The sequence below is a fragment of the Prevotella vespertina genome (assembly GCF_009728485.1).
In the GTDB taxonomy this organism is placed as follows: domain Bacteria; phylum Bacteroidota; class Bacteroidia; order Bacteroidales; family Bacteroidaceae; genus Prevotella; species Prevotella vespertina.
Genome location: NZ_VVIQ01000009.1, coordinates 1 through 57529 on the forward strand (window position 1 = coordinate 1; position 57529 = coordinate 57529).

Consider the following 57529-nt stretch of genomic DNA (forward strand, 5'->3'; position numbering starts at 1 on the left):
ATTGTGGGGTAAGGGGATATTGTAGGCAGAAGTGGGTGCTTCAAGTTCAAATTATCTGCAAATTCAGTAATGAGAGGACGTGTAAACGCAATAAGAACCTTCAAGGGCTTAGTTGCGGATTTGAGGATGGTCTCGATTTTGATTTTGATATCGGGTATTTCATAGGCAGGTATGGTTTGAATGATAAGGCTTCAAATCGTTATGATTGGGATGGAAACAAGTTGCCTGCAGTCTCTCCATACGGAGGAGAGCAGAATAACTTCCCTTCAAATGGAAGAAACCAGTCGAACGAGTTGACGTCGAAGCTTAATTTGGGATATACCATAGATAAGCATCATGGTGTCAATCTGAATGTTTACTTTGATAGGAATTCACTTCATCCAAATGATTCCTTAATGGATAAGGCTTTGGGATTTCAGTCAAATTTCCCAAGTAAGATGAAAACCTTAACAACGGGTTTGTCATACGATTTGACCCTCTTTGATGGTCGTTTCCAAAACGCTTTTACTTTAAAGAACTTTATTTTCTCATCTCATTCCCGTAGTATAGATGTTTATTCGGTACGTTCGCCAGAGCCTGTAAAGGTGTTTAAATCTTATTTTGGATTCAGTGATGCCTTTCGTTATAAGTTTACAGACGACTTGATGCTAAAGGGCTCTTTTAATTCTGAGGTGCGAATACCTACAAGTGAGGAGTTGATAGGTAATGGATATTCTATCCTTGCATCCCCAGCTTTGAAGCCTGAGCGTACATCTGGTGTCAATCTTGGTATGCTTTATCGTCACTTAAAACAAGATGGTGGACTTGTTGAGATAGAGTTGAATGGTTTTTATAATCAGTTGAAAGACATGATAAGGTTCACGCCTGATATGATTCCTACGATGGCTCGCTATCGTAACTTTGGTAGTGTACGTACGAGAGGTGTTGAACTTGATGTTAAGGGAGATGTCTGTCCAGTACTTTATCTTTATGCGAATGGTACTTATCAAGACCTTCGTGACGTCAGAAAGCTAACTCCTGGTACTACTGTCGAGAATCCCACCTATATGAAACGTATCCCAAACGTACCTTATCTATTAGCAAACTTTGGTGCAGAGTTCCATAAAGAAAACCTCTTTGGAGGAAAGGAACAGAACACACGTTTCCTCTTTGATGCTTCATACGTGCATACATATTACTATGATTTTGAAGTAAGTCGGTATCAAGATAAGAAGATTCCTTCTGCTTTGACGATGGATGCAGCAATAGAACATAGTTTCAAGAATGACCAATGGGTTCTAACGTTTAAGGTAAAGAATCTTATGGATCGCCATGTTGTATCAGAGTTTAATCGTCCTCTGCCAGGAAGATATATAGGAGTAAAAGTTAGATATCTTCTGAAGTAAGAAGCAATAAGACTTTATTTTGCAATATGAAGGAATAAAGTATGATTCATAAAGAAAGGGCATATTGTGTGTCTATAGAGATAATATTAATATTAAATAAAGAGAAAAATGAAAAAGCTTAAATCAATTCTTTCAGCCATTGTTGTGATGGCTATGTTTACCGCTTGTGGAAACAATGGTGACGACCCAACACCGGGTCCTAAACCTAATCCTGGTAATAAGGACTTCCATGGAGTTGTCTTCGCAACGGGAATTACCAATCCAGAGGGTAGTAGTGGTAATGTATATTTGCAAGCATTACCAAGTTTATTGCCTGGTACTTATGATAATAGCAATAGTATTCCTTGCGGTTTTGGTGCTACGCCAATTGTAACAGAGTCGGGCAATGTCTACTCATTCCCTGATTATATGGGTAACACGAAGGCGGAGATAAATCGCTATAGAATTATGAACGATGGTACATGGAAGAAAGAAGGTGCATTGCCTATTCCTGCTGGTGCTGCAGCATGTAACATCGTAGAAGCAAGTAGTGAGAAAGCATACGTCAGTTTACAAGGTATTGGTGTTGTGATGGTATTCAACCCAACAACTATGACAAAGATTGCTGATATTGACCTTAATAATCTGAAACAGTCAGATACAAAGGTAGCACCTGCTGCAATGATTATTCGTGATGGTAAACTCTTTGTTGGACTGAACCAAATGAATGCTCAGTATGTGGCAACTCGTAATAATATAGAGTTTGCTATGATTGATGTGAAGACAGGCAAGGTAGAGAAACACATTGTTAATGAGTCTTTGGGTATGTGCTTTGCTACTCGTCCTATTGATGCAGGTTCTATCTTCATGGATGAGAATAAGGACATCTACTTTAATTGTGTTGGTTCATTCGGTGTTGTTCCTGGACTCAATGGTGGTATTGCTCGTATAAAGAATGGTTCTACAGAGATTGACCCAGACTTCCTGATTCGTCTTGATAAGACCGAGGTTGCTGGTCTTTCAACCAAGCATATAGACTATATCGCAGCTATGTGTTATGCGGGTAAGGGTTTACTATATATTTATGGAAACTCCTTTGCACTTGCTCCTGATGGTCTGACAAATCCATACCTCAGCTTTACATCTGTTCCAATCGTTGTTGATTTGAAGCAAAAGACGATGACACTTATCAATGGTATGGAGATTTCTAATCCTCAAGGTATTGCTGTTGCTAAGCATAAGAATTTGATAGTCTTTGGTAGTGCTAATAAGAAGGCTACAGGCTTCTACACTTACAATCCAGATACGAAAGAAGTTGCAGGTCCTATCATTCAAGTGAAGGGTAACCCTTGTTTCTTCCATAGCTTTGAGAAGTAATTTAGCTTTGTACAATAGAAAAGAGGGTATGTCAAAATTGATACATCCTCTTTTTATTTTGCTTTGTAAACATAGATAACTTGTTAATTCGTCAACTAAGTTAGCTTTGTACAATAAAAAAGGCAACCAACGAAAAGTTGATTGCCTTTTTATTTTGCTTTGTAATCAGATAACTTGTCAACTTGTCATCTTGTTAACTCGTCAACTAACTTACAAATTCGCATTGTCGTTCTTCCATTCAGCAACAGCTGGTACGATGTCGAGGCTGATGATTTCCTCACGCATCTTGCAGAGGTGCTCGTAAGAAGCCTGGAGAGAAGCCATCTCCTCTGGAGTACCTGTTGGCTCTGTGTAGTGAACACCAGTAGCATCGATTGTTGTAGGCATAGCCATCATAACGTTCTTGAAGCCGAGCTTCTCGTCGTTAACGTAGCAACCTGCAGGCAAGGTGAACTTCTCACCACCCATAGCAGCCTCAATCATCTTAACGGCGTTGTAAGCTGGACTCTGGAATGAGCTACGGCCACGAAGCTTGATGATGTTTGAACCGCCCTGTACTGTGTGATGCTTAATCTCTTCCCAACGCTCAGCTGAGAGACCCATCTCTGACAATGGCTTGCCATCAACCTTAACCTGAGAAGCAAATACAGCCATCTGCTCACCGTGACCACCGTAGGTGTGTGCACCAGTAACCTTATCCTGCTGTACGCCGAACTCATGAGCCAAAGCCTGCTGTAGACGAGTAGAGTCGAGAGCAGCGAGTGATGTCAACTGATTTGGCTTCAAGCCAGAGTGGATAAGAGCTGTCAATGCTGTAACGTCAGCTGGGTTGAAGATAACAACAACGTGCTTAACGTCTGGGCAGTACTTCTTGATGTTCTCACCGAAATCAGCTGCAATCTTGCAGTTACCCTTCAACAAGTCCTCACGAGTCATACCCTCCTTACGTGGAGCACCACCAGAAGAGATGATGTACTTAGCACCAGTGAAAGCCTCTGCAGGGTCAACGGTGTAAGAAAGGTTAGCACCTGGGAAAGCGCACTGCTCCATCTCGTCGAATACACCATGAACGCCTGGCTCATAGATATCATATAGACAGATGTTAGGAGTAAGACCGAGTGTAAGAGCGGTCTGAACCATGTTTGAACCAATCATACCGCCTGCACCGACGATAACAAGTTTCTCGTTTGTTAAGTAATTCATAATAAATATTTTATTTTAAAAGTATATTTTCCCTTTTGTTCGATACCGCAAAGTTAATAAAAAAAGAGTATGTGAGAAGAAAAAGAATGAATTATTTGTGTTATTATTTATAAAAGGGTAAGCCTTTGCAAAGTCGGTTTTGCATTTATAGATATTTCTTGTTCTTCTTGATTTGGATGTTATGAAATTATTGATTAACTTAGCAGGCGGATAGGAGAGATTTTCTTTTCTTGTATTGTTTTATAACCTCTAACCCAATAAATATTATGCAAACAATCAATGAACGCCTTGTTGCTCTTCGCAGATGGATGAAGGAGAATGCGCTTACTGCTTTTATTTTCCCAAGTAGTGACCCCCATAATAGTGAATATGTGGCCGACCACTGGAAGACTCGTGAATGGATATCTGGTTTCACTGGCTCGGCTGGTACTGCCGTAGTAACGTTGCATCACGCCGCCTTATGGACGGATTCTCGTTACTTTATTGCAGCTGCAAAGGAACTTGCGGGGAGTGAGTTTCTATTGATGAAAGAACGTGTAGAAGGTACTCCTTCTATTAGTGAGTGGTTAGCAAGTGAGCTGACAGAATACGATAGTCCTATTGTTGGAGTGGACGGAAGTGTCAATACTTTTGTTAGTGTTGCTGATGTGAAAGAGAGTTTGGCGACAAAAGGGAACATGCAGGTGCGTTGTGTTGATGATCCAATGGATGTGCTATGGCTTGACCGACCTGTCATTCCTAATAATAAGATCTGTCTTCATCCATTGAAGTATGCTGGTGAGACAACAGAAAGTAAACTGTCTCGAATACGTGAATGTTTAGTTAAACAAGGTGCGGACGGACTGTTAGTTACGGCTTTAGATGAGATTGCTTGGGTGCTGAATTTGCGTGGAAACGATGTTCATTGTAATCCGGTCTTTGTCTCTTATCTATTAATAGCTCCTGATAAAGTTACCTTATATATATATAAGGATAAATTATCAGAGGAAGTGCAGGCCTATCTTTCTACAGAGCATGTAGATGTAGAGGAGTATGATGCGGTAGTGGAGGACTTGAAGAGATATGCTGGGAAATCGCTTTTGATAGACGTTAGTTCTACTAACTACAACTTATCTACTGCGGTGGAGAGTGAAAAGTTACATGTAGGAACGTCTCCAATCCCGATGATGAAAGCTATAAAGAACGAGGTAGAACAGGAATGCTTCCGTGCTGCTATGTTGCGTGATGGTGTTGCAATGGTTAAGTTCTTAGCATGGATTAAGGCTGATGTTGAGAAAGGCGGACAAACAGAGATATCGCTTGACGAGCGTTTGACGGGTCTACGTGCAGAGCAACCTATGTTTCAGGGTATCTCCTTCGACACGATTGTCGGGTATGAAGAACATGGAGCAATCGTACATTATGAGGCAACACCAAAGACGGATATCCCAGTAAAGCCACATGGATTGGTACTCATTGATAGTGGTGCACAGTATTTAGATGGTACGACAGACATAACGAGAACCATTGCCTTGGGCGAACTAACGGAGGAACAACGACGAATCTATACCTTAGTATTGAAAGGACATATCCAACTTGATAGGCTTCATTTCCCTGCAGGAGCCTGTGGATCACAGTTGGATGCGATGGCTCGTGCACCGATGTGGCGTGAAGGTTATAATTATCTGCATGGTACAGGACATGGGGTAGGGAGTTACCTCAATGTACATGAAGGTCCTCATCAAATCCGTATGGAGTGGCGACCAGCACCTATGCAAGCTGGTATGACGGTAACCAACGAACCAGGACTCTATCTTGAAGGGAAATTCGGTGTGCGCATAGAGAATACTTTACTCATTGTTCCTGCAGAGACAACCGCCTTTGGTGAGTTCCTCAAGTTTGAGACCCTTACACTTGCACCGATTGATACAGCCCCGATAGTACTTGAGATGTTGAGAGTTGAGGAACGTGAGTGGCTGAACAACTATCATCGTCGTGTCTACGAGAGTCTCTCGCCTTATCTGAATGGAAGAGAGCAAGAATGGTTAGAAAAAGCAACTCTTCCAATCTAAGAGATACTGAACTATATCTGAAGAGAGCCTTATCTCCATTATTAAAGACGCTTCTCATATATACAGAAAGGCGTTCTTAATGTCTTGAAGGAGTCGTTTAGGTAGTTCGCTAATTTGCTTTCATACAACTTAAAATGAATGATGAATGAGATATTGTGATGGATATAATCAATGATAAATATGCCAAGAAAGTCTACAAATGTTTGGAAGTTAAGATAATAAAGTGTAACTTTGCAGCCGCAGAAGTGGTGTCATTACCCTTTTGTGTTATGTATAACAATTAATTTAATTAAAACAAAAAAGCATGATTATTGTACCAGTAAAGGATGGCGAGAACATTGAGCGCGCTCTTAAGAAGTTCAAGAGAAAGTTTGAAAAAACAGGTGTTGTAAAGGAGCTTCGTGCTCGTCAGCAGTTTGACAAACCTTCTGTAAAGAAGCGCTTGAAAATGGAGCATGCCGTTTACGTACAGCAGCTTCGCGACGCAGAAGAGTAAAATCTTCTTAAGGAATTTGGTAGTTTAGAATTAATTCCGTAAATTCGTTGCCAGTAAATGATATGACATTGTGCTAATGGTAGACTTGTTCTTGGATTACTTGAAGTTAGAGAGAAATTATTCTCCAGCAACGGTAAAGCATTATCGTGATGACTTGAAAGAGTTTGAACGATTTTTTCAAGAACTTGATTTACAGCTCTCTTGGGAGACTATTGATTCTGATATAGTCAGGCGTTGGATGGAGGCAATGATGGATAGAGGTAATGTAGCCTCTTCCGTAAATAGAAGACTCAGTGCACTAAGATCTTTTTATAGATACGCACTCCGACGTAATCTTGTTGAGAAGGATCCTGTTCACGGGATTCAAGGACCAAAAAGGAAGAGACCTCTTCCACAATTTCTGAAAGAGACTGAAATGGATCGACTTCTTGATGAAAATATGTGGACGGATTGTTATAAAGATGTGCTTGCTCGTACAATTATTGTAACATTCTATGAAACAGGGATTCGTATTTCTGAATTGATTGGTCTCAATGATAAAGATGTTGACTATATTAATTGTGAAATAAAGGTCACAGGAAAGAGAGATAAACAGCGCATAATACCCTTTGGTGACGAATTGTCAGAAACGCTTATTAGTTACCAGCATAGACGTAATGCTGAAATGAAATGCGAGTCTGAGGCTTTTTTTCGAACAGAGAAAGGAGAGAGGGTGACTGATGCACTAGTGAGACAAATAGTGAAAACAAACCTCTCGAAGGTTTCGACACTGAAGAAACGTTCTCCACACGTGCTTCGGCATACATTTGCTACTGCAATGCTTAATCATGAAGCAGGGCTTGAAAGTGTTAAGAAATTGCTTGGTCATGAGAGTCTGTCTACGACAGAGATTTACACGCATACGACCTTCGAGCAATTGAAAAAAGTCTATAAAAATGCCCACCCAAGGGCGTAACCTTTTAAAAATGGAGGTACCTATGGAAATTAAAATTCAGTCAATTCACTTTGACACTACCGAAAAGTTGCAGAGTTTTATTGCTAAAAAGATTGAGAAATTAGAAAAGTCTTACGAAGACATTCAGAAAGTTGAGGTGCAATTAAAGGTGGAGAAACCTGCTACTGCATTAAATAAGACTACAAGTGTATCAGTTGTTGTGCCAGGTACAACGCTTTTTGTAGAAAAAACATTCGATACTTTTGAAGAAGGAGTTGATGAGTGTGTTGATGCAATGAAGGTTCAGCTTACCAAGTTTAAGGAAAAGCAAAGAAAACGTTGAAAAAATCTCTTAAATATTTTGGAGATTGAAAATAAATCATTACCTTTGCAGCCGTTTTACTACAGGTAGCCTTTGGCTGCAAAGTATGCCTCTTTAGCTCAGTTGGCCAGAGCACGTGATTTGTAATCTCGGGGTCGTTGGTTCGAATCCGACAAGAGGCTCTTCTTGAAGGGAGAGAACATTTGAATAAGGGTAGTTTCCAGAGTGGCCAAATGGGGCAGACTGTAAATCTGCTGCTTCTAGCTTCGGTGGTTCGAATCCATCACTACCCACTCAAATGTTATTTGCGGAAATAGCTCAGTTGATAGAGCACTAGCCTTCCAAGCTGGGGGTCGCGGGTTTGAGCCCCGTTTTCCGCTCTATGGTTTTGCTGTAATAGCTCAGTGGTAGAGCACTTCCTTGGTAAGGAAGAGGTCCTGAGTTCAACTCTCAGTTACAGCTCTGCTATATTTTTCTAAGTTAGTATAACAAAAACGCAGATTATTCATTTAATATTAAATAAGAAAAGCTATGGCTAAAGAAGAATTCGTGCGTACCAAACCGCATGTAAACATTGGTACTATCGGTCACGTTGACCACGGTAAGACCACTCTTACTGCAGCAATCTCAAAGGTTCTTCATGAGAAGGGCTTCGGTTCTGAAGATGTTAAGTCTTTTGATCAGATTGATAATGCTCCTGAGGAGAAAGAGCGTGGTATTACCATTAACTCTGCACACATTGAATACGAAACAGCTAATCGTCACTATGCACACGTAGACTGTCCAGGTCACGCCGACTATGTAAAGAACATGGTAACTGGTGCTGCTCAGATGGATGGTGCTATCTTGGTTGTAGCTGCTACTGACGGTCCTATGCCACAGACTCGTGAGCACGTATTGCTCGCTCGTCAGGTAAACGTACCTCGTTTGGTTGTTTTCTTGAACAAGTGCGATATGGTTGACGATGAGGAAATGCTTGACCTCGTTGAAATGGAAGTTCACGAGATTCTTGAGCAGTATGGTTACGAGGAGGATACTCCAATTATCCGTGGTTCTGCACTTGGTGCTTTGAACGGCGTAGAGAAGTGGGTTGACTCTGTAATGCAGCTCATGGATACTGTTGATACTTGGATTCAGGAACCAGAGCGTGAGGTTGATAAGCCATTCTTGATGCCTGTTGAGGACGTATTCTCTATCACAGGTCGTGGTACTGTTGCTACTGGTCGTATTGAGACTGGTGTATGTAAGGTAGGTGATGAGGTTCAGTTGCTCGGTCTTGGTGAGGACAAGAAGTCTGTAATCACTGGTGTTGAGATGTTCCGTAAGAACCTCGCACAAGGTCAGGCTGGTGATAACGTAGGTCTTCTCCTCCGTGGTATTGATAAGGCTGAAGTTAAGCGCGGTATGGTTGTCGTACACCCAGGAGCTATTACTCCTCACGATCACTTCAAGGCTTCTATCTATGTCTTGAAGAAGGAAGAGGGTGGTCGTCACACACCATTCGGTAACAAGTATCGTCCACAGTTCTACCTCCGTACAATGGATTGTACTGGTGAAATCAAGTTGCCAGAGGGCGTTGAAATGGTAATGCCTGGTGATAACGTTGAGATTGAAGTAGAATTGATCTACAAGGTTGCTTTGAACGAGGGTCTTCGTTTCGCTATCCGTGAGGGTGGTCGTACAGTAGGTTCTGGTCAGATTACAGCAATCCTCGATGATATTAAGTAAATCATAGATTTACATCATAAATAGTTCCCGAGTCTTCGGGCTTGGGAACTTATTTACGGGTTTAGCTCAGTTGGTAGAGCACTGGTCTCCAAAACCAGGTGTCGAGGGTTCGAGCCCTTCAACCCGTGCAAAAAGAGAAGATTTTATGTTTAAGAAGATAGTTAATTATTGCAAGGCTTGCTACGACGAACTTGCGCATAAAACTACATGGCCATCACGTGCTCAGCTTACACATAGTGCAATGGTTGTTTTATCTGCTTCCCTTGTCATTGCATTGGTAGTGTTTGCTATGGATTTTGTTTTCCAACATGTGATGGATTTTGTATATCCGAGTTAATTCATTAGAAAATGGCTGATACAGAAAAGAAATGGTATGTTCTTCGGGCTGTCAGTGGTAAAGAGGCTAAGGTAAAGGAATATATCGATGCTCAATTACGACAGAACGATAAGCTTGCTGAGCGTGTTTTCGAGGTTTTGTTGCCTATGGAGAAGCACGCAACTTTGCGTAATGGCAAACGCGTTGTCAAAGAGAAATTAAGTCTTCCTGGCTACGTGCTTGTTCAAGCCAACATGACTCCAGACGTAGCTTCTACGTTACGTTTCATGCCTAATGTATTGGGGTTCCTCGGCGGTATGTCTGAGCCTTCTCCAGTTCGCCAAGCAGATATTAATCGTTTACTTGGTAACGTGGAAGAAACAGAACTTGATGAAGTTCAAGATGTTCCATATGAGGTTGGTGAGACTGTTAAGGTTACTGATGGTCCTTTCAGTGGTTTCCATGGTATCATCGAAGAGGTGAATGCTGAGAAACATAAGTTGAAAGTGATGGTTATGATCTTTGGTCGTCAGAATCCATTGGAGTTAAGTTTTATGCAAGTCGCAAAAGAAGACTAGTGTTGTTACGGACACTATTCTGACTTTTATAGTTTAATTTTTAATATTAACAAGAAAATGGCTAAAGAAGTAGCTGGATTAATCAAATTACAGATTAAAGGTGGCGCTGCAAATCCATCCCCCCCAGTAGGCCCTGCATTGGGTTCTAAGGGTATCAATATTATGGGATTCTGCAAGGAATTCAACGCCCGTACCCAGGACAAGGCTGGTAAAGTTCTTCCAGTCGTAATTACTTACTACAATGATAAGTCTTTTAGCTTTATTATCAAGACTCCTCCAGCAGCAGTACAGCTTATGGAGGCTGCTAAAGTAAAAGGCGGATCAGGTGAGCCAAACCGCAAGAAAGTTGCATCCGTAACTTGGGAGCAGATAAAGGCAATTGCTGAAGATAAGATGCCAGATCTTAACTGCTTCACAGTAGAAAGTGCGATGAGACTGATTGCAGGTACTGCTCGTAGTATGGGTATCACTGTAAAAGGGGACTTCCCTGGTAAATAATTTAAACTTCAAAAGTAAAAATGAGTAAACTGACAAAAAATCAGAAATCAGTCGCTGAGAAGGTTGAAGCAGGGAAAGCATACACATTAGCTGAAGCAGCTAAGTTGGTTAAGGAAATTACCACAACTAAGTTTGATGCTTCTGTAGATGTAGATGTTCGCCTTGGTGTTGACCCACGTAAAGCTAACCAAATGGTTCGTGGCGTTGTGTCATTACCAAATGGTACAGGTAAGGTGACACGTGTACTCTGTCTCTGTACTCCTGATCAGGAAGCTGCCGCTAAGGAAGCTGGTGCTGATTACGTTGGTCTCGACGAGTATGTTGAGAAGATAAAGGGTGGATGGACTGATGTTGATGTCATCATCACTATGCCATCATGCATGGGTAAGTTAGGTCCTTTAGGTCGTGTACTTGGTCCTCGTGGATTGATGCCAAACCCAAAGAGTGGTACTGTGACTATGGATGTTGCTAAGGCAGTGAAGGAAGTAAAGCAGGGTAAGATTGACTTTAAGGTTGATAAGGCTGGTATTATCCATACATCAATTGGTAAGGTTAGTATGACTGCTGAGCAGATTTATGGTAATGCGAAAGAATTTATCTCTACCGTTATCAAGTTGAAGCCTGCTGCAGCTAAAGGTACATATATCAAGAGTATCTTTATTTCTAGCACAATGAGTAAGGGTGTCAAGATTGATCCTAAATCAGCTGAATAACTCTAAAAGTTTTGTACAATGAAGAAAGAAGTAAAAGATACAATTATCGCTGAACTCGGTGAGAAGTTGAAGAACTTCCCTCATTTCTATCTAGTTGATGTAACTGGTTTGAATGCTGAGGCTACAAGTTCTCTTCGCCGTAAGTGCTTTAAGAGTGAGATCAATATGGTCGTAGTGAAGAATACTCTTCTTCACAAGGCTTTTGAAGCTTCAGATGTAGATTTTGAACCACTGTATGGTTCTTTGAAGGGCAATACTGCAGTTATGTTTGCTCATACTGCAAATGTACCAGCTAAATTGTTGAAAGAGTATAAGAAGGAAGCTATTCCTGCTCTAAAGGCAGCTTATGTAGAGGAAACTCTATTTATTGGTGCAGATAAGCTCGAAGAACTTGCAGCTCTCAAGAGTAAGAACGAAGTTATTGCAGATGTTGTTGCATTGCTACAATCTCCAGCCAAGAACGTTGTTTCTGCTCTTCAATCAGGCGCTGGCACTATTCATGGTGTACTTAAGACTTTAGGTGAGCGCGCTGAGTAAGAAATCTAATAAAGTCAAAGATATATTATTTTTAGAACAAAAAATTAAAAAGTTTAGAATAAGATGGCAGACGTAAAAGCTATTGCAGAAGAGTTAGTAAACCTTACTGTTAAGGAAGTAAATGAGTTGGCAACTGTGCTCAAGGAAGAGTATGGTATTGAGCCTGCAGCTGCAGCTGTTGCTGTTGCTGGTCCTGCTGCTGGTGGTGCAGCTGGTGGTGCAGAGGAGAAGTCAGAGTTTGACGTAGTTCTCGTTGAGGCTGGTGCTAATAAACTTAAAGTAGTAAAGGCTGTTAAAGAGGCTTGTGGTCTTGGTTTGAAGGAAGCTAAAGACTTAGTTGATGGCGCACCTTCTACATTGAAGGAGGGTATGGCTAAGGCTGAGGCTGAGAACTTGAAGAAGACTATCGAGGCTGAAGGTGCAAAGGTAGAGTTGAAGTAATTTCTTCATACTTTGCATAAAATATAATTTGGTTAGGATTTACCAAGTAGGTGAGTCCTAACCTTTTTGTGTCTTTTGACACATACGTTGATTGTTTAATCACGCTTTAAGTTCGTTATTGGACTTTGAATATTCGAATATTTAATTTCAGTTTATGGCATTAGATAATAAACCTAGAGTAAGTTTCGCCAGCGTTAAGAATCCTTACCCATATCCGGACTTCTTAGATGTGCAACTGAAGTCTTTTCGTGACTTCTTGCAGCTAGATACTCCGCCTGAGGAACGCAAGAATGACGGTCTATATAAGGTGTTTGCAGAGAACTTCCCTATTACCGATACACGTAATAATTTCGTTCTTGAGTTCTTGGACTATTATGTTGATCCACCTAGATATACTATTGAAGAATGTCTGGAACGTGGTTTGACATATAGTGTACCTTTAAAGGCTAAGATGAAGCTGTATTGTACAGATCCAGATCATGAGGATTTTGGTACATTTATTCAGGATGTATTCTTGGGTACAATCCCATACATGACTAGCAATGGTACATTTGTTATCAATGGAGCTGAGCGTGTAGTTGTATCTCAATTACATCGTTCTCCTGGTGTGTTCTTTGGTCAAGGTGTTCATGCTAATGGTACGGTATTGTATAGTGCACGTATTATACCTTTTAAGGGATCATGGATAGAGTTTGCGACAGACATAAATAATGTTATGTATGCTTACATTGACCGTAAGAAGAAATTACCTGTTACAACGATGTTACGTGCCATTGGGTATGAGTCTGATCGTGACATTCTTCAAATCTTTGATCTTTGTGAAGAGGTAAAGGTCAATAAGAAGAATATGAAGGCAGCCATTGGACGTAAAATTGCTGGTAATGTGATGAAGACATGGACTGAGGATTTTGTTGACGAGGATACTGGTGAAGTTGTTTCTATCGAGCGTAATAAGGTTGTTGTAGAGAGAGAAACTGTTATTACTGAGGAGAATGTTGACGAGATACTTGATAGTTCTGTTTCAACAATCTTGCTTCATAAGGATGAGGATGCAGCAAATAAGTATTCTATTATATTTAATACACTGGCAAAAGATCCTAGTCACTCTGAAATAGAGGCCGTTAATTACATTTATCGTCAACTTCGCAATGCTGATGCTGCAGACGATGCAAGTGCACGTGAGGTATTCCAAAACCTTTTCTTTTCAGACAAACGTTATGACTTGGGTGAGGTCGGTCGCTATCGTATCAATAAGAAATTGAACTTGGATACGGACATGGATACGCGTGTGTTGACTAAGGATGATATTGTTGAGATTATCAAGTACCTCATTAGCTTAGTCAATTCAAATGCAACCGTTGATGATATTGACCATTTATCAAATCGTCGTGTACGTACTATTGGTGAGCAGTTAGCTAACCAATTCTCGATAGGACTTGCTCGTATGAATCGTACTATTCGTGAACGTATGAATGTTCGTGATAGTGAGGTGTTCCAGCCAACGGATTTGATTAATGCAAAGACGATCTCAAGTGTTATCAACTCATTCTTCGGTACTAATCCATTGAGCCAATTTATGGATCAGACTAATCCTTTAGCCGAAGTAACCCACAAACGTCGTCTTTCTGCATTGGGTCCAGGTGGACTTTCTCGTGAACGTGCAGGTTTTGAGGTGCGTGATGTTCACTATACTCACTATGGTCGCCTTTGTCCAATTGAGTCTCCTGAAGGACCAAACATTGGTTTGATATCTTCACTTTGTATGTATGCGAAAATAAACGATCTAGGTTTCATCGTTACACCTTATCGTCGTGTTCGTGATTCTAAGGTTGATATGGACAACAAGGATGTTGTATTCTTGACGGCAGAAGAGGAGGAAGATCAGATTATTGGACAAGGTAATGCTCCATTGAATGATGATGGAACTTTTGTTCGCGACACCGTTAAGTGTCGTCAAGATGCAGATTATCCTGTTGTAGGACCTGACTCTGTTAACTTAATAGATGTTTCTCCACAACAGATAGCTTCTGTTTCTGCTGGTCTCATTCCTTTCTTAGAGCATGATGATGGTCACCGTGCATTGATGGGTTGTAACATGATGCGCCAGGCAGTTCCATTGCTACATAATGATGCCCCAATTGTTGGTACAGGTCTTGAGAAACAAGTATGTGAAGATTCACGTACGATGATTACAGCAGAAGGTGAAGGAGTTATTGAATATGTTGATGCCACAACTATTCGAATTCTTTACGATCGTACAGAGGACGAAGAGTTTGTTAGTTTTGAACCAGCATTGAAAGAATATCGTATTCCTAAGTTCCGTCGAACGAATCAAAATATGGTTGTTGACCTTCGCCCTATATGTGACAAGGGACAACGTGTGAAGAAGGGTGATATTCTTACTGAAGGCTATGCAACTGAGAATGGTGAATTGGCTCTAGGTCGTAATCTTCTCGTTGCTTATATGCCTTGGAAGGGTTATAACTATGAGGATGCTGTTGTAATCTCTGAGCGTATGGTACGTGAAGACGTATTAACATCAGTCCATGTAGATGAGTACTCTCTTGAGGTACGTGAGACGAAGCGTGGCGTTGAAGAATTTACTTCTGATATTCCAAATGTAAGCGAAGAAGCTACAAAGGATCTTGATGACAATGGTATTATTCGTGTTGGTGCTCGTGTAGAATCTGGTGATATCATGATTGGTAAGATTTCACCTAAGGGTGAGAGCGATCCTTCTCCTGAAGAGAAGCTCCTTCGTGCTATCTTTGGTGATAAGGCTGGCGATGTGAAAGATTCTTCACTGAAAGCTAATCCTTCATTGAGTGGTGTCGTTATCGATAAGAAACTCTTTGCTCGTGCTATAAAAACACGTGAGAGCAAACGACAAGATAAGGTAACACTTGCTAAGATTGATGAAGAACAGGAGGCTAAGGTAAATGATTTGAAGGATCTCTTGGTTGATAAACTTCTAGAGTTGACAGAGGATAAAGTTTCCGAGGGTGTTAAAGATTACTCTGACGCTGAAATCATTACAAAGGGAAGTAAGTTCACTGTTGCTGCATTAAAGAACCTTGACTATGAGGGAATCCAATCAAATGGTTGGACTGATGATGAGCATACCAACCTCTTGATTCAGAAGTTGATAATGAACTTCATACATAAGTATAAGCAAATGGATGCTGAACTTAAACGTAAGAAGTTTGCAATTACTATCGGTGATGAACTTCCATCTGGTGTTCTTCAGATGGCTAAGGTTTACATTGCAAAGAAACGTAAGATTCAAGTTGGTGATAAACTTGCTGGTCGTCATGGTAATAAAGGTATCGTATCAAAGGTTGTACGTACGGAAGATATGCCATTCCTCGAAGATGGTCGCCCTGTAGATTTAGTATTGAACCCAATGGGTGTGCCTTCTCGTATGAACCTTGGTCAGATCTTCGAAGCAATTTTGGGTGCTGCTGGACGTAAGCTAGGTGTGAAGTTCGCTACTCCTATCTTTGATGGTGCTAAGCTCTCTGATTTGAAGGAGTGGACAGATAAGGCAGGTCTACCAAATCTCTGTTCTACATATATCTATGATGGTGAAACTGGTGAGAAGTTCGATCAGCCAGCTACTGTTGGTATTACTTACTTCTTGAAACTTGGCCACATGGTAGAGGATAAGATGCACGCACGTAGTATCGGTCCATACTCATTGATAACCCAACAGCCACTTGGTGGTAAAGCACAATTTGGTGGTCAGCGTTTTGGAGAGATGGAGGTTTGGGCTATTGAGGCCTTTGGTGCATCTCATGTTCTTCAGGAGATTTTGACAATCAAGTCTGATGATGTCGTAGGTCGTTCTAAGGCTTATGAGGCTATCGTTAAGGGTGAACCAATGCCAACACCAGGTATTCCAGAGTCACTCAATGTGTTGTTACACGAATTACGTGGTCTCGGTTTAAGCATCAAACTTGATTAATACGTACACCCCTATAATAGAAGTAAAACATGGCTTTTAAGAAAGATAATAAAGTAAAGAGTAATTTCAGCAAGATTACTATCGGACTGGCTTCACCTGAAGAAATCCTTGAAAATTCTTTTGGTGAGGTAACCAAGCCAGAGACTATAAACTATCGTACCTATAAACCAGAACGTGATGGTTTGTTCTGCGAGCGTATCTTTGGTCCTACAAAGGATTATGAGTGTGCTTGTGGTAAATATAAGCGTATTCGCTATAAAGGTATTGTTTGTGATCGTTGTGGTGTTGAGGTAACAGAAAAGAAGGTTCGTCGTGAACGTGCTGGTCACATAGAGTTGGTTGTTCCAGTTGCGCATATCTGGTACTTCCGTAGTCTTCCTAACAAGATTGGTTACCTCCTTGGTATGCCAACCAAAAAGTTAGATGCTGTTATTTATTACGAGAAGTATGTTGTTATCCAGCCTGGTGTTGTAGAGGGTATGAAGAATGCCGATACGGATGAGGATTTGAATGGTTCTCATAAGTTCGACCTTCTTTCAGAGGATGAATACCTCGATATCCTTGATAATAAACTCCCAGAAGGCAATGAGCGTCTAGATGATTCTGACCCAAGTAAGTTTATTGCTAAGATGGGTGCAGAGGCTGTCTATGATTTGTTAACTGGTATCGATCTTGATCGTCTTGCTGGCGAATTACGTGATCGTGCCACAACTGACTCTAGTCAGCAACGTAAGACAGATGCCTTGAAGCGTCTTCAAGTAGTAGAGGGCTTCCGTCAGTCAATAGGTGTAAATAGACCAGAGTGGATGATCATGAAGATTATCCCTGTTACTCCACCAGAGCTTCGTCCATTGGTTCCATTGGATGGTGGTCGCTTTGCAACATCAGACCTTAACGACCTTTATCGTCGTGTTATCATCCGTAACAATCGTTTGAAGCGTTTGATGGAAATCAAAGCTCCTGAGGTTATTCTTCGTAACGAGAAACGTATGCTTCAGGAAGCTGTTGACTCTCTCTTTGACAACAGCCGTAAGTCATCAGCTGTTAAGAGTGAGAGTAACCGACCATTGAAGTCTCTTTCAGACTCCTTGAAGGGTAAGCAAGGACGTTTCCGTCAGAACCTCCTCGGTAAACGTGTCGACTATTCTGCTCGTTCAGTAATCGTTGTTGGTCCTGAGTTGAAGATGGGTGAGTGCGGTCTTCCTAAGTTGATGGCAGCAGAGCTTTACAAACCATTCATCATCCGCAAGCTCATCGAGCGCGGTATCGTGAAGACTGTAAAGAGTGCTAAGAAGATTGTTGATCGTCGTGAGCCAGTTATTTGGGATATCCTTGAGAATGTAATGAAGGGTCACCCAGTAATGTTGAACCGTGCGCCGACACTTCACCGTTTGGGTATTCAAGCATTCCAGCCTAAGCTCATTGAGGGTAAGGCTATCCAGCTGCACCCATTGGCATGTACAGCGTTCAATGCCGACTTCGATGGTGACCAGATGGCTGTTCACCTCCCATTGAGTAATGAGGCTGTCTTAGAGACACAGATATTGATGCTCCAGAGCCATAACATCCTTAACCCTGCTAATGGTGCACCTATCACCGTTCCTTCACAGGATATGGTGCTTGGTCTCTACTATATTACTAAGATTCGTCCAGGCGCTAAGGGTGAAGGCCTATCATTCTATGGTTCGGAAGAGGCTATCATTGCTTACAATGAGAAGAAGTGTGACCTTCATGCTCAAGTAAAGGTTGTTGTTGACGACCTTGTAGATGGTAAGATACAGAAGAGAATGGTTGAAACCTCTGTTGGTCGTGTTATTGTCAACCAGATTATTCCAACCGAGATTGGTTTCTTCAATGGTATTATCTCAAAGAAGTCACTCCGTGGTCTTATTGCTGATGTAATTAAGGCTGTCGGTATGGCACGTGCTTGTGAGTTCCTTGATGGTATCAAGAACCTCGGTTACCACATGGCATACGTAGCAGGTCTATCCTTCAACTTGGACGATATCATCGTTCCTGTAGAGAAGAAAGACATTGTTGGTAAGGGTCAGGATGAGGTTGATCAGGTGAAGGCTAACTACGAAATGGGTTTCATCACTGATAAGGAGCGTTACAACCAGGTAATTGATGCGTGGACACACGTTAACAATAACCTTAAGCAAAGTGTGATGAAGCACATGACCGAGGCCGACCAAGGTTTCAACGCTGTATATATGATGCTTGACTCTGGTGCCCGTGGTTCTTCTGACCAGATTGCTCAGCTTGCTGGTATGCGTGGTCTTATGGCTAAGCCACAGAAGGCTGGTGCTGAAGGTGCACAGATTATTGAGAACCCTATCATCTCTAACTTTAAGGAGGGTATGTCAGTGTTGGAGTACTTTATTGCTTCACACGGTGCTCGTAAGGGTTTGGCTGATACCGCTATGAAGACAGCCGATGCCGGATACTTGACACGTCGTCTTGTTGACGTTTCTCATGATGTTATCATTAATGAGGAGGATTGTGGTTCACTCCGCGGTCTTGAGTGTCGCGCCTTGAAGAGTGGTGACGAGACTATAGCAACTCTTTACGAGCGTATCTTGGGTCGTGTGTCTGTTCACGATGTTGTAAACCCTACAACAGGCGAGATTATTGTTGCAGCAGGTGAGGAAATCACAGAGGCAAAGGCACAGGCTATCGAGGATTCTCCTATTGAGATGGTTGAGATCCGCTCCGTACTTACTTGTGAGAGCAAGAAGGGTGTATGTAAGAAGTGTTATGGTCGTAACCTTGCTACTGCTCGCATGGTACAGATGGGTGAGGCTGTTGGTGTCATTGCAGCGCAAGCTATTGGTGAGCCTGGTACACAGCTTACACTTCGTACGTTCCACGCCGGTGGTGTCGCTGGTAACGCAGCCGCTAACGCAACTATCACTGCTAAGAACGAAGCTAAGATTGAGTTTGATGAACTTCGTACCGTACCATTCGTTGATGACGATGATAAGGAATGCCAGATGGTAGTCAGTCGATTGGCTGAAATCCGCTTTGTCGATCCAAACACTGGTATCGTATTACTTACTGATAACGTACCTTATGGTAGCTCTCTCTACTTCAAGTCAGGCGATAGGGTACAGAAGGGTGATGTAATCTGTAAGTGGGACCCATTCAATGCTGTTATCGTTAGTGAATATGAAGGTGTACTTCGTTTACACGATGTTGTTGAAGGTGTAACCTATAAGGCAGAAACCGATGATGCAACTGGTTTGACAGAGCGTATCATCACCGATTCTCGTGATAAGACAAAGGTTCCAACTGTTGACGTTGTTAAGGTTGGTGCTAAGAAGGGTGACGATGGTCAATATGCAGCTAGTGACATCCTCGGAACTTATAACCTCCCTGTAGGTGGTCACTTGGAGCAAGTTCTCCAGGATGGCGCAGAGATCAAGACGGGTATGACACTTGTTAAGATTCCACGCTCTGTTGGTGGTGCTGGTGATATCACGGGTGGTCTTCCACGTGTTACCGAGCTCTTCGAGGCTCGTAACCCATCTAACCCTGCTGTCGTATCTGAAATCGATGGTGAGATTACAATGGGTAAGGTAAAACGTGGTAATCGTGAGATTGTAGTAACATCTAAGACTGGCGAGCAACGCAAGTACCTTGTTAGCTTGTCAAAGCAGATTCTGGTACAGGAGCATGACGCTGTTCGTGCTGGTACACCATTGTCAGATGGTATCATCACTCCAGCTGATATCCTTTCTATCATGGGTCCAACAGCCGTTCAGGAGTATATTGTGAATGAGGTGCAGGACGTTTATCGTCTACAAGGTGTGAAGATTAATGACAAGCACTTTGAGATTATCGTCCGTCAGATGATGCGTAAGGTACGTATTGATGACCCAGGTGATACAACATTCTTGGAGCAAGAGTTGGTTGATAAGCTCGACTTTACTGAAGAGAATGATCGTATCTGGGGTAAGAAGGTAGTTACCGATCCAGGCGACTCTGAGAACTGCTATAAGGGTCAGATCCTCTCAGTACGCAAGTTGCGTGATGAAAACTCTAGCTTGAAGCGTCGTGACCTCAAGCTTGTTCAGGTTCGTGATGCCGTACAAGCAACAGCAACTCAGATCCTGCAAGGTATCACCCGTGCAGCCCTTGGTACGAAGAGCTTCATGAGTGCAGCATCGTTCCAGGAGACAACAAAGGTACTCAACGAGGCTGCTATTCGTGGTAAGAGTGATTGCCTTGAGGGCATGAAGGAGAACGTAATTTGCGGTCACCTCATCCCTGCCGGTACTGGTCTTCGCCAGTGGCAGAAGATTGTTGTTGGCTCACAAGAGGAACACGAGCGTATGGAGGCAAATAAGAAGAATGTTATAGATTATGCCAATCAAGAAGTAGCTGAAGCTACAAAAGAATAATTTATAGCATCCAATTCATAAAGATAAGAGGGGTTCATGGCAATATGCTGTGAGCCCCTCTTTTCATTGTAAGGTGTTCTGCTCTTTATAACTTATCATCCTTTCGATTGAAGCGGTGCTTATTAACAGGCAAGGAGAGGCTTTGCTTTACTTCAAAATAGCATCTTCTATCTTATAGTAAGCTACCTGTTGCTTTTCTCCTTAGGGCAATGAGCAATGTTCCCGCACTGGAACGTCCATGTTCCCATGCTGGAACATCAATGTTCCCACACTGGAACGTCCATGTTCCCACACTGGAACATCAATGTTCCTTATGCGGTATGTCTTTGTTCCTAATAGGGAAGATGCTGAATCATCTTGAGTAATGGGGGAAGAAGTTAAGATCATAAAGAGTGGGAGTAGGGTGATTTTGAATGGTTAGACAAGGAGGTTACATAAGGAAAGATACTTGTTAGAAGGGCTTTTATTTATCTTTTTTAGTAGTTTTTTATACATTCGTTTGCCTCGTGGCATATTATTTCGTATTTTTGCAAGCGTTACTTATGATTTGAGTCATTACGTAATTTGATGGCGATGGGTACTCTACAGACCGATTTATAACAGGTGAATGATTAATTTAAAATATAGCTATTATGCCCCGATTGATATATCTTGTTTTATTCTGTCTAATGGCTTTGAATGTTGAGGCACAAGGCTTGAGACTCCCCACCAGACGGCAACATTCTACGGCTCCTGCTGTAAGAGTAATAGTGAAGAAGCCTGCACCACAGCGTAAAGTCGTTGTGAATAGACCACGTGTTGTTAAGCCACATTCGGTGCAACCTCGTCCGTCTAGACCAGTTAGCGACTATGACATATATGTATATGATGATTGTCCTACTGCAACGAAGAAATCGAAATCCAAGAGCCGTAATTCGTACGAGGACTCTGATTGTGAAGAGTCTGAATACGATAGTTCGGATGATATGTCGTCAGAAGATGCTGATAAAATTTATACGATTGCAGAACAAATGCCTTCGTTTAAGGGGAATGTGAATGCTTGGTTGTCTAGCCATTTACAATATCCAGCAGTGGCAGCTGAAAATGGTATCCAAGGTCGTGTTATTGTGAAGTTCGTTGTGGAGAGTGATGGTAATCTTAGTCAAGCACAGGTTGTAAGAGGAGTTGACCCATCACTCGATCGAGAAGCGTTGCGCGTTGTGAATAGTATGCCTGCATGGAATCCAGGAATGAATCATGGAAAGCCTGCTAATGTTTGGTTTACTCTTCCAATAACTTTTAAACTACAATAATTATCAATGTCACATACTTAAAACCTTATCATAATGAGAAAATACCTATTACTAAGTTTCGTGTTCGCCCTTATCTCCTTGTTGTCATCTTGTCAGAAAGAGGAAAGTGTAGCAGAGTATATACCTTTCAGATCAGAAAAGGATGGTAAATGGGGATTTATTAATTTAGATGGAGATGTACTCTTAGAAGATGAATTTAAGAGCGAGCCAACCATCGTGTCGAATGACCGATTCTTTGTTAAGAATAAAGCAGGGTATTGGGAGATGTACACCGCTGATAAGAATGCAAGACAAGTAGGTAAGGAGTATGTGCAAGCAGGAGCTTTTATAGAGGATGTTGCCCCTGTCGTTGAGAAAGGTAAAGCTATTGACTTTATTGATAAGAACGGCAAAGTAAGGTTTACATTGGGTAATGTAGATGGCGTAGCTATTACCTCGTGTAGGAACTTTACTGATGGACTTGCTGTGTTTAAGTGTGGCGGCTATTATGGAGCGATTGACGCATCAGGTAATGTAGTTATAAAGCCAGACTATCTTGTACTGGAATCAGCTAAGGATGGTAAGTTCATAGGAGTTCACAACAAATATAAGGGAGTAAAAGATAGATCTAAGGTTAAAATAACCGTGTTGGATACGTCTGGTAAGGTTCTTTCAGAGTTCCCCTTAGCAAAGATTTCCGATGGTGTTGATTATTTCTGTGATGATGTCTTGGCTGTAGCAAAGGAGGGCACCGATGGTAATAATTATTGGGGACTTATCAATGAGAAAGGGGAGTGGATTCTTCATGCCTCCCATAAGATACGATCTATTAAAGGTATGAGGAATGGTAAGTTCATCTTTAGTGATGGTGAACAATGTGGCTTGATGGACTTTAATGGTGATGTTCTGATACGTCCAAAGTATTCAAATATTAAGTTTACGGGGGCTAACCAGCTCTTTGTTCTTGATGACCATACTGACGCGCAATGGAAACTCATTACCGAGGAGGAGGATGTTGTTTCTCCTAATGAGTTTGATGATGTTTATCCTTTGTCAGGTGATAAGTATTTTGTTAAGGATGATGGTGATAGTTGGATTATTATAGATGATAAGGGTAAAGAAGTTAAGACGAAAGCTGATATTTATGAGTTCAGCTATAATCAGGGAGACACCGAGTTTGAAAGTCAGTACTTAGATCTTACGTCATTCATTAACCAATTACATATAAAGAAGGATGGGCTCTTGGGGCTTAACCTAACCATGGAAGTAGCAGATGTCATAAAGTCGTTTAGTTTTCTAGATAAGCAGTATGGAGAAGGAGATTTTAGCAACAATGCTTCATCGTATCGATATTCTAATGATATTAGTGTTGACTTGAACTTCAACAATGTGAAGTTTCAGATAGCTGCTTTGTTTGATGATAATGTTGCTGATTACACTTTCTCATCAGGCTTTAGTAATATTAGTCCTAATCAAATATCTGTTACCTTCTACAATGAAAAGCTATTAAAAGGACATTTGAGTCAGCTTACGAGAAGTTTAAAGGCGAAGCTGAAGAAGGTTGGTACGATTGTCAAGGAGACAGAGTATGCGTTGATAGTCGCTAGTGGCAATGCTTATTATTTTGTGGGTAGCGATGGTGATAAGGTTTATTTGAATTATGGCAATTTTGATGTTAATGCCATTAACCTTAATATGTTTACGGGTAGTGATGATGCTGTTACGACCACAAGTGACTCATATGCAGATGATACGGAGTACGCTGATAGTGTTTGTCTAGATTCTGCCATAGCCTATTAGTCGATTCGTTGTTCTGTACAGACCTTTGATAAGTTCTGTAAAACTATTGCGTTAAGATTTGGGTAAGTGCAATGAAAGTATTACCTTTGCATAAGCTAGACCCTACGAGGCATATAAGTTGTAGATAATGCTTAACCTTGTTCGGTTTATTCAAGCAATACAAACGAATTATTTATCTAAATCTTTTAAGTAAAATGGACAATAACAATCAGAATCAAGAGGGACAGCAGTTGCAGATTGATCTCTCACCGGAAATCGCTAATGGTGTTTATACAAACTTCCAGATAATCTCTCACTCTAGTTCAGAGTTTGTGCTCGACTTTGCTACACTTCTTCCAGGTGTTCCAAAGGCAACAGTTACCAGTCGTGTTATCATCGCTCCAGAGCATGCACTTCGTCTTCTTGCAGCTTTGCAGGATAATGTAGTACGCTATGAGAAAGAGTTTGGTAAGATTGATCGTCACGAACCAAAAGAGCAGGGACCACGCACTATTGCTCCATTCGGAAATGGTAAGGCTGAAGCATAAGCAATCCTTTAATATTTAAATACTTGATAGTCGTCTCCTTGTTGGGGGCGACTTTCTGTTTTGAGGTGAACTAGTAGTTATAATCTCTTCCCCTAATCATTAACCTTTATCGTCCATTAACTCTAACCTTAACTATCATCAACCTCTAACTTTAACTATCATCAAACCCTAACCTTAACTATCATCAACTTCTAACCTTAACTATCATCAACCTCTAACTTTAACTATCATCAAACCTAACCTTAACTATCAGCAACCCTAACCTTTACATCTCCTAACCCTAACCTTTACATCTTCTAACCCTAACCTTTACATCTACCAACCCTAACCTTTTTGAGTCCTAATTATTGATATTTGAACTTGAAACGTTCCTTCCTCGTGAACTGTAATTCGTTAGATTAAAGACTCAAAGGCAAAGTCAGATGATAGAGGGTGTCACTTCTTTTTCTTTCTCTGTTTGCAAAGGTAGGTAGAATCTTTCTGATAACCATCGTTTTTTAGTATGCTAGAGTAACAAGTTCTGCAAATATCATTGTATCTATCTGTTTTACAGAGAGATAAGTAAAAATAGGAGAAGCCTACCAAAGCTTCTCCTAACGTGCATACCAATCACAAAATCACAATCACAAAATCACAAAAAGGATTTTCAACATACAAAAAAGATTCTTATATATAATATAATACCTTATTAATAAATAATAATATATAATGATACATTATATATATAAAGAAAAAGCATGATACTACCATAATTGATTTTGTGATTTTGTGATTGTGATTTTGTGATTGACGTGATTGCACCTTCATTCTTTGAATTTAATTATTTCAGGTTAGTAAGTTTTAAATAGCTTATTACTTTTATCCTTTCATCAATCTATTGAGTCATACAGCTTGTTTTTTTAAATAACTTATCAATTTTCGAAGTAATTGCTTACTTTTGCAAACAAAAAATATCTCAATGAGTATTATCGTATTTACTATTCTCTTATTGTTAGGAGCCTATTGTGCAGGATTGTTAGGCTCTTTGACAGGTTTGGGGGGAGGAGTAATCGTCATCCCTCTACTCACTTTAGTTTTCGGTATCGACTTCCATTATGCCATTGGAGCTGCTTTGGTTGCTTCCATAGCAACCTCTTCTGGTTCGGCTAGTGCTTATGTAAAAGAAGGAATGACCAATATTCGGTTAGGAATGTTTCTTGAGATAGCAACAAGTATTGGTGCCGTTATTGGTGCTGCAGTTGCTTTGTGGATGCCTACTAATGGAATAGCTATTGTTTTCGGAGCAGTTCTCCTTCTCACAATAGCCTTACAATTTCGTCAGAAAGCCGATTACGTCAATGTAAAAGGTAGTCGATTAGCGATGAAACTGAAGCTTTTTGGCTCCTATCCTACGAAGGAAGGGAAGTTGCAAAAATACGAACTAACCAACGTGTCGGGTGGCTTTTCTGTGATGGTACTTGCTGGAGCATTGTCTGGTCTATTAGGAATTGGTAGTGGAGCATTAAAGGTGTTGGCTATGGACGGATGTATGAAAGTCCCATTTAAGGTTAGTACAACAACGAGTAATTTCATGATAGGTGTAACAGCTGTAACCTCCGCCGTCGTTTATCTACAGCGTGGTTATATAGAGCCAGGTCTTGCCTTTCCAATAATGGTGGGCGTGTTAGCAGGCGCAATGAGTGGAGCAAAGTTACTGAAACACTTAGATGTGAAAGTATTGAGAAAGATATTTGCTGTTGCCATATTGTTGGCAGCATTAAACATGATATATAATGGCATAATAGGAAAGTTCTAATATGGAAGATAATAGAAACACTAAGAATGATATGAACACTCTGATAGGCAATACTTTGCGTATTGGAGTCTTCACGGCATGTATCATTGCACTGATAGGTGGTATATGGTATGTTGTAAGTACTTCGGGATCAGCATTACCAGATTATAAAGTTTTCTCTAAAGGAGCCGAAAGTTATACGACCTTTGAAGGCATTTTTAAGTCGGTATTTGCGCTGTCAGCTGCAGGTTGGGTACAATTAGGCGTAGTCGTCCTTATGCTCACACCAGTAATGCGTGTAGTATTATCATTGGTAGATTTTAGCATCCAACGTGACTGGCTATATGTGGTCATAACGGGTATTGTTCTCCTCATTATTGTCATGAACTCACTTGTTGGAGTGGGGTAAGGTGTGTTAAATAATAAGTAAAAAGTTATTTATTGTTAACGTGGGTAATTTGTGAACTTATTATTTTTCTTATTATTAGGTCATTTGAGGGAATATTCGTACCTTTGCAACCCGAAACAATAGAGTAAATTATAGCGTTCTTAGACGTTTTACTCTTGTTTGTAATGGATTGAAAATAAACAAAATAAATATATAACAATAAAAAGTAAAATTATGCCTACTATTTCACAATTAGTAAGAAAGGGCAGAAAGGACATCGTAGACAAGAGCAAGTCACCTGCTTTGGACAACTGTCCACAGCGTCGTGGTGTTTGTGTTCGTGTTTACACAACAACTCCTAAGAAGCCTAATTCGGCAATGCGTAAGGTTGCCCGTGTTCGTTTGACCAACCAGAAGGAAGTTAACTCTTACATCCCAGGAGAGGGTCACAACTTGCAGGAGCATAGTATTGTTCTCGTTCGTGGTGGTCGTGTGAAGGACCTTCCTGGTGTACGTTATCACATCGTTCGTGGTACTCTTGATACCGCAGGTGTTGCCAATCGTACACAGCGTCGTTCTAAGTACGGTGCTAAGCGTCCAAAGGCAGCTAAGAAGTAATATCTGCGTTGCTCAAAGGCAACAAAGAAACTTCAATCCATAAAGCCGAGGTGCAACGGCCGGTGATGGTCGATGCTCCAAGGCTCTTTCAAAAAGAATAAACTAAAAACAAACAGTTTTGCTGGAGATTTGTAATCACAAAGGTTGAGTAAACGCCCAAGAGAGGGTGTTGAAGAACGAAAGACGACAGCCTCCGCAGAATTAAAGTTTAAAATAAAAAATGAGAAAAGCAAAACCAAAGAAGCGTGTAATCCTTCCAGATCCAAAGTTCAATGATCAGAAGGTATCAAAGTTCGTAAATCATTTGATGTATGATGGTAAGAAGAATACCTCATACGAAATCTTCTATGCAGCCCTCGATATCGTAGGCGGTAAGATGAAGGATGAAGAGAAGTCTCCACTTGAGGTGTGGAAGCAGGCTCTTGATAACATCACTCCACAGGTAGAGGTAAAGAGCCGTCGTATTGGCGGTGCTACTTTCCAGGTACCAACAGAGATTCGTCCTGATCGTAAGGAGAGTGTGTCAATGAAGAATATGATTGCTTTTGCACGTAAGCGTGGGGGTAAGAGCATGGCAGATAAGCTTGCATCTGAAATTATGGATGCTTTCAATAACCAAGGTGGTGCTTACAAGCGTAAGGAAGATATGCACCGCATGGCTGAGGCTAACCGTGCATTTGCTCACTTCAGATTCTAATCAAGTTATTATAATAAGGTAAAAAGAAATGGCAAATCACGATTTACATTTGACTCGTAATATCGGTATTATGGCACACATCGATGCCGGTAAGACGACAACATCTGAACGTATTCTTTTTTATACAGGTAAGACTCACAAGATTGGTGAGGTTCATGATGGTGCTGCTACCATGGACTGGATGGCACAGGAGCAGGAGCGTGGTATCACAATTACATCTGCTGCTACAACATGTAACTGGAACTACCTTGGCAAGTCTTATAAGATTAACTTGATTGATACTCCGGGACACGTTGACTTTACTGCTGAGGTAGAGCGTTCACTTCGTGTTCTTGATGGTGCAGTTGCTACTTATTCTGCAGCTGATGGTGTACAGCCACAATCAGAGACTGTATGGCGTCAGGCTGATAAGTACAATGTTCCACGTATTGGTTATGTAAACAAGATGGACCGCTCTGGTGCTGACTTCTACGAGACAGTACAGCAGATGAAGGATATTCTTGGTGCTAACCCAATCGCTATTCAGATTCCTATCGGTGCAGAGGAAAACTTTAAGGGTGTAATAGACCTCATCAAGATGAAGGCTATCTTGTGGCACGATGAGACTATGGGTGCTGAATACGACATCGAAGAAATCCCAGCAGATCTTGCTGATGAGGCTGCTGAGTGGCGTGAGAAGTTGCTCGAGGGTGCAGCTAACTACGACGATGAGTTGATGGAGATGTATCTTGAAGGTCAGGATATTCCAGAGGATAAAATTATTGCTGCTATTCGCAAGGGTTGTATCTCTATGGAATGCTGCCCAATGCTCCTCGGTTCTTCTTATAAGAACAAGGGTGTACAGCCTCTTCTCGACTATGTTTGTGCTTTCTTGCCTTCTCCATTGGATACACCAGCTATTGTAGGTGTTAATCCAGATACTGAGGAAGAAGAGTCTCGTAAGCCAAGCGAGAACGAGCCTACTGCAGCGTTGGCATTTAAGATTGCTACGGATCCATTCATGGGTCGCTTGGTATTCTTCCGTGTTTACTCAGGTAAGGTTTCTGCTGGATCTTATGTATTCAATACACGTTCTGGTAAGAAGGAGCGTATCAGCCGTCTGTTCCAGATGAACTCTAATAAGGAAATCCCTATGGAGTCTATCGACGCAGGTGATATCGGTGCTGGTGTAGGTTTCAAGGATATTCGTACTGGTGATACCCTCTGTGATGAGAATGCACCAATCATCCTTGAGTCTATCACATTCCCTGATACTGTAATCTCTATTGCAGTTGAGCCAAAGAGCCAGGCAGACGTTGCTAAGCTCGATAATGGTCTTGCTAAGCTTGCAGAGGAGGATCCAACATTCACCGTTCGTACTGACGAGCAGAGTGGTCAGACTATTATCTCTGGTATGGGTGAGCTTCACCTTGATATTATCATCGACCGTTTGAAGCGTGAGTTCAAGGTAGAGTGTAACCAGGGTAAGCCACAGGTTAACTACAAAGAGGCTATCACAAAGGCTGCACAGAGCCGTGAGACTTATAAGAAGCAGTCTGGTGGTCGTGGTAAGTTTGCTTGTATCGATGTAACAATCGAGCCAAAAGATGAGGATTACGAAGAGGGCGACTTGCAGTTTATCAATGTCGTTAAGGGTGGTAACGTACCTAAGGAGTTCATTCCATCAGTAGAGAAGGGTTTCAAAGACTGTCTCAATAGTGGTGTACTCGGTGGTTTCCCATTGACAGGTCTTAAGGTTACTTTGACTGATGGTTCTTTCCACCCAGTTGACTCTGACCAGTTGTCATTCGAACTCGTAGCTCATCAAGCATTCAAGGTTCTTTGTCCTAAGGCTGGTCCTGTTCTTATGGAGCCTATCATGAAGGTAGAGGTTGTTACTCCAGAGGAGAACATGGGTGATGTTATCGGTGACTTGAATAAGCGTCGTGGTCTTGTACAGGGTATGGAAGAAGCTCGTAGCGGTGCTCGTATCGTTAAGGCTATGGTTCCATTGGCAGAGATGTTCGGTTACGTAACTGCTCTCCGTACAATTACCTCTGGTCGTGCTACTTCTTCTATGGAGTATGATCACCACTCACCAGTATCAAGCTCTCTAGCAAAGGAGATTCTTGATGAGTTGAAGGGTAACTCAGACCTTGTTAAGTAAAGAATATAAGGAAGTGCTCTCTCATAGCGAATGACTCTTATGAGGGAGCAACCTTTATGTATATTAATAATAAATAATAAATTAAACATGAGTCAGAAGATTCGTATTAAGCTGAAGTCTTACGACCACCAGTTGGTTGACAAGTCAGCAGAGAAGATTGTGAAGGCTGTAAAGGCAACAGGTGCTATTGTTAGCGGTCCTATTCCATTGCCAACACACAAGCGTATTTACACTGTAAACCGCTCTACATTCGTTAACAAGAAGTCACGTGAGCAGTTCCAGCTCTCAGATTTCAAGCGTCTCATCGATATTTACAGCTCTACAGCAAAGACTGTTGATGCTTTGATGAAGCTTGAGTTGCCTTCAGGTGTTGAGGTTGAAATCAAGGTGTAGTCATCTGTTGACAAATAAGAAACAAATTAATACAAAAAGCATTTACATTCATTTTAAAATCATTAATTGAAATGCCAGGATTATTAGGAAAGAAAATCGGAATGACATCCGTTTTCAGTGCCGACGGTAAGAATGTTCCGTGCACTGTTATCGAAGCTGGTCCTTGTGTTGTAACCCAGGTTAAAACCGTAGAAAAGGATGGTTACAAGGCTGTTCAGTTAGGTTTCGGCGAGGCTAAAGAGAAGAGAACTTCTAAGCCACAGCAGGGACACTTTAAGAAAGCCGGCACAACACCAAAGAAGCACTTGGCCGAGTTCAAGTTTGACGAGGAATATAACCTCGGTGACACTATTACTGTTGAATTGTTCAATGACGTTAAGTTTGTAGACGTTGTAGGTACATCTAAGGGTAAAGGTTTCCAAGGTGTTGTAAAGCGTCACGGATTCGGTGGTGTAGGTCAGTCTACTCACGGTCAGGATGACCGCGCTCGTAAGCCGGGTTCTATTGGTGCTTGTTCTTACCCAGCTAAGGTCTTCAAGGGCATGCGCATGGGCGGCCAGATGGGAGGCGACAGAGTAACTACTCAGAACCTTCAGGTGTTAAAGGTTATTCCAGAGCACAATCTTATCCTTGTTAAGGGTAGTGTTGCTGGATGTAATGGTTCAACCGTAATAATTAAGAAGTAATGGATATTAACGTATTAGATATCAAAGGTCAGGAGACCGGCCGTAAGGTAACTCTTAACGAGAATATCTTCGGAATTGAGCCTAACGATCACGTCCTCTATCTCGCAGTTAAGCAGTATCTCGCTGATCAGCGTCAGGGTACAGCTAAGTCAAAGGAAAGAAGTGAGCACGCTGGTTCTACTCGTAAGTTGGGTCGTCAGAAGGGCGGCGGCGGTGCTCGTCGTGGTGATATCAATTCTCCAGTCCTCGTAGGTGGTGGTCGTGTATTCGGTCCTAAGCCACGCGATTACAGCTTCAAGCTGAATAAGAAGGTAAAGGTTCTTGCTCGTAAGTCTGCATTGGCTTATAAGGCACAGGATAATGCTATTGTTGTAGTAGAAGATTTCAATCTTGATGCTCCAAAGACTAAAGATTTCGTAAATATTGCGAAAAATCTTAAAGTTGATAGCAAGAAAGTCCTTCTCGTTTTGCCAGAAGTAGAGAAAAACGTATATTTGTCAGCTCGTAATCTGCAGAAGGCTGAGGTTATGACTGCTTCACAGGTAAATTCATACAAAGTTTTGAATGCTGATGTAGTAGTTATTACAGAAAACTCTCTGAAGGTTATTGACGAAATCTTAACCAAGTAATAATTAGGAGACAAGAAGAATTATGGGATTTATCATTAAACCAGTGGTCACTGAAAAGATGACCAAGTTGACAGACAAGTCTTCTGAGGATAAGGTTGTAAAGCACAAGGGTGAGAAGAGAACTATTTTGGCACAGCCAAAGTATGGTTTCATCGTTAAGCCTGAGGCCAACAAGCTTGAGATTAAGAAAGAAGTTGAGGCTTTGTACAACGTTACAGTAGTAGATGTGAATACCGTTCGTTACGCAGGTAAGCGTCAAGCACGTTATACCAAGGCAGGTCTTGTGAAAGGACAGAAGAACGCATTCAAGAAGGCTATCGTCACTTTGAAGAATGGCGATTCAATCGATTTTTATAGCAATATTTAAATAAAAAATGGCAGTACGTAAATTAAACCCGGTTACACCGGGACAAAGACACAAGGTTATTGGCACGTTCGAGGATATTACTGCATCCGTGCCAGAGAAGTCTCTCGTTTACGGTAAACGTTCTACCGGTGGTCGAAACAACACCGGTAAGATGACTGTCCGCTATATAGGCGGTGGTCACAAGAAGAAGTATCGTCTTATCGACTTCAAGCGAGAGAAAGATGGTGTTCCAGCTGTAGTGAAAACAATCGAGTATGATCCTAACAGATCAGCTCGTATTGCGCTGTTATACTATGCTGATGGTGAAAAACGTTACATTATTGCTCCTAACGGACTGCAGGTTGGTGCAACACTAATGTCAGGTGCTGAGGCAGCACCTGAGGTTGGTAACGCACTTCCTTTGGCTAACATTCCTGTTGGTACTGTAATTCATAACATTGAGTTACGTCCAGGTCAGGGTGCATTGCTCGTTCGTTCGGCTGGTAATTTTGCTCAGCTTACTTCTCGTGAAGGCAGTTATTGTGTTATCAAGCTCCCTTCTGGTGAAACACGCCAGATTTTGTCAGCTTGTAAGGCAACTGTAGGTAGTGTAGGTAACTCTGATCACGCTCTTGAGCAGTCTGGTAAGGCTGGTCGCTCTCGTTGGTTGGGTCGTCGTCCTCACAACCGTGGTGTTGTTATGAACCCTGTTGATCACCCAATGGGTGGTGGTGAAGGTCGCCAGTCTGGTGGTCATCCACGTTCACGTAAGGGCTTGTACGCTAAGGGTCTTAAGACTCGTGCACCTAAGAAGCTTTCAAACAAGTACATTATTGAGAGAGCTAACAAGAAGTAATCAAAGTAATTAAGAGTAAATTATGAGTCGTTCATTAAAAAAAGGTCCATACATCAACGTATCACTCGAGAAGAAGATTCTTGCTATGAATGAGAGTGGTAAGCAGAATGTAGTTAAGACATGGGCCAGAGCATCAATGATTTCCCCTGATTTTGTGGGTCACACTGTTGCAGTTCATAACGGAAATAAATTTATCCCTGTTTACATTACTGAGAACATGGTAGGTCACAAGCTCGGAGAGTTCAGCCCTACACGCCGTTTCGGTGGTCACTCTGGTAATAATAAGAGGTAAGCAGGTCATAATCCATTTAGAAAATAGAAAAATATAATGGGAGCAAGAAAACATATAAAGGCTGAAGCTCGTAAAGAAGCTTTGAAAAGCCAGTATTTTGCAAAGCTCAAGGACTGTCCTTCTTCTCCACGTAAGATGCGCTATGTAGTAGACTTGGTTCGTGGTATGGAAGTCAATCGTGCCCTTGGCGTGCTGAGATTCTCCAAGAAGGCTGCAGCTCAGAACGTTGAGAAACTTCTGCGTTCAGCTATCAACAACTGGGAGACAAAGAATGACCGCAAGGCTGAAGACGGTGAACTTTATATCTCTAAGATCTTCGTTGATGAAGGCGTTACAATGAAGCGCATGCGTCCTGCACCACAGGGCCGTGGCTACAGAATCCGCAAACGTTCTAACCACGTCACTCTTTTCGTTGATTCAAAGAATGACGCTAATAATGATGATAAATAAATAGTAGAATGGGACAGAAAGTTAATCCAATTAGCAACCGTCTTGGTATCATCCGCGGTTGGGAGTCAAATTGGTTCGGTGGCAAGAATTTCGGGGATAATCTCGTAGAGGATCGTAAGATTCGTACTTACCTGAACAAGCGTTTGGAAAAAGCAAGCGTTTCCCGTATTGTCATTGAGCGCACATTGAAGCTCGTCACCATTACTATTTGCACCGCTCGTCCGGGTATCGTTATCGGTAAAGGTGGTCAGGATGTTGATAAGCTTAAAGAAGAGTTGAAGAACCTTTTCAAGAAGGAGATTCAGATTAATATCTTCGAGGTTAAGAAACCTGAACTTGATGCAAACATCGTTGGTAACAATATCGCTCGCCAGGTAGAGGGTAAGATTGCTTACCGTCGTGCTATCAAGATGGCAGTCGCTAACACTATGCGTGCTGGTGCTGAGGGTATCAAAGTTCAAATTACAGGTCGTCTGAACGGTGCCGAAATGGCTCGTAAGGAAATGTTCAAAGAGGGTCGTACTCCTTTGCATACATTCCGTGCAGACATCGATTATTGTCAGACAGAAGCCCTTACAAAGGTTGGTCTGCTGGGTATTAAGGTATGGATTTGCCGTGGTGAAGTTTACAACAAGGTAGATCTTACTCCTAACTTTACTCAGGAGAAGAGCAATGGCCGTTCTAACAATGGTGGCCGTTCTGGAAGAGGTAATCGTAGAAGAAACAATAACCGTTAAAAGAAGAAGCTATCATGTTACAGCCAAAAAGAGTAAAATATAGAAGACCTCAAGACGGACGTGGCAATAAAGGCAACGCCCACAGAGGTACACAGCTGGCTTTCGGCTCATTCGGCATCAAGACACTTGAGGCTAAGTGGATCGACAGCCGTCAGATTGAGGCCGCTCGTATAGCAGTAAACCGCTATATGAACCGTCAGGGCCAGGTCTGGATCCGCATCTTCCCTGATAAGCCAATCACTCGTAAGCCTGCCGATGTTCGTATGGGTAAAGGTAAGGGTGATCCAGCAGGATGGGTTGCACCAGTTACTCCAGGTCGTGTTCTCTTTGAAGTAGAGGGCGTAAGCTTTGATATTGCAAAGGAGGCTCTTCGTCTCGCTGCACAGAAGCTGCCTGTAAAGACAAAGTTTATTGTTAGACGTGATTTCGATAAAAACGCTTAAGAAAGATGAAGATTAAAGAAGTAAAAGAACTCGATACCAAGGATTTGGTTGAGAAGATTGAGAATGCTGAGACAGCTCTTGCTAAGATGAAGCTGAATCATCAGATTACTCCACTTGAGAATCCATCTCAGATTAAGGCCGCTCGTCGTGATATTGCACGTATGAAAACAGAACTTTCTCAGAGAGAACTTAATAAATAACAATGGTCCAGATGGAAACAAGAAATTTAAGAAAAGTAAGACAGGGTGTCGTTATCAGCAACAAAATGGATAAAACCATCGTTATTGCAGCTAAGTTCAAGGAGAAGCACCCTATTTATGGTAAGTTTGTCCAGAAGACAAAGAAGTACCATGCTCATGACGAGAAGAATGAGGCTAATGTAGGTGATACAGTTCTCATTATGGAGACTCGTCCTCTTTCTAAGACAAAGAGATGGAGATTAGTTCAAATTGTAGAAAAAGCTAAGTAATTATGATACAGACAGAATCAAAACTTACAGTATGTGATAACAGCGGTGCTCGTGAAGCTAAGTGCATTCGTGTACTCGGTGGTACTGGCCGTCGTTACGCAAGTGTTGGTGACGTTATCGTAGTTGCTGTACAAAACGTCATCCCATCAAGTGAATTGAAAAAGGGTGCAGTATCAAAGGCTTTGATCGTTCGCACAAAGAAGGAGATTCGTCGTGCTGATGGTTCATACATCCGCTTCGATGATAATGCATGTGTATTACTGAACAACGCAGGCGAAATTCGTGGTAGCCGTATCTTCGGTCCTGTTGCTCGTGAGCTGCGTGCAGTGAATATGAAGGTCGTTTCTTTGGCACCTGAGGTTCTTTAATTATTAAATAGAATAATAAAATGGCAAAATTCCATATAAAGAAAGACGATCAGGTCATTGTTCTTGCTGGTGCAGATAAGGGCAAGACTGGAAAGGTGCTTAAGGTCATCGCAGATAAGGAACGTGCTATTGTAGAGGGCTTGAATATGGTCTCTAAAAGCACAAAACCTTCTGCTGCTAACCCACAGGGTGGTATCATTAAGCAGGAGGCTGCAATTCATATCTCAAATTTAAGTCTCATCGATCCGAAGAGCGGTAAGGCTACACGTATCAAGATTGAGCGTGAAGGCAAGACTGTTAAGCGTATCGCTAAAAAGTCAGGGGAGGAAATTAAGTAATGAATACAGCTCAGTTAAAGAAACAGTATAAGGAGCAGATTGCTCCTGCTTTGCAGAAGCAGTTTAACTATTCTTCAGCTATGCAGGTTCCTGTTTTGAAGAAGATTGTTATCAATCAGGGTCTTGGTGATGCAACTCAGGATAAGAAACTTATCGAGGTTGCAGTGAACGAGATTTCTTCTATCACAGGTCAGAAGGCTGTTGCAACATATTCTAAAAAGGATATTGCAAACTTCAAGTTGCGTAAGAAGATGCCTATTGGCGTTATGGTAACTCTGCGTCGTGAGCGTATGTATGAGTTCCTCGAGAAACTCGTTCGCGTATCTTTGCCACGTATCCGTGACTTCAAGGGTATCGAGAGCAAGTTCGATGGTCGTGGAAATTATACTCTCGGTATCACCGAGCAGATTATTTTCCCAGAGATTAATATCGATCAGGTTGACCGCATCCAGGGTATGAACATTACCTTTGTAACATCAGCTAAGACTGATGAAGAAGGTTATGCTTTGCTGAAGGGCTTCGGACTTCCATTCAAGAATGCTAAAAACGATTAATTGATATGGCAAAAGAATCAATGAAAGCTCGCGAGGTAAAGCGTGCAAAGCTTGTAGCTCGTTATGCTGAGAAACGCGCAGCTCTGAAAAAGATTATCGCTACTTCAAATGATCCTGAAGAGGCTTATGAGGCTGCTCGCAAGTTGCAGTCTATTCCTAAGAATGCTAATCCTATCCGTTTGCACAATCGTTGCAAGATAACAGGACGTCCAAAGGGTTACATTCGTCAGTTCGGTCTCTCTCGTATTCAGTTCCGTGAGATGGCATCTCAGGGACTCATTCCAGGTGTAAAGAAGGCAAGCTGGTAAACAAATATATCGACGCGGATAGTGAATTGTGAAAAAGATTTTGTATCTTTGCAGCTCATTATCCGCTTTCAAGCGATTTTTTAATATTGTCGGGGTAGTCCCGATTAATTAAACATTTATATTTTATGACAGATCCAATAGCAGATTATCTGACAAGACTCAGAAACGCAATCATGGCTCATCACCGTGTTGTTGATGTTCCTGCGTCTAACTTGAAGAAGTCTATTACAAAGATTCTCTTCGAGAAGGGTTACATCTTGAACTACAAGTTCATCGAGGATGGTCCCCAAGGCTCAATCAAGGTCGCATTGAAGTACGACCCTGTAACAAAGCAGAGCGCTATCAAGAAGTTGAAGCGTGTTTCTACCCCAGGTCTTCGCCAGTATACTGGTTATAAAGACATGCCGAGAGTAATTAACGGACTTGGAATTGCAATTCTTTCCACGTCTAAAGGTGTAATGACAGACAAAGAGGCTGCTGCTGAGAAGATTGGTGGTGAGGTTCTTTGCTATGTTTATTAATTGGAGGATTGAATATGTCAAGAATAGGAAAATTGCCAATTAGTGTTCCAGCTGGCGTTACAGTTGCTCTTAACAATGGTGTTGTCACAGTAAAGGGTCCTAAGGGTGAACTTTCTCAGAAGGTAGATTCTTCTATTAAGACTATCATCGAGGACGGTCAGGTAACATTCGAAATTGATGAGAATAGCCCAGTAAACTACAAGCAGAAGCAGGCTTTCCATGGTCTTTATCGTTCACTTGTTAACAACATGGTTGTTGGTGTAAGTGAAGGTTACAAAAAGACATTGGAGCTTGTTGGTGTAGGTTATCGTGTTTCTAACCAGGGCAACTTGGTAGAGTTCTCTCTTGGTTATACTCACCCAATCTTTATTCAGCTTCCTTCAGAAGTTAAGGTTGAGACAAAGAGCGAGCGTAACCAGAATCCAATCATCACTCTTGAATCAGCTGACAAGCAGCTGCTTGGTCTCATCTGTGCAAAGATTCGTTCTTTCCGTAAGCCTGAGCCTTACAAGGGTAAGGGTGTCCTGTTCCAGGGTGAGGTTATTCGCAGAAAGTCTGGTAAGACAGCTGCAGCTAAGTAACTTTAATTCATCATTACGATTATGACAACAAAGAAAGAACAAAGAAGAATTAAGATAAAGTTCCGCATTCGTAAGAGTGTGAACGGTACTGCTGAGCGCCCACGTTTGAGCGTTTTCCGCAGTAATAAGCAGATTTATGCACAGGTTATTAACGATCTGACAGGAACAACCCTCGCTTCTGCTTCTTCACTTGGCCTTGAGAAGATGGCTAAGATAGATCAGGCTAAGAAGGTAGGTGCACTTGTTGCTGAGCATGCTAAGGCTGCTGGCGTAGAGCAGGTTGTTTTTGACCGTAACGGTTATCTCTATCACGGACGTGTACAGGCTTTGGCTGATGCTGCACGTGAGGGAGGACTTAAATTCTAAACGATTATGGCAATGAATAGAGTAAAAGTAAATAGTGATGTAGAACTGAAAGATCGCTTGGTTGCTATCAACCGTGTAACTAAGGTTACAAAGGGTGGTCGTACTTTCACATTCGCAGCTATCGTCGTTGTAGGTGACGGTAAGGGCGTTATTGGCTGGGGTCTTGGTAAGGCTGGTGAGGTTACTGCTGCTATCCAGAAGGGTACAGATTCAGCAAAGAAGAACCTTGTTAAGGTTCCTGTTTTGAAGGGTACTGTTCCTCATGAGGCAGAAGCTCGCTTTAGCGGTGCTCATGTTCTCCTTAAGCCAGCTGCAGCCGGTACTGGTTTGAAGGCCGGTGGTGCTATGCGTGCTGTTCTTGAGAGCGCAGGTGTTACTGACGTGATTGCAAAGTCAAAGGGTTCTTCTAACCCTCATAACCTTGTAAAGGCTACTATCGCTGCGCTCGCTGATATGCGTGATGCATATACAATCGCTGGTGAGCGTGGTATCAGCATGGATAAAGTATTTAACGGTTAATTTTAGGAGGTATTAAATTATGGCAACAATTAAGATTAAGCAGATTAAGAGCCGTATTGGTGCTCCTAAGGACCAGAAGGAAACTTTGCAGGCATTGGGACTTCGTAAGATTTCTCAGGTTGTTGAGGTAGAGGATACTCCAAGCTGCCGCGGTATGATCCGTAAGGTGCATCACCTGGTATCAGTAATTGATTAATTAATCTTTTAAAGAAAACAGTAATTATGAAATTAAATAATTTGAAACCAGCTGTTGGCTCTACACATTCACGTCGTCGTATTGGTCGTGGTCCAGGTTCTGGACTCGGTGGTACTTCTACTCGTGGTCACAAGGGTGCAAAGTCACGTTCTGGTTATAAGAAGAAGATTGGCTTTGAGGGTGGTCAGATGCCTCTCCAGCGTCGTGTACCGAAGGCTGGTTTCAAGAACATCAACCACAAGGAATATTTCGCTGTAAATCTTTCTACTCTTCAGGCACTTGCTGAGAAGAACAATCTTACTAAGATTGGTGTTGAGGAGCTTAAGGCTGCTGGACTTACCAATGGTAAGGAACTTGTTAAGGTTCTCGGTAATGGAGAATTGAAGGCTCAGTTGGAAGTTTCAGCAAATGCTTTCTCTAAGACTGCTGAAGAAGCTATTAAGGCAGTAGGTGGTAACACAACTATAATCTAAGTTAATGAAAAAGTTTATTGAGACACTGAAGAACTGTTGGAAAGTTGAAGACCTACGTCAGAGACTTCTAATAACGATTCTGTTTACAGCTATTTATCGATTCGGCTCGTTTGTAGTACTCCCAGGTATCAATCCAGCCTTATTAGAGAAATTGCAGTCGCAGACAGCCGGCGGTCTTATGTCGCTTTTGGATATGTTCTCCGGTGGTGCATTCTCCCATGCGTCAATCTTCGCATTAGGAATTATGCCATATATCTCAGCTTCTATTGTTATGCAGCTCCTAGCTGTTGCTGTTCCTTATTTCCAAAAGATGCAGCGTGAAGGCGAGAGTGGTCATAAGAAAATTAATTGGTATACGCGTGTCCTGACAGTAGTTATTCTATTGTTTCAGGCACCGTCTTACCTAATGAACTTAAAGATGCAGGCCTCTGGAGCACTTGCTACAGGTGTTGATTGGACTACATTTATGATTCCTGCGACTGTAATACTAGCAGCAGGGTCTATGTTCATATTATGGCTTGGTGAGCGCATTACAGATAAAGGAGTTGGAAATGGTATCTCTCTTATTATTATGATTGGTATCATAGCTCGTCTACCACAAGCTTTTATACAAGAAGTTAGTAGTAGATTTACAGCAATTACAAGTGGTGGTTTAGTTATGTTTATCGTCGAACTGATTATCTTGTATGCTGTTGTATGTGCATCTATTCTACTAGTGCAAGGTACACGTAAGGTTCCTGTACAATATGCTAAACGTGTTGTGGGAAATAAACAATATGGTGGAGCACGTCAGTATATCCCATTGAAACTATTTGCAGCCAATGTAATGCCCATTATTTTTGCTCAGGCTTTAATGTTTATTCCTTTGGCTATAGTTCAATATTCAACGGACAATGGTAGTTCTGTACTCCAGTCTCTTATGGATACAAAGAGTTTGGCTTACAATATTGTTTATGTAGTCCTTATCATTTTGTTTACTTATTTCTATACAGCTATTACATTGAATCCGACTCAAATGGCTGAGGATATGAAGCGAAACAATGGATTTATTCCAGGAGTTAAACCTGGTAAGGATACTGCTGACTATATTGACACTGTTATGTCACGTATAACAGGGCCTGGCTCTTTATTCATAGCTTTTATTGCTATTATGCCTGCATTAGTTGGTTTCTTGAATGTTCAGAGTGCTTTTGGTCAGTTCTTTGGTGGTACGTCATTGTTGATTCTTGTTGGTGTAGTTATAGATACACTTCAGCAGATTGAGTCACATTTAATGATGCGCCATTATGATGGACTGCTTAATTCTGGGCATACACGTAGCAATACTGGAGTTGCGGCTTATTAAATCTTTATCTTAGGGAATGAATATATTTCTAAAGACAGAAGATGAAATAGAACTTATGCGTGAGGCCAACCTGCTGGTAGGTAAAACTCTGGCAGAAGTTGGTCGTCATGTTAAGCCAGGTGTCTCAACTCTCCAGTTAGATAAAATAGCTGAAGAGTTTATTTGTGACAATGGTGCCATACCTACATTCAAAGGTTTTCCAAGTTCTTATGGTACACCTTTCCCTGGAAGTATATGTGCGTCTGTTAATGATGTCGTCGTACATGGTGTTCCTAGTGAAGATGTTGTACTGAAGGATGGAGATATAATTTCAATTGATTGTGGGGCTTTGCTTAATGGCTTCAATGGTGATAGTTGTTATACTTTCTGTGTTGGAGAAGTAAGTGAAGATATAATGAATTTGCTTCGAGCAACGAAGGAATCACTTTATAAGGGTATCGAAGTGGCAGAAGCTGGTCATCATGTTGGAGACATTGGTCATGTTATTCAGGAATATTGCCAAGCACAAGGTTATGGTATTGTTCGCGAGTTAACAGGACATGGTATTGGACGAGAGATGCATGAAGATCCTTCAATTCCTAATTACGGAAAGAGGGGAACTGGTGTTTTACTCAAAGCAGGAATGTGTATTGCGATAGAACCTATGGTTACAATGGGTAATCGAGAAATCGGATTATTGCCAGATCGTTGGAGCATTGTTACACGTGATCATCGTCCAGCAGCACACTTTGAGCATACTATTGCCATAAGAGCTGGCAAGGCTGATATTTTATCTTCGTTTGAGGAAGTTGAACATTTAGAAGGACAAAATTTTAATTAGTTTATGGCAAAGCAAACTGCGATAGAGCAGGATGGAACAATTCTCGAAGCGCTTTCAAATGCGATGTTCCGCGTAGAATTAGAGAATGGTGTAGATATCACTGCTCATATTTCCGGTAAGATGAGAATGCACTACATCAAAATTCTTCCTGGTGATAAGGTGAAGGTTGAGATGAGTCCATATGACCTAACTAAGGGTCGAATCGTTTTCAGATACAAATAAACAACATAGAGATATGAAAACAAGAGCATCATTAAAGAAGCGTACAGCCGACTGTAAGATAGTTCGTCGTAAGGGTCGTCTGTTCGTTATTAACAAGAAAAACCCTAAGTTTAAAATGCGTCAGGGTTAAGTTAAAAAAGCGTAAAGAGGTAAGCTCTCTCGTAAATTATGCTTACCTTTGCGTGCTTTTTAGCGCAAAATGACATTAATTTTTTAATTATCAAACAATGGCAATAAGAATTGTTGGAGTAGATTTGCCCCAGAATAAGCGTGGCGAAATCGCATTGACCTATATCTATGGTATTGGTCGAAGTAGTTCAGCAAAGATATTGGATAAGGCTGGTATTAGCCGTGACCTGAAGGTCAGCGAGTGGTCTGATGACCAGGCAGCCAAGATCCGTGAAATTATCGGTGCTGAATTCAAAGTTGAAGGTGATCTCCGTTCTGAGATCCAGATGAACATCAAGCGCCTCATGGATATAGGTTGCTATCGTGGTGTTAGACATCGTAATGGTCTTCCTGTTCGCGGTCAGAGTACTAAGAACAATGCTCGTACCCGTAAGGGAAAGAAGAAGACTGTTGCTAATAAGAAGAAGGCTACTAAGTAATTCTAAGGAGGAAATTAATTATGGCAAAGAAATCAGCAACATCTAAGAAAAGAAATGTAAGAGTTGACGCGTTGGGACAGCTCCACGTGCACAGCTCATTTAATAACATCATTGTATCTTTGGCTAACAACGAGGGTCAGGTTATCTCTTGGTCTTCGGCTGGTAAGATGGGATTCCGTGGATCAAAGAAGAATACTCCTTACGCTGCTCAGATGGCAGCAGAAGATTGCTCAAAGGTAGCTTTTGATCTTGGTCTTCGTAAGGTTAAGGCATACGTAAAGGGTCCAGGTAATGGTCGTGAGAGTGCTATTCGTGCGGTGAACGCAGCAGGTATTCAGGTAACTGAAATCGTAGACGTTACTCCGTTGCCACACAATGGCTGTCGTCCTCCAAAGCGTCGTCGTGTATAATCACATCTTATAACAATTAAAAGAATTCATATTAATTATGGCAAGATACATAGGTCCAAAATCACGAATTGCACGCCGTTTCGGTGAGCCAATTTTCGGCGCAGATAAGGTATTAGCTAAGAGAAACTTCCCTCCAGGGCAGCACGGCAATAATCGTCGTCGCAAGGTATCTGAGTATGGTGCTCAGCTTGCAGAGAAGCAGAAGGCTAAATACACTTATGGCGTTTTGGAGCGTCAGTTCCGTAATCTTTTCGACAAGGCTGCTAAGGCAGACGGTATCACTGGTGAAGTTCTTCTTCAGAGCCTTGAGAGCCGTTTGGATAATGTAGTGTTCCGTCTTGGTATCGCTCCTACTCGTGCAGCTGCACGTCAGCTCGTTAGCCACAAGCATATTGTTGTTAACGGTAATGTCGTAAATATTGCTTCTTATCAGGTAAAGGCTGGTGATGTAGTAGGCGTTCGTGAGAAGGCTAAGTCACTTGAGGTTATCGAGGCTGCTTTGGCAGGCTTTAACCACAGCAAGTATCCTTGGCTTGAGTGGGATGATAACACTAAGTGCGGTAAGTTCCTTCATCGTCCAGATCGTGCTGACATCCCAGAGAACATTAAGGAGCAGTTAATCGTTGAGTTGTACTCTAAACAATAAAATCATTAAATTAATGGCGATATTAGCATTTCAAAAACCTGATAAAGTAGTGATGCTGGAGGCCAATGACCATTTCGGCAAGTTCGAATTCCGTCCACTTGAGCCTGGCTTCGGTGTTACCATTGGTAACGCTCTTCGTCGCATCCTCCTTTCATCGCTGGAAGGCTTCGCAATCAACACTATCCGTATTGCTGGTGTTGAGCACGAGTTCTCTTCAGTTCCAGGTGTAAAGGAAGATGTTACCAACATCATCTTGAATCTCAAGCAAGTTCGATTCAAGCAAGTAGTAGAAGAATTCGAGAATGAGAAAGTTAGTATCACCGTAGAGAATTCCACCGAATTCAAAGCAGGTGATATCGGTAAGTATCTGACTGGATTTGAAGTGTTAAACCCTGATTTGGTGATTTGTCATTTAGACTCCAAGGCTTCTATGCAGATTGATTTGACCATCAACAAGGGACGTGGTTACGTTCCTGCTGAGGAAAATCGTGAATACTGCACTGATGTAAACGTACTCCCAATCGATTCCATCTACACCCCAATTCGTAACGTAAAATATGCCGTTGAGCCATATCGTGTTGAACAGAAGACCGACTATGACAAATTGGTTGTTGAAGTTACGACCGATGGTTCCATCCACCCAAAGGATGCACTGAAAGAGGCTGCAAAGATTCTTATTTATCACTTCATGTTGTTCTCTGATGAGAAGATTACTCTCGAGAATCCAGATCAGGAGGGCAACCAGGAGTTTGATGAGGAAGTTCTGCACATGCGCCAGCTCCTGAAAACCAAGTTGACCGACGCAAGTCTCAACTTGAGTGTTCGTGCACTTAACTGCTTAAAGGCAGCTGATGTAGAGACACTGGGCGACCTCGTACAGTACAACAAGACGGATCTCTTGAAGTTCCGTAACTTTGGTAAGAAATCGCTTTCTGAGCTTGATGATTTGCTCGAGAGTCTGAATCTGTCGTTTGGAACCGACATTACAAAGTATAAATTGGATAAAGAATAGTTGACGTATTGTCTAAAGACAAGTTGACGGGTTTATCCACAACAAGTTTAAAACAAAATGAGACATAATAAGAAATTCAACCATTTGGGTCGTACTGCTGACCACCGCGCTGCATTGCTTTCAAACTTGGCAGTTGCTTTGATTCAGCACAAAAGAATCACTACGACTCTTGCTAAGGCAAAGGCTCTTAAGAAGTATGTTGAGCCGCTGATCACACGTTCTAAGAACGATACAACCAACTCACGTCGTGTTGTATTCCGTTATCTTCAGAACAAAGAGGCTGTTACTGAGCTTTTCAAGGAGATTTCAGTAAAGGTAGCTGATCGTCCAGGTGGTTACACACGTGTTATCAAGCTCGGAACTCGTCAGGGTGACGCTGCTCAGATTGCATTTATTGAGCTTGTTGACTATGATGAGAACATGGCTAAGACTCCAAAGGCAGAAGCTAAGAAGACTCGTCGTAGCCGTCGTTCTACAAAGAAGGCTGATGTACCTGCAGAGGCTGCTGAGAACGTTGCTGAAGAGGCAAAGGCTGAATAATCTGAACAGATTTTATCTCTATAATAGGAAACTCTCGATACTTAATGTATCGGGAGTTTTTATTTTCTATTTACATTGCCATGATGTACTCTGTTTATATATAAGGTTGTTGGCTATATTTGATTAACTTGAGTCTTTTGCTGTCAGGTTATGTTAGTGGAAGTAGGCCCCCGTAGTCATTTCATTCTTCATAAGTAATAGCTTCATTTGTAAGCATAAGTAGTAAATGGAATCAACTTTAAATAAGGATTTTATCGGATTGCTTATATGCGAGAGATGAGTTTCTCATAGAACAATTATTCTTTGTCGTCTGTAAGTATGGCAACGTTCACGTCTGTAATTTCTCTTCTCTGTTTATAGTGTACTTGTCGTTTCTCTAGTAGAACGTTGGTGTTCCTGTATTGGAACTTAAATGTTCCCGTGCTGGAACACAAATGTTCCCATACTGGAACACGAATGTTTCAATAAGGGAACATGAATGTTCCGCTAGGGGGAATGACTTTTCCTGATTTGACTAGACACTTTTTTGTTATATTAGTTGGGTATATGACGCTCTTTTGTAATTCTATGCGATTGCTAGCTACAAGTTCTTCGTATACGCAGGAAACTTGGTTATAGGCTCATTGTTGATTGTCTTATTTTATAACTATTGTCTTGTCGTACATCCTAATTTATTTGTTTTATACGAGAACTATGATAGGCTTTTCTTGTATTCAATCTTCGAGCAATAATCATGTGATAATGTCTTTATAGGGGTTTTCCCTATTCGAGTAGGGAAATATCTTTGTCGTCCTATAATATAGTTGTTACTTTTGCAAATGTATAATAACAATGGTCTATGAAGAAGTTATTTATCCTCCCCATATCTGCAGCTATTTTGCTGAGTAGTTGTGGAACCTATGCTGGTTCTGGTGCAATGTCAGGTGGTTCGTTGGGTAGTATTTTGGGAAGTGCTATCGGTGGAATTGCTGGTGGCGGTCGAGGTTCAGATATAGGCACAATAGTTGGTATGGCTGGTGGAGCTGTTATTGGTGCGGCAATGGGTCAGAAGGCTGATCAGCGTGCTAAGGATGATGTTCACGATCATTATGAGAAGGTACAGCAGCGTAAAGCACGTGAGCAAAAAGAGCGTTCTACTTATGGAAATGATACTCAAACAGATGTTTATGCTGTTCCAAATCGTGTAGATAGTAGCGGTTTCAGTGCTTCTAATTCTGGTGATGATCGTCTTTATGATTTCGAAGGAAGTGATTATACTGGCAATTATAGTGCTGCTCAACCAAAGAGTAAGACCCCTTCAGAATCAAGCGTGGAGCTGTTGGCAGGTAACTATAAGTACGTTCCGAACATTGAGATAATCAATGCACGTTTTGTTGATGATAATCAGGATGGCGTTTTATCACGCAATGAAGTTGGTAAGATTATCTTTGAAGTGATGAATCATAGTGATAAGACGATCACGGATGTACAACCATCAGTATTAGAAACAAGTGGTAATCAGCATATTTATATTAGTCCATCAGTCCACATAGAGAGTATTGCGCCAGGTAAGGGCGTTCGTTATACAGCTATTGTGAAGGCTGATAAGCGTCTTAAGGCAGGTGTGGCAACCTTTGCTGTAACCGTCTTACAAGGGCAAAAGAGTATAAGTAAAGTAACAGAATTCAACATTAAGACAAGTAAATAGATCATACGACTGATTGAATATATATTGTGATATATGACTAACACCTGATAATTAGCTTTGATACGACAGATACTGGGATAGGCGATAACGTCTATCCCAGTTGTTGTTTAAGTCCTTGGGTTATGTTTTTCTTTCTGTAGTATTCTTCTAGCAATGTGAATCAGAAGGGGATACGCGATTAACATCTATATCCGTTATTTGCGGGGATATATCCCCCTTATTCATCTGCTTGACAGAATATTCTCCCTTATGCCTTAGAAAGTCTACGACTTACTCAAATAAGCCTGTTACACCATCTTTGATTCGTTTAAAGAAGTTCGTCCAGCTACTACTAGAACCATTCTTTGCATTCTGGTTTTGTGTGTTCTGCTTATTTTGTTGTGTATTTGCTTTCCTCTGCTGTATGCCCTGCTGCTGATTATTTGATGATTGTGTATTGCGTGCAGTGGAATTATTTCCCTTAGATTTTGCTTCTTGTGCCGAAGATCTACCTGTTGAACTTTGAAGGTTCTTACGTGCTTCTGCACTTTGAGCCTTTTCACTCTTCACCTGTTGCGTGATGTATTTACGATCAATTCGCGTATCCACTTTGCGTTCAATCTCCTTTGGCTTATCTTCTTCTTGCTTTTCCCATTCTGGTATAAACTCGTAACATACACCTGCAGTTCCATATTCCACCTCAGGCATCTCGATACCCTTTGACTCTTTCATGAATGGGATTTCTGTGTCTTTTGGTACCACTTCTACTTTTACATAAGCAACTCCACTAGCCAAGGTGCCTAGTTCACGAGCAGCAGCATAGGATAAATCTACAATTCTACCACGCACGAAAGGACCACGATCAGTAACTCTTACAATTACAGACCTACCATTCCTTGGGTTTGTAACCTTTAATCTTGTTCCAAAAGGTAAGGTTCGGTGTGCACAAGTAAAAGCATTCTTATCATAGCGCTCACCATTACTCATCTTACGACCATGTAGTCCGTTACTATAATAAGATGCTTTGCCATCTGGCAGCGAAGATTGTGCTGCCAATTTAATACTACTTAGTAGTGATAAAAAAACTACCAAGAGAAGTCTGAATGTATTCATAAATAATCAATTAATAAACCAGCCTCCTCTTAGTAGTTTGTATCCCCCTCTCATCTATAAAGATTGGAATAGAGGGGGAGGAATGACTGGTTTTATTTATACGACACCTTGTGCAAGCATAGCTTTTGCTACTTTCATAAAGCCTGCAATATTTGCGCCCTTAATATAGTCAATGTGACCATCAGCTTGCTTACCATACTTCACACACTGCTCATGGATAGAGCTCATGATGTAGTGGAGCTTCTGATCAACCTCTTCCGGACTCCAAGAGAGGCGGAGAGAGTTCTGTGACATCTCGAGACCTGATGTAGCAACACCACCAGCATTAACAGCCTTGCCAGGAGCAAAGAGTTGTTTAGCCTCGGTGAATTTATCAGCAGCTTGAGCGGTACAGCCCATATTTGAAACCTCAGCAACACACAATGGCTTATAAGCTAAAATCTTATCAGCGTCTTCACCATTCAATTCGTTCTGTGTAGCACATGGCAAGTAGATATCAGCCTTCTGCTCCCATGGCTTACGACCCTTGAAGAACTGTGCTCCAGGATACTTCTCTGCGTATGGTTCGCAAACATCGTTACCACTATTGCGAAGGTCTAACATGTATTCAATCTTATCACCGCTAATGCCATCTGGATCGTAGATGTAACCATCAGGACCACTCAATGTGATGACCTTTGCACCGAGTTCTGTTGCCTTCTTAGCGGCACCCCAAGCCACATTACCAAATCCAGAGAGAGCAACGGTCTTACCCTTTATATCAAGTCCGTGTGTCTCCATCATCTGATGAACGAAGTAGAGAGCGCCATAACCAGTTGCTTCTGGACGGAGGATAGAGCCACCCCATTCTCTGCCCTTACCTGTGAGCATTCCTTGGAATTGGTGGGTTAGCTTACGATATTGCCCAAAGAGATAACCAATCTCACGTCCACCAACGCCTATATCACCTGCTGGTACATCCTCATCAGGTCCAATATGACGATATAACTCATTCATGAAAGATTGACAGAAGCGCATAATCTCAGCATCGCTCTTACCGCGTGGAGAAAAATCAGAGCCACCCTTGCCACCACCCATAGGTAATGTTGTGAGTGCATTCTTAAATGTTTGCTCGAAACCAAGGAACTTTAAGATACTAAGATTTACTGATGCGTGGAAACGTAAACCACCTTTATAAGGCCCAATAGCACCATTAAATTGAACACGGTAACCGATGTTCACTTGCACCTTGCCCTGATCATCTACCCAAGGCACACGGAATGTGATGATACGTTCCGGCTCAACGATACGCTCGATGATGCTAGCACGTTCAAACTCTGGGTGCTGATTGTAGACATCCTGTACTGAGACAAGAACTTCACGAACTGCCTGTAAATACTCAGACTCACCTGGATGCTTCTGCTCCAGCGCTTGCATGATTTTTTCGACTTCCATAGTAAACTGACTTTATTTGTTTATGTTAGTTAGTGTCATTCGGTTAGAATGGTGCAGCAAATATATCCATATTCTATCAAATAACCAAATGAAAATCGAAAAACTTTTGTTCTCTCCTTTCTTTTTGATACCTCTGTTGCGAGGTCAAAGGCATGTTGAATGTGCAAAGTAATAAAAAATATATCATTTAAATAACCAAAAGATAGGGTGGATTGTGTTTATTTTGTATTTTTGTAGAAAATTAAGTTTCAAGCCGATGAAGGAGCAAGTACCAGTTCAATGGAGCAACTTTTACCTAAAAGATGTAAGCTTTGTCAATCTAATGATGCGCCGTATCTACAACGTTTTGATTGTTGCTAACCCCTACGATGCGTTTATGTTAGAGGATGATGGGCGTGTTGAAGAGAAGATTTATAATGAGTATATGGAGCTGGGGTTGCGTTATCCGCCTACGTTTACGCAAGTTTCGACCATTGAAGAGGCTTCTCGAGTATTGAATACAGTAGATATCGACCTTGTAATATGTATGCCTGGCAATGCTGATAACGATGCTTTTGATGTGGCAAGAGCTGTGAAAGCAGAGTTTTCAGATATTCATTGCGTTGTTCTCACGCCTTTCTCTCATGGCATAACGAAGCGAATAGAACATGAAGATTTAAGTATCTTTGATTATGTGTTCTGTTGGTTAGGTAATACAAACCTAATTCTTTCCATTATTAAATTAATGGAGGACAAGATGAATATAGAGCACGATATTCACGAAGTAGGTGTCCAGATGATTTTACTTGTCGAAGATTCCATCCGTTTCTATTCGTCTATTCTACCTAACTTATATAGTTATATCCTTACACAAAGTCAAAACTTTGCTACCGAGGCATTGACTCGGCACGATGCTTCCTTGCGTCAACGTGGTCGTCCGAAGGTTGTTCTTGCCCGCAATTATAAGGAAGCTTGGGATGTTTATCAGCGTTATAAGGATAATTGCTTAGGTGTTATTTCCGACATGCGATTCCCTCTTAGTGATGGAGAAGAGGGCATACAGTCAACCATGGGACAGCCAATTCATTCAATTAAAGACCCTGAGGCTGGTTTAAAGTTGCTCCGTGCTATTCATCAAGAGGATGAGTATCTACCCTTAATCATAGAGAGTTCTGAGAGTGATAACCGTGAGAAAGCAGAGAATGAAGGTTTCCGTTTTGTTGATAAGAACTCTAAGAAGATGAGTGTTGACCTCCGTCATCTTCTTGAAGAGCACATGGGTTTTGGTGACTTCATCTTTCGCAATCCCGAAACACGTGCTGAGGTCATGCGCATCCGTAACCTAAAAGACTTACAAGACAATATCTTTAAGATACCAAAAGACTCCATGCTCTATCATATCTCACGCAATCATGTGAGTCGTTGGCTGTCTGCTCGTGCCATATTCCCCGTTTCCTCCTTCTTAAAAGACATCACTTGGCATAAGTTACAAGATGTTGATGCACACAGACAGATTATCTTTGATGCCATAGTAGCCTATCGTCGCATGAGAAATGAAGGTGTTGTCGCCCTTTTCGATAGGCATAAATTCGATCAATATGCCCACTTTGCACGTATTGGCGATGGCTCGTTAGGAGGCAAGGGGCGTGGTTTAGCCTTCTTGGATAATGTTATCAAGCGGCATCCAGACTTCAATCAATATTCAAATGCAAAGGTTCAAATCCCTAAGACTGTCGTTCTCTGTACGGATGTCTTCGATAGTTTCATGGAGAGAAACAACCTTTATCAAATTGCACTAAGCGATGCCACCGATGATGAAATACTCCATGCTTTCCTTGAGGCACAGCTCCCTGATGAGTTTATAGGCGACTTCTTTGCCTTCTTCGAAGCGACTCGTTCGCCTATTGCCGTTCGATCCAGTTCGTTGTTGGAAGATAGCCATTACCAACCATTCGCAGGTATTTATTCCACTTATATGATACCTTATTTAGAGGATAAATACGAAATGTTACGTATGTTGGCATGCGCTATTAAGGCGGTATATGCTTCTGTTTATTATCGAGACTCTAAAGCCTATATGACTGCAACAAGTAATGTCATCGACCAAGAGAAGATGGCGGTTATCTTGCAGCAAGTGGTCGGTAAGAAATATGATAATCGATTCTATCCTAATCTTTCAGGCGTTCTTCGTTCCTTAAATTATTATCCAATAGGGGAGGAGAAAACCGAAGAAGGAATCGTATCTTTGGCACTAGGATTAGGTAAATATATCGTTGATGGCGGTCAAACTCTACGTGTTTGTCCGTATCATCCACAGCAAGTGTTACAGCTAAGTGAACTGAAGTTAGCCCTCCGAGAGACCCAAACCCAATTCTATGCACTCGATATGCAGCATGTGGGGGAAGACTTTAAAGTGGATGATGGTTTTAATATTCTCAAACTCAATCTCAAAGATGCTGAGTCTGACGGAAGCCTCCTTTATATTGCTTCTACTTATTCTGTTGATGACGAAACAATCTATGATGGACTTTATGAAGGGCGAAAGATTATATCCTGCTGTGGCGTTCTTCAACAGGGAGTTTTCCCATTACCAGAGTTGTTACAGATGGCTATGCGCTATGGTGCTGACGCTATGCGACGTCCTGTGGAGATAGAGTTTGCTGTCAATCTAAATGCTGATAAGACAGGAGAATTGTATCTTCTTCAGATCAGACCGATTGTTGATTCAAAGCAACGATTAGATGAGAACCTCTCATCTATACCTGATGAACAATGTCTCTTACGCAGTCATAACTCTCTTGGACATGGTATATCGGATGATGTGATGGATGTTGTTTATGTCAAAACAGATAGCTCTTTCACTGCAAAAGATAATCCTATCATTGCAACAGAAATAGAAAGTATCAACCAGAAGTTCCTTGATCAGCACCTTAACTACATCCTTGTCGGGCCTGGTCGATGGGGTTCTAGTGATCCATGGTTGGGTATTCCTGTCAAATGGTCACACATTTCTGCAGCTCGAATCATTGTTGAAGAGGGACTAGAGAATTACCGCGTTGACCCGAGCCAAGGTACTCATTTCTTCCAAAACCTTACTTCCTTTGGTGTAGGTTACTTCACTATCAATCCTTATAAGGGTGATGGTTTCTATCAACGGAGCGTTCTTGATGCTCTTCCAGCTGTTGAGGAAACGCAATGGGTACGCCATGTTCGTTTCCAAAAACCGCTTAAGATAATGATGGATGGTAAGAAACAAGAGGGGGTAGTGATGTTTTCTAAGGAGTAAAAAGGTATGTTGTTAAGTAAGATATGTTATGTTCTCCATTTTAAGGAGGCGTTTCCTTGTATTAAGGAGAGCCTCTCTTCCATCTCAAGAGAGGCTTCCTTTGTTGTGAAGAGAGCGTCTCTTTAATATCACCTATTAGTTAGTTCTATTTGAACAGGTATATAATTATAGGGACAGATGAGGTTATCTGTCCCTTTTTTGTGGCATTATTTCAACAAGAATTAATCGTCTTTACCTTATATAAATCTTACCTTCTTCTTTCTTCTTGTCAGCTTTCTTCTTGTCTTCTTGGTATTTCTCAATTATCTCTTTGAGGTATTTTTTAGACTTAGTGGTGATACATAGCACTCCGCCCAAGCGCGGCGCAAACAGCTTCGTGACGCTTGGAGTCTTGATGACGGTGACACTTTGGATGTCATCTTTAGCTATATTGTCTATGTTACTGACCTCAACTCCATCCACCAGAATGACTGGTATGTTCAGAGAGTCTTGCATCTCCGCCTTCTGCGCACTGATGTTTAGACTGAAGAGAAGGGCTACGATAAAGATAAAAGATTGTTTCATGCTCTGTTATAGTTTGCTGTTAATAATGTTGCAAATATACTCTTTTTTCTCGTAATAGACCTCTTTTCTATCAGAAAATGTTTGCTATATGCTTGTAATTGATCGTTTTATGTAATCTTGAAGTACGACTTCAAAATTACATAAAATATACTGATAAGACAAGAGAAAAGGGTGTTTTTAAAGCAAAATCTATGTAATTTTGAAGTTAAACTCCAAATTTACATAGATTTTAAAAGGCTTTCTTTATCTGTAATCGGGCTTTTTTACTAATCCTCTGAACGAATAATCAGGGTGTAAAAGAAGATTGCGAAAGGTTATTCAAAGTAGAATGTGAGGGCTATCATCTTAGTTCGTGACTCGTTGACAGCGTTGGTGTACATGAGCATGTGCTTGTCTCTAAGGTTCTTGGAATGGTTTTTATCAAGGCTGTTAGTGAGACTGTACATGAATTTTAGCTCTGGTCTTAACTTAAAGTAAGGTAGATAAAAATCACAGCCGAGACCTACCTCGAGGAAGAAATCACTCTTTTTAAGTTTCAGATAGTCGTTGTCTTTACCCGAGAGATTCATCATTGGGTTAAGACCTAACATGACATAAGGGCGGTGATTATTGAATCTTGGAGCCGCAGCGATGAGGTCGAAGGCACAAGAAACGTATGCGGTCTTCAACTCCTGCACCTGTTCTGTAGGCTCGCCAAGGCTGTTTAAGTCTGTAAGATTACGAAAGGTAAGGTGCCGAGTACCGAAGTACATGGCAGGAGCAATGCGTAGTTGGAGGGTTTGGTTGAGGCGTAGTTCACCCAAGACACCGACAGTGAAGCCTGCATCCCATCGGTCTTGATCGGCGGAGATGGTCTTTTCCACAGGTCCGGCACCATCCTCTAAGTCAATCATTTGAGGTCCAACATTATTCAATTCAATATCTTGCAAGTGTGTACCAACAAGTACACCGAAGTGGAAATTACGCAAGTCTGTATAGGGACGGTTCTGTACTTTCCGTTCCTGGGCACCGCTTGTTAGGACGATGACAAGCAGAGTTAATGATAATATAATTCTCTTCATCTTGTCTTCTTAAACGTGTTTTACCTCCTTTTTATTGTCTGTGTACCTACTTACTTGTAGGTATTCTGTGTTCTAATACTTTGTTAGTAAAATCTTACAATACAATCTTTATCGCTTGAGATATTGGTTGAGAGAGATGGAAGAGGGCAATGTGAGAGATTGTTTGAATGTGATGTAAGATGTTAGTATGCTGTGTTTTATGTTAGATATAATAAGCTGTAAGAGGTCTAATTGTTCTATGAAAAGGCTTGTTGAAAAGCCCCCTTTTTCTATTTTTATGCCGTCTAAATATTTGTAATTTATCTCATAATCTTTAGGTATTAACGATTTTCTTGTTACCTTTGCACCATCAGAAGTAGGTATAGAAGCCTATTTATAGTACAAAAACATTATTAACATTAAAGACATTATATTATGGCTTACGTAATTGGCAACGATTGTATCGCATGTGGTACATGTATTGATGAGTGTCCAGTAGAGGCTATCTCTGAGGGCGATATCTATAAGATTGACGCAGACGCATGCACTGAGTGTGGTACTTGTGCATCAGTTTGTCCTAACGAGGCAATTAGTCTTCCAGAGTAAGGACACTACTGTTACTGATTAAATTCATAAGGCGAACCTTTCGAGGCTCGCCTTTTTTGTTGTATTGATGATGGCTCCTCCCATAAGAGAGGAGCGATTCGAAAGGTGTTTGTTTTATCTTCCATGCATGATACCAGCATCATTATCAGAGTTGGAAATACGTTTATTGATGCTTGATTTGCTTTTTCCATAATTCAAATTGAATGTGAAGTTAAGCAGAAGTATTCGTCTAAAACTCTTTGAGAAAGCCAGTTGACGATTAGGAGCGAGGCGTGACAAGTTATCCGTCTCATTTGAGTATTGTTTAGAGAAAGGTAATACCATGATAAGATTTAACGCCCATTTGTCTTTGTTATAACCTACTGATATGGAGTGATTCGCTTCTCCTTTGGTAAGAGTTTCACCCCATAATTCATTGTATCTGGCCTGTACTTTGGCTGTGAATACCCATTGCTTGTACATTACCAGTAGATTTCCATTCAGTCCCCAGTTCGAGAGTGTATGTGCGTAAGTATGCCCGTTACTGATGTACCGATTGAAGAATGGAGTAAGTTGTAACGAGAACCAATCGCCAAAGGGATGCAACTTTATGTCCATTTGGGTATGTAGTCTGTGGAAGTTCTTTTGGTTATCTATTGTCCTAACAAACTTTCCGTTGTCAATATAAGTCTCTTCCATGATAGGGTGAGAATCGTAACTATACCTTCCAAATAACGATAGATCGCACCATTTTGTGCCCCAGTTTAAGGACAACTCATTCGATACGAAGGTTACAGACTTTAGGTTAGGATTGCCCTTTCTAAGCTGATATACGTCAATATCCTGTGACACATTGCTCATATCGGATAGCGAAGGAGCATAAGCTGAAACGTATCCTTGATATTTTAAAGTTACGTTACTACAAGGTTGATAAGCGAGAGAGAGCTTCGGACGAAGGATGAATTTCGATAGCTTCTTATCGTGCTGATGGTTGTAAATACACATCCCTCCCAACCCGAGGGTATAGGTTAGCTTGCCCAGTTTTGACATCCATTCAGTGTAAGCGAAAGTCTCCGCTGTATTCATATTTACCTGACTTTGGATGTTTCCATCATACGTGTTATTGGTGTACATCTGCGTATGCTTGAACCCAAACGACAGTTTGCTATCCTTGAACATGCGCTCATAAATGCCCTCACCTATTATGGAGTACTTGTTACCATCAGTAATGGAAGCAATCGTCTGAGTAGGTTGTGTGGTTGATGATAAGGTGTATGTACGCTGGCTATGGCTATTGATGTAAGTGCCAATTAGGTCGAAGTACAAGTGCTGGTTATGGGCAAGCTCAGTTTGAAAATACAAATCTAACGAGGGTGTGTTATCGTGTCCATGCCTAAAGTCGGTGATGTGGTAGGCATCAGTACCACGATAAAGCGTACTGATTCTATCCTCCATTGAGTTAGATTCTTTATTGTAGTAATCACGGAAGATAGCACTAATACTGCTTTTCTTAAACGAATAGTTGTACCACAGAGAGAAGCTCATATTATCAAACTTAACCTTTGTTGGCTCACCAATTTCTCTATTCTCTATGGTCTGATGAGGGTAGTGGTACTCCTCGTAGTTCTCTCTTTTCCACTTCAAATCACGCCTATTCCAATAGAAAGAAGACTTTATTTCGGATCTACCTTTGTGATAGTTGGCAGACAAAAGGTTGTCTCCATAGCCTAACATCGATAGTCCATCGGTGAGGTCACCATTGATGTTTCCACCTTTATTCTTATACTTCACAATGAAGTCGAGGACGGCAGCTGCACCGTTAAAACGTAGTCCAGGCATATCGTGGTATTCAACCTTTACAATGTCTTGAGGGCGTAGGGCTTTTACTTCTTCTATCTTTGCTATGACACCATTAATGCGTAATTGGACAGCATCTCCAGTCGTCGTCGTGATGGTATTATCAATGGTGTTGACCCGAATACCAGCTAATTGCATGTTCTGTATGAGCATTACTCCGTTAGTAGAAGCCTTTAGCTGGAGTTTTGAAGGGGTAATAATACGCCGATCAATCTTCTGTATTTCACGCTTCCCAACCACTTCTACACCTTTTAACTCTTGTGTGGAAGGAGTCAGTTGAATCTTTCCAAGGTCTGTATTCCTTTGTGTGTTCTCCAGAGATACACGATAATCAGCATATCCCATATAGGTTATGATGAGTTCTTTGTGCCCATCGCTCTCCTCCATTGTAAGGTTAAATAAACCCTCATTGTTGGTTACTGTCTGTGTAATTAACGTTGTTTGAGTGACCAACTTGACTACGGCACCAATGATAGGGGATGTTGTTTCGTCAGTAACTTGCCCTGTTATGACAACTTTTGCATGCAAGTTAACGTAAAAACTCAGTACTGCTATGCACAGAAGAAATCTTTTCATTATGGTTATATCTTATAGGTTATTAGATGGATAGAGGCTTTGGTTCTGCCCTGAGTGATTGTTGTTTCCTCTTTAACCACTATCTATTAAAAACTAAAACTCTGCGAAATTAAAAAAAAACAACGACATGACAAAGACTCTTCGCATGTTTTTTA

General features: G+C 41.4%; 61 protein-coding genes, 5 tRNA genes and 1 pseudogene. 61 read left to right on the forward strand and 6 right to left on the reverse strand.

Annotated features, from left to right (window positions below):
• Both F0475_RS08460 and F0475_RS08465 read left to right on the forward strand, forming a co-directional pair.
• The coding region (locus F0475_RS08460) for a TonB-dependent receptor domain-containing protein (RefSeq protein ID WP_234422981.1) at positions 1-1385 on the forward strand (1385 nt) is incomplete at its 5' end.
• A gap of 108 nt (positions 1386-1493) precedes the next feature.
• Entirely contained in the window at positions 1494-2741 is a 1248-nt protein-coding gene (locus F0475_RS08465; RefSeq protein WP_155716304.1) for a hypothetical protein, read from the forward strand.
• 210 nt (positions 2742-2951) lie between these two features.
• On the opposite strand, the gene F0475_RS08470 is transcribed toward F0475_RS08465, so the two are convergent.
• Positions 2952-3944 carry a malate dehydrogenase gene (locus F0475_RS08470; RefSeq protein WP_009012366.1) on the reverse strand — a complete coding sequence of 331 codons (993 nt, stop codon included), beginning with the start codon at positions 3942-3944 and terminating at the stop codon, positions 2952-2954.
• A 266-nt stretch (positions 3945-4210) separates the two neighbouring features.
• Between F0475_RS08470 and F0475_RS08475 the strand changes: the two genes are divergently transcribed.
• The 57 genes and pseudogenes from F0475_RS08475 (at position 4211) to F0475_RS08755 (ending at position 46961) form a co-directional block, all read left to right on the forward strand.
• Positions 4211-5995 (forward strand): aminopeptidase P family protein, encoded by a 1785-nt coding sequence (locus tag F0475_RS08475; protein ID WP_155716305.1) that lies wholly within the window; start codon positions 4211-4213, stop codon positions 5993-5995.
• A 304-nt stretch (positions 5996-6299) separates the two neighbouring features.
• Positions 6300-6491, forward strand: coding sequence for a 30S ribosomal protein S21 (gene rpsU, locus F0475_RS08480; RefSeq protein ID WP_009434519.1), 192 nt, complete (start codon positions 6300-6302; stop codon positions 6489-6491).
• Positions 6492-6567: 76 nt separating this feature from the next.
• Positions 6568-7446: a tyrosine recombinase XerC gene (locus F0475_RS08485; RefSeq protein ID WP_155716306.1), complete on the forward strand. Its 879-nt coding sequence runs from the start codon at positions 6568-6570 to the stop codon at positions 7444-7446.
• A 22-nt stretch (positions 7447-7468) separates the two neighbouring features.
• Positions 7469-7768, forward strand: a complete 300-nt coding sequence (hpf, locus tag F0475_RS08490; protein ID WP_036894905.1) for a ribosome hibernation-promoting factor, HPF/YfiA family — start codon at positions 7469-7471, stop codon at positions 7766-7768.
• Between the two features lie 87 nt (positions 7769-7855).
• Positions 7856-7929 (forward strand) — tRNA-Thr (locus tag F0475_RS08495).
• Between the two features lie 29 nt (positions 7930-7958).
• Positions 7959-8040 (forward strand) — tRNA-Tyr (locus tag F0475_RS08500).
• Positions 8041-8054: 14 nt separating this feature from the next.
• A tRNA-Gly gene (locus F0475_RS08505) sits at positions 8055-8127 on the forward strand.
• A gap of 10 nt (positions 8128-8137) precedes the next feature.
• A tRNA-Thr gene (locus F0475_RS08510) sits at positions 8138-8209 on the forward strand.
• Between the two features lie 69 nt (positions 8210-8278).
• The gene (gene tuf, locus F0475_RS08515; RefSeq protein ID WP_009435189.1) at positions 8279-9475 is read left to right on the forward strand and encodes an elongation factor Tu; all 1197 of its coding nucleotides are present in this window, start codon (positions 8279-8281) and stop codon (positions 9473-9475) included.
• A gap of 55 nt (positions 9476-9530) precedes the next feature.
• A tRNA-Trp gene (locus tag F0475_RS08520) sits at positions 9531-9603 on the forward strand.
• Positions 9604-9620: 17 nt separating this feature from the next.
• Positions 9621-9812 (forward strand): preprotein translocase subunit SecE, encoded by a 192-nt coding sequence (secE, locus tag F0475_RS08525; protein WP_009435163.1) that lies wholly within the window; start codon positions 9621-9623, stop codon positions 9810-9812.
• Positions 9813-9823: 11 nt separating this feature from the next.
• Positions 9824-10369: a transcription termination/antitermination protein NusG gene (nusG, locus tag F0475_RS08530; RefSeq protein ID WP_155716307.1), complete on the forward strand. Its 546-nt coding sequence runs from the start codon at positions 9824-9826 to the stop codon at positions 10367-10369.
• Between the two features lie 57 nt (positions 10370-10426).
• A complete protein-coding gene (gene rplK / locus F0475_RS08535; RefSeq protein ID WP_009435207.1) occupies positions 10427-10867 on the forward strand; it encodes a 50S ribosomal protein L11 in 441 nt (146 codons plus the stop codon).
• A 20-nt stretch (positions 10868-10887) separates the two neighbouring features.
• Entirely contained in the window at positions 10888-11580 is a 693-nt protein-coding gene (rplA, locus tag F0475_RS08540) for a 50S ribosomal protein L1 (RefSeq protein WP_004383921.1), read from the forward strand.
• A gap of 18 nt (positions 11581-11598) precedes the next feature.
• Positions 11599-12117, forward strand: a complete 519-nt coding sequence (gene rplJ, locus F0475_RS08545; RefSeq protein ID WP_009435193.1) for a 50S ribosomal protein L10 — start codon at positions 11599-11601, stop codon at positions 12115-12117.
• Positions 12118-12180: 63 nt separating this feature from the next.
• Complete coding sequence (gene rplL, locus F0475_RS08550; protein WP_009435172.1) at positions 12181-12558, forward strand: 50S ribosomal protein L7/L12; 378 nt, start codon at positions 12181-12183, stop codon at positions 12556-12558.
• 154 nt (positions 12559-12712) lie between these two features.
• On the forward strand, positions 12713-16522 hold the full coding sequence (gene rpoB, locus F0475_RS08555) for a DNA-directed RNA polymerase subunit beta (RefSeq protein WP_155716308.1): 3810 nt from the start codon (positions 12713-12715) through the stop codon (positions 16520-16522).
• Between the two features lie 29 nt (positions 16523-16551).
• Positions 16552-20925: a DNA-directed RNA polymerase subunit beta' gene (rpoC, locus tag F0475_RS08560; protein ID WP_155716309.1), complete on the forward strand. Its 4374-nt coding sequence runs from the start codon at positions 16552-16554 to the stop codon at positions 20923-20925.
• A gap of 986 nt (positions 20926-21911) precedes the next feature.
• A pseudogene (locus tag F0475_RS11980) lies at positions 21912-22217 on the forward strand (energy transducer TonB); the annotation flags it as partial.
• 33 nt (positions 22218-22250) lie between these two features.
• Positions 22251-23996, forward strand: coding sequence for a WG repeat-containing protein (locus F0475_RS08570; protein ID WP_155716311.1), 1746 nt, complete (start codon positions 22251-22253; stop codon positions 23994-23996).
• A 194-nt stretch (positions 23997-24190) separates the two neighbouring features.
• Positions 24191-24523, forward strand: coding sequence for a DUF3467 domain-containing protein (locus F0475_RS08575; RefSeq protein ID WP_009435161.1), 333 nt, complete (start codon positions 24191-24193; stop codon positions 24521-24523).
• 958 nt (positions 24524-25481) lie between these two features.
• Positions 25482-26318, forward strand: a complete 837-nt coding sequence (locus F0475_RS08580; protein WP_009435170.1) for a sulfite exporter TauE/SafE family protein — start codon at positions 25482-25484, stop codon at positions 26316-26318.
• A gap of 1 nt (position 26319) precedes the next feature.
• Positions 26320-26706, forward strand: a complete 387-nt coding sequence (locus F0475_RS08585; RefSeq protein ID WP_155716312.1) for a DUF1634 domain-containing protein — start codon at positions 26320-26322, stop codon at positions 26704-26706.
• Between the two features lie 213 nt (positions 26707-26919).
• Complete coding sequence (gene rpsL / locus F0475_RS08590; RefSeq protein WP_004335835.1) at positions 26920-27303, forward strand: 30S ribosomal protein S12; 384 nt, start codon at positions 26920-26922, stop codon at positions 27301-27303.
• A 220-nt stretch (positions 27304-27523) separates the two neighbouring features.
• Positions 27524-28000: a 30S ribosomal protein S7 gene (gene rpsG, locus F0475_RS08595; protein ID WP_008821977.1), complete on the forward strand. Its 477-nt coding sequence runs from the start codon at positions 27524-27526 to the stop codon at positions 27998-28000.
• Positions 28001-28028: 28 nt separating this feature from the next.
• Positions 28029-30146, forward strand: a complete 2118-nt coding sequence (fusA, locus tag F0475_RS08600; RefSeq protein ID WP_155716313.1) for an elongation factor G — start codon at positions 28029-28031, stop codon at positions 30144-30146.
• 87 nt (positions 30147-30233) lie between these two features.
• Positions 30234-30539 carry a 30S ribosomal protein S10 gene (gene rpsJ / locus F0475_RS08605; protein ID WP_004352787.1) on the forward strand — a complete coding sequence of 102 codons (306 nt, stop codon included), beginning with the start codon at positions 30234-30236 and terminating at the stop codon, positions 30537-30539.
• Between the two features lie 71 nt (positions 30540-30610).
• The gene (gene rplC, locus F0475_RS08610) at positions 30611-31225 is read left to right on the forward strand and encodes a 50S ribosomal protein L3 (protein ID WP_009435213.1); all 615 of its coding nucleotides are present in this window, start codon (positions 30611-30613) and stop codon (positions 31223-31225) included.
• A complete protein-coding gene (rplD, locus tag F0475_RS08615) occupies positions 31225-31854 on the forward strand; it encodes a 50S ribosomal protein L4 (RefSeq protein ID WP_004383901.1) in 630 nt (209 codons plus the stop codon). The genes rplC and rplD overlap by 1 nt, the downstream gene beginning before the upstream one ends.
• 22 nt (positions 31855-31876) lie before the next feature.
• The gene (gene rplW, locus F0475_RS08620) at positions 31877-32221 is read left to right on the forward strand and encodes a 50S ribosomal protein L23 (RefSeq protein ID WP_009012400.1); all 345 of its coding nucleotides are present in this window, start codon (positions 31877-31879) and stop codon (positions 32219-32221) included.
• Positions 32222-32228: 7 nt separating this feature from the next.
• On the forward strand, positions 32229-33056 hold the full coding sequence (gene rplB, locus F0475_RS08625) for a 50S ribosomal protein L2 (RefSeq protein WP_004383899.1): 828 nt from the start codon (positions 32229-32231) through the stop codon (positions 33054-33056).
• 22 nt (positions 33057-33078) lie between these two features.
• A complete protein-coding gene (gene rpsS, locus F0475_RS08630; RefSeq protein ID WP_004361611.1) occupies positions 33079-33348 on the forward strand; it encodes a 30S ribosomal protein S19 in 270 nt (89 codons plus the stop codon).
• A gap of 36 nt (positions 33349-33384) precedes the next feature.
• The gene (rplV, locus tag F0475_RS08635; protein WP_155716314.1) at positions 33385-33798 is read left to right on the forward strand and encodes a 50S ribosomal protein L22; all 414 of its coding nucleotides are present in this window, start codon (positions 33385-33387) and stop codon (positions 33796-33798) included.
• 8 nt (positions 33799-33806) lie between these two features.
• The gene (rpsC, locus tag F0475_RS08640) at positions 33807-34535 is read left to right on the forward strand and encodes a 30S ribosomal protein S3 (protein WP_004352815.1); all 729 of its coding nucleotides are present in this window, start codon (positions 33807-33809) and stop codon (positions 34533-34535) included.
• A gap of 14 nt (positions 34536-34549) precedes the next feature.
• A complete protein-coding gene (gene rplP / locus F0475_RS08645; RefSeq protein ID WP_004361613.1) occupies positions 34550-34978 on the forward strand; it encodes a 50S ribosomal protein L16 in 429 nt (142 codons plus the stop codon).
• 5 nt (positions 34979-34983) lie between these two features.
• On the forward strand, positions 34984-35178 hold the full coding sequence (gene rpmC / locus F0475_RS08650) for a 50S ribosomal protein L29 (RefSeq protein ID WP_155716315.1): 195 nt from the start codon (positions 34984-34986) through the stop codon (positions 35176-35178).
• Between the two features lie 2 nt (positions 35179-35180).
• Complete coding sequence (rpsQ, locus tag F0475_RS08655) at positions 35181-35447, forward strand: 30S ribosomal protein S17 (RefSeq protein WP_004361615.1); 267 nt, start codon at positions 35181-35183, stop codon at positions 35445-35447.
• Between the two features lie 2 nt (positions 35448-35449).
• On the forward strand, positions 35450-35815 hold the full coding sequence (gene rplN, locus F0475_RS08660) for a 50S ribosomal protein L14 (RefSeq protein ID WP_004352833.1): 366 nt from the start codon (positions 35450-35452) through the stop codon (positions 35813-35815).
• A 20-nt stretch (positions 35816-35835) separates the two neighbouring features.
• Entirely contained in the window at positions 35836-36153 is a 318-nt protein-coding gene (rplX, locus tag F0475_RS08665) for a 50S ribosomal protein L24 (RefSeq protein WP_004383897.1), read from the forward strand.
• Complete coding sequence (gene rplE / locus F0475_RS08670) at positions 36153-36707, forward strand: 50S ribosomal protein L5 (RefSeq protein ID WP_004361618.1); 555 nt, start codon at positions 36153-36155, stop codon at positions 36705-36707. The genes rplX and rplE overlap by 1 nt, the downstream gene beginning before the upstream one ends.
• Positions 36708-36712: 5 nt before the next feature.
• On the forward strand, positions 36713-37015 hold the full coding sequence (rpsN, locus tag F0475_RS08675; RefSeq protein WP_004361619.1) for a 30S ribosomal protein S14: 303 nt from the start codon (positions 36713-36715) through the stop codon (positions 37013-37015).
• Between the two features lie 125 nt (positions 37016-37140).
• A complete protein-coding gene (gene rpsH / locus F0475_RS08680; RefSeq protein WP_155716316.1) occupies positions 37141-37536 on the forward strand; it encodes a 30S ribosomal protein S8 in 396 nt (131 codons plus the stop codon).
• Positions 37537-37550: 14 nt separating this feature from the next.
• A complete protein-coding gene (gene rplF, locus F0475_RS08685) occupies positions 37551-38117 on the forward strand; it encodes a 50S ribosomal protein L6 (RefSeq protein WP_009012402.1) in 567 nt (188 codons plus the stop codon).
• Between the two features lie 21 nt (positions 38118-38138).
• Positions 38139-38483: a 50S ribosomal protein L18 gene (rplR, locus tag F0475_RS08690; protein ID WP_004352769.1), complete on the forward strand. Its 345-nt coding sequence runs from the start codon at positions 38139-38141 to the stop codon at positions 38481-38483.
• A 6-nt stretch (positions 38484-38489) separates the two neighbouring features.
• A complete protein-coding gene (rpsE, locus tag F0475_RS08695; RefSeq protein WP_004361622.1) occupies positions 38490-39002 on the forward strand; it encodes a 30S ribosomal protein S5 in 513 nt (170 codons plus the stop codon).
• Positions 39003-39021: 19 nt separating this feature from the next.
• On the forward strand, positions 39022-39198 hold the full coding sequence (gene rpmD / locus F0475_RS08700; RefSeq protein WP_004361623.1) for a 50S ribosomal protein L30: 177 nt from the start codon (positions 39022-39024) through the stop codon (positions 39196-39198).
• 26 nt (positions 39199-39224) lie between these two features.
• A complete protein-coding gene (gene rplO, locus F0475_RS08705) occupies positions 39225-39671 on the forward strand; it encodes a 50S ribosomal protein L15 (protein WP_155716317.1) in 447 nt (148 codons plus the stop codon).
• A 4-nt stretch (positions 39672-39675) separates the two neighbouring features.
• Positions 39676-41016 carry a preprotein translocase subunit SecY gene (gene secY, locus F0475_RS08710; protein ID WP_009435221.1) on the forward strand — a complete coding sequence of 447 codons (1341 nt, stop codon included), beginning with the start codon at positions 39676-39678 and terminating at the stop codon, positions 41014-41016.
• Positions 41017-41032: 16 nt separating this feature from the next.
• Entirely contained in the window at positions 41033-41836 is an 804-nt protein-coding gene (gene map / locus F0475_RS08715) for a type I methionyl aminopeptidase (RefSeq protein ID WP_155716318.1), read from the forward strand.
• A gap of 3 nt (positions 41837-41839) precedes the next feature.
• The gene (gene infA, locus F0475_RS08720) at positions 41840-42058 is read left to right on the forward strand and encodes a translation initiation factor IF-1 (protein WP_004352768.1); all 219 of its coding nucleotides are present in this window, start codon (positions 41840-41842) and stop codon (positions 42056-42058) included.
• A 13-nt stretch (positions 42059-42071) separates the two neighbouring features.
• Positions 42072-42188: a 50S ribosomal protein L36 gene (gene rpmJ, locus F0475_RS08725; protein WP_004352823.1), complete on the forward strand. Its 117-nt coding sequence runs from the start codon at positions 42072-42074 to the stop codon at positions 42186-42188.
• Positions 42189-42285: 97 nt separating this feature from the next.
• The gene (gene rpsM / locus F0475_RS08730) at positions 42286-42666 is read left to right on the forward strand and encodes a 30S ribosomal protein S13 (RefSeq protein WP_004361628.1); all 381 of its coding nucleotides are present in this window, start codon (positions 42286-42288) and stop codon (positions 42664-42666) included.
• 20 nt (positions 42667-42686) lie between these two features.
• Positions 42687-43076, forward strand: coding sequence for a 30S ribosomal protein S11 (gene rpsK, locus F0475_RS08735; RefSeq protein WP_007368862.1), 390 nt, complete (start codon positions 42687-42689; stop codon positions 43074-43076).
• A 37-nt stretch (positions 43077-43113) separates the two neighbouring features.
• The gene (gene rpsD / locus F0475_RS08740; RefSeq protein WP_155716319.1) at positions 43114-43722 is read left to right on the forward strand and encodes a 30S ribosomal protein S4; all 609 of its coding nucleotides are present in this window, start codon (positions 43114-43116) and stop codon (positions 43720-43722) included.
• A 13-nt stretch (positions 43723-43735) separates the two neighbouring features.
• Positions 43736-44734 carry a DNA-directed RNA polymerase subunit alpha gene (locus F0475_RS08745; RefSeq protein WP_004361631.1) on the forward strand — a complete coding sequence of 333 codons (999 nt, stop codon included), beginning with the start codon at positions 43736-43738 and terminating at the stop codon, positions 44732-44734.
• Between the two features lie 57 nt (positions 44735-44791).
• Positions 44792-45274, forward strand: a complete 483-nt coding sequence (rplQ, locus tag F0475_RS08750; RefSeq protein ID WP_155716320.1) for a 50S ribosomal protein L17 — start codon at positions 44792-44794, stop codon at positions 45272-45274.
• An 838-nt stretch (positions 45275-46112) separates the two neighbouring features.
• Entirely contained in the window at positions 46113-46961 is an 849-nt protein-coding gene (locus F0475_RS08755) for a hypothetical protein (RefSeq protein WP_155716321.1), read from the forward strand.
• 270 nt (positions 46962-47231) lie between these two features.
• Here the strand turns inward: F0475_RS08755 and F0475_RS08760 are convergent, their stop codons facing one another.
• Together F0475_RS08760 and gdhA are read right to left on the reverse strand one after the other, a co-directional pair.
• Entirely contained in the window at positions 47232-48053 is an 822-nt protein-coding gene (locus F0475_RS08760; protein ID WP_155716322.1) for a septal ring lytic transglycosylase RlpA family protein, read from the reverse strand.
• A 96-nt stretch (positions 48054-48149) separates the two neighbouring features.
• Positions 48150-49487: an NADP-specific glutamate dehydrogenase gene (gene gdhA / locus F0475_RS08765; RefSeq protein ID WP_155716323.1), complete on the reverse strand. Its 1338-nt coding sequence runs from the start codon at positions 49485-49487 to the stop codon at positions 48150-48152.
• Positions 49488-49743: 256 nt separating this feature from the next.
• Here gdhA and F0475_RS08770 point away from each other — a divergent pair, with 256 nt between their 5' ends.
• The gene (locus tag F0475_RS08770) at positions 49744-52752 is read left to right on the forward strand and encodes a PEP/pyruvate-binding domain-containing protein (RefSeq protein WP_155716324.1); all 3009 of its coding nucleotides are present in this window, start codon (positions 49744-49746) and stop codon (positions 52750-52752) included.
• Between the two features lie 231 nt (positions 52753-52983).
• Here F0475_RS08770 and F0475_RS08775 read toward each other — a convergent pair whose 3' ends face one another.
• Both F0475_RS08775 and porT read right to left on the reverse strand, forming a co-directional pair.
• A complete protein-coding gene (locus F0475_RS08775) occupies positions 52984-53316 on the reverse strand; it encodes a hypothetical protein (protein ID WP_155716325.1) in 333 nt (110 codons plus the stop codon).
• Between the two features lie 314 nt (positions 53317-53630).
• Positions 53631-54377: a type IX secretion/gliding motility protein PorT/SprT gene (gene porT, locus F0475_RS08780; RefSeq protein WP_155716326.1), complete on the reverse strand. Its 747-nt coding sequence runs from the start codon at positions 54375-54377 to the stop codon at positions 53631-53633.
• Between the two features lie 414 nt (positions 54378-54791).
• Between porT and F0475_RS08785 the strand changes: the two genes are divergently transcribed.
• On the forward strand, positions 54792-54962 hold the full coding sequence (locus tag F0475_RS08785) for a DUF362 domain-containing protein (protein WP_004383733.1): 171 nt from the start codon (positions 54792-54794) through the stop codon (positions 54960-54962).
• Positions 54963-55076: 114 nt separating this feature from the next.
• Here F0475_RS08785 and F0475_RS08790 read toward each other — a convergent pair whose 3' ends face one another.
• Complete coding sequence (locus F0475_RS08790) at positions 55077-57374, reverse strand: outer membrane beta-barrel protein (protein ID WP_155716327.1); 2298 nt, start codon at positions 57372-57374, stop codon at positions 55077-55079.
• Between the last annotated feature and the right edge of the window lie 155 nt (positions 57375-57529).

Bases quoted from the DNA above. Each gene is read 5' to 3' on its own strand.
- F0475_RS08465 (WP_155716304.1), top strand. From the start codon at position 1,494: ATGAAAAAGCTTAAATCAATTCTTTCAGCCATTGTTGTGATGGCTATG.
- F0475_RS08470 (WP_009012366.1), bottom strand. From the start codon at position 3,944: ATGAATTACTTAACAAACGAGAAACTTGTTATCGTCGGTGCAGGCGGT.
- F0475_RS08475 (WP_155716305.1), top strand. From the start codon at position 4,211: ATGCAAACAATCAATGAACGCCTTGTTGCTCTTCGCAGATGGATGAAG.
- rpsU (WP_009434519.1), top strand. From the start codon at position 6,300: ATGATTATTGTACCAGTAAAGGATGGCGAGAACATTGAGCGCGCTCTT.
- F0475_RS08485 (WP_155716306.1), top strand. From the start codon at position 6,568: ATGGTAGACTTGTTCTTGGATTACTTGAAGTTAGAGAGAAATTATTCT.
- hpf (WP_036894905.1), top strand. From the start codon at position 7,469: ATGGAAATTAAAATTCAGTCAATTCACTTTGACACTACCGAAAAGTTG.
- tuf (WP_009435189.1), top strand. From the start codon at position 8,279: ATGGCTAAAGAAGAATTCGTGCGTACCAAACCGCATGTAAACATTGGT.
- secE (WP_009435163.1), top strand. From the start codon at position 9,621: ATGTTTAAGAAGATAGTTAATTATTGCAAGGCTTGCTACGACGAACTT.
- nusG (WP_155716307.1), top strand. From the start codon at position 9,824: ATGGCTGATACAGAAAAGAAATGGTATGTTCTTCGGGCTGTCAGTGGT.
- rplK (WP_009435207.1), top strand. From the start codon at position 10,427: ATGGCTAAAGAAGTAGCTGGATTAATCAAATTACAGATTAAAGGTGGC.
- rplA (WP_004383921.1), top strand. From the start codon at position 10,888: ATGAGTAAACTGACAAAAAATCAGAAATCAGTCGCTGAGAAGGTTGAA.
- rplJ (WP_009435193.1), top strand. From the start codon at position 11,599: ATGAAGAAAGAAGTAAAAGATACAATTATCGCTGAACTCGGTGAGAAG.
- rplL (WP_009435172.1), top strand. From the start codon at position 12,181: ATGGCAGACGTAAAAGCTATTGCAGAAGAGTTAGTAAACCTTACTGTT.
- rpoB (WP_155716308.1), top strand. From the start codon at position 12,713: ATGGCATTAGATAATAAACCTAGAGTAAGTTTCGCCAGCGTTAAGAAT.
- rpoC (WP_155716309.1), top strand. From the start codon at position 16,552: ATGGCTTTTAAGAAAGATAATAAAGTAAAGAGTAATTTCAGCAAGATT.
- F0475_RS08570 (WP_155716311.1), top strand. From the start codon at position 22,251: ATGAGAAAATACCTATTACTAAGTTTCGTGTTCGCCCTTATCTCCTTG.
- F0475_RS08575 (WP_009435161.1), top strand. From the start codon at position 24,191: ATGGACAATAACAATCAGAATCAAGAGGGACAGCAGTTGCAGATTGAT.
- F0475_RS08580 (WP_009435170.1), top strand. From the start codon at position 25,482: ATGAGTATTATCGTATTTACTATTCTCTTATTGTTAGGAGCCTATTGT.
- F0475_RS08585 (WP_155716312.1), top strand. From the start codon at position 26,320: ATGGAAGATAATAGAAACACTAAGAATGATATGAACACTCTGATAGGC.
- rpsL (WP_004335835.1), top strand. From the start codon at position 26,920: ATGCCTACTATTTCACAATTAGTAAGAAAGGGCAGAAAGGACATCGTA.
- rpsG (WP_008821977.1), top strand. From the start codon at position 27,524: ATGAGAAAAGCAAAACCAAAGAAGCGTGTAATCCTTCCAGATCCAAAG.
- fusA (WP_155716313.1), top strand. From the start codon at position 28,029: ATGGCAAATCACGATTTACATTTGACTCGTAATATCGGTATTATGGCA.
- rpsJ (WP_004352787.1), top strand. From the start codon at position 30,234: ATGAGTCAGAAGATTCGTATTAAGCTGAAGTCTTACGACCACCAGTTG.
- rplC (WP_009435213.1), top strand. From the start codon at position 30,611: ATGCCAGGATTATTAGGAAAGAAAATCGGAATGACATCCGTTTTCAGT.
- rplD (WP_004383901.1), top strand. From the start codon at position 31,225: ATGGATATTAACGTATTAGATATCAAAGGTCAGGAGACCGGCCGTAAG.
- rplW (WP_009012400.1), top strand. From the start codon at position 31,877: ATGGGATTTATCATTAAACCAGTGGTCACTGAAAAGATGACCAAGTTG.
- rplB (WP_004383899.1), top strand. From the start codon at position 32,229: ATGGCAGTACGTAAATTAAACCCGGTTACACCGGGACAAAGACACAAG.
- rpsS (WP_004361611.1), top strand. From the start codon at position 33,079: ATGAGTCGTTCATTAAAAAAAGGTCCATACATCAACGTATCACTCGAG.
- rplV (WP_155716314.1), top strand. From the start codon at position 33,385: ATGGGAGCAAGAAAACATATAAAGGCTGAAGCTCGTAAAGAAGCTTTG.
- rpsC (WP_004352815.1), top strand. From the start codon at position 33,807: ATGGGACAGAAAGTTAATCCAATTAGCAACCGTCTTGGTATCATCCGC.
- rplP (WP_004361613.1), top strand. From the start codon at position 34,550: ATGTTACAGCCAAAAAGAGTAAAATATAGAAGACCTCAAGACGGACGT.
- rpmC (WP_155716315.1), top strand. From the start codon at position 34,984: ATGAAGATTAAAGAAGTAAAAGAACTCGATACCAAGGATTTGGTTGAG.
- rpsQ (WP_004361615.1), top strand. From the start codon at position 35,181: ATGGTCCAGATGGAAACAAGAAATTTAAGAAAAGTAAGACAGGGTGTC.
- rplN (WP_004352833.1), top strand. From the start codon at position 35,450: ATGATACAGACAGAATCAAAACTTACAGTATGTGATAACAGCGGTGCT.
- rplX (WP_004383897.1), top strand. From the start codon at position 35,836: ATGGCAAAATTCCATATAAAGAAAGACGATCAGGTCATTGTTCTTGCT.
- rplE (WP_004361618.1), top strand. From the start codon at position 36,153: ATGAATACAGCTCAGTTAAAGAAACAGTATAAGGAGCAGATTGCTCCT.
- rpsN (WP_004361619.1), top strand. From the start codon at position 36,713: ATGGCAAAAGAATCAATGAAAGCTCGCGAGGTAAAGCGTGCAAAGCTT.
- rpsH (WP_155716316.1), top strand. From the start codon at position 37,141: ATGACAGATCCAATAGCAGATTATCTGACAAGACTCAGAAACGCAATC.
- rplF (WP_009012402.1), top strand. From the start codon at position 37,551: ATGTCAAGAATAGGAAAATTGCCAATTAGTGTTCCAGCTGGCGTTACA.
- rplR (WP_004352769.1), top strand. From the start codon at position 38,139: ATGACAACAAAGAAAGAACAAAGAAGAATTAAGATAAAGTTCCGCATT.
- rpsE (WP_004361622.1), top strand. From the start codon at position 38,490: ATGGCAATGAATAGAGTAAAAGTAAATAGTGATGTAGAACTGAAAGAT.
- rpmD (WP_004361623.1), top strand. From the start codon at position 39,022: ATGGCAACAATTAAGATTAAGCAGATTAAGAGCCGTATTGGTGCTCCT.
- rplO (WP_155716317.1), top strand. From the start codon at position 39,225: ATGAAATTAAATAATTTGAAACCAGCTGTTGGCTCTACACATTCACGT.
- secY (WP_009435221.1), top strand. From the start codon at position 39,676: ATGAAAAAGTTTATTGAGACACTGAAGAACTGTTGGAAAGTTGAAGAC.
- map (WP_155716318.1), top strand. From the start codon at position 41,033: ATGAATATATTTCTAAAGACAGAAGATGAAATAGAACTTATGCGTGAG.
- infA (WP_004352768.1), top strand. From the start codon at position 41,840: ATGGCAAAGCAAACTGCGATAGAGCAGGATGGAACAATTCTCGAAGCG.
- rpmJ (WP_004352823.1), top strand. From the start codon at position 42,072: ATGAAAACAAGAGCATCATTAAAGAAGCGTACAGCCGACTGTAAGATA.
- rpsM (WP_004361628.1), top strand. From the start codon at position 42,286: ATGGCAATAAGAATTGTTGGAGTAGATTTGCCCCAGAATAAGCGTGGC.
- rpsK (WP_007368862.1), top strand. From the start codon at position 42,687: ATGGCAAAGAAATCAGCAACATCTAAGAAAAGAAATGTAAGAGTTGAC.
- rpsD (WP_155716319.1), top strand. From the start codon at position 43,114: ATGGCAAGATACATAGGTCCAAAATCACGAATTGCACGCCGTTTCGGT.
- F0475_RS08745 (WP_004361631.1), top strand. From the start codon at position 43,736: ATGGCGATATTAGCATTTCAAAAACCTGATAAAGTAGTGATGCTGGAG.
- rplQ (WP_155716320.1), top strand. From the start codon at position 44,792: ATGAGACATAATAAGAAATTCAACCATTTGGGTCGTACTGCTGACCAC.
- F0475_RS08755 (WP_155716321.1), top strand. From the start codon at position 46,113: ATGAAGAAGTTATTTATCCTCCCCATATCTGCAGCTATTTTGCTGAGT.
- F0475_RS08760 (WP_155716322.1), bottom strand. From the start codon at position 48,053: ATGAATACATTCAGACTTCTCTTGGTAGTTTTTTTATCACTACTAAGT.
- gdhA (WP_155716323.1), bottom strand. From the start codon at position 49,487: ATGGAAGTCGAAAAAATCATGCAAGCGCTGGAGCAGAAGCATCCAGGT.
- F0475_RS08770 (WP_155716324.1), top strand. From the start codon at position 49,744: ATGAAGGAGCAAGTACCAGTTCAATGGAGCAACTTTTACCTAAAAGAT.
- F0475_RS08775 (WP_155716325.1), bottom strand. From the start codon at position 53,316: ATGAAACAATCTTTTATCTTTATCGTAGCCCTTCTCTTCAGTCTAAAC.
- porT (WP_155716326.1), bottom strand. From the start codon at position 54,377: ATGAAGAGAATTATATTATCATTAACTCTGCTTGTCATCGTCCTAACA.
- F0475_RS08785 (WP_004383733.1), top strand. From the start codon at position 54,792: ATGGCTTACGTAATTGGCAACGATTGTATCGCATGTGGTACATGTATT.
- F0475_RS08790 (WP_155716327.1), bottom strand. From the start codon at position 57,374: ATGAAAAGATTTCTTCTGTGCATAGCAGTACTGAGTTTTTACGTTAAC.